Here is a 55,414-nt window from a genome sequence, read left to right on the forward strand (position 1 = left end):
CGTGCCGGGCGACCCGGCCGTCACGGTGCGGTAGGTCTGCTCGGTGTTCTCCACGGTCAGTGTCGGGAGGTCGACGAACACCATCGGCAGCACGTGCTCGGCGGGCTCACGGTGCAGGGCGAGGCGCCGGACCGGGAGCGCGTTGAACACCGGGCTGAAGGCGAGGTCGACGTCGCGGGCGCCGCCGAAGTGACCCCGGCTGCCGCCGGAGCCGTCGTCGACCAGCCAGACGCCGTCGGTGCTGCGCGACAGCGTGAGCTGCTGCTCCCCCTCGGCGGTGGCGACGTCGACGGCGAGCCGCGACAGCGTCCCGTCGCCGGCGACGACGAGCCGGTAGGACGCGGTGAGCACCCCGCCCTCCCCGCCGCGGATGATCCGGCCGACGGCACGGAACCCGCCGCCGTTGGTCGTGATGCGCGCCGACTCCATGCCCGCGGCGCCGTCGGTCTCGGGGTCGGACCGCCAGGTCAGCATGACCGCCACGCGCGTCACCTCCGGGTCGTCGATGTCGGGCACACCGAACCACATCGCCGCGCGGACCACGCGAACGGGTGATGATCAGCCGTCCTCAGCGGGGCTCCCGGCGGACGTCGGCGGCGTCGACGTCGTCGCGGATCCCGCGGAAGACCGGCTGCCGCAGCCGGCCGGCCGCCGTCCACCCGAGGTGGGCGACCTCGGCGACGACCGTCGGGGAGCACCAGCGTGCGCCCGCGGCGTCGACCCGGGGCAGGACCCGCGCGAACGGCGACTCCGGTGCCCCGGTCAGCCGGGCGGCGAGCAGCTCCTGCACCGCCGTCCCGGCCAGCCCGGACCCGACCCGGCCGGCGAACTCCAGCCCGTCCGGCCCGGGGACACCGAGCAGCAGCGCCCCGATCCGCCCCGCACCACCGGACCTCTCGGGTCTCCAGCCGCCCACCACACAGGACTGCGAGTGCCGGTGGGCGACCTTCACCCAGTCCGGGCTGCGCCGGCCCGGCCGGTACCGCGAGTCCGCCCGCTTGGCGACGACGCCCTCCAGCCCCCGCGACGCCGTCACCTCCAGCAGCGCGGCCCCGTCCGGGTAGAGCGGCGAGGTCTCGACGTGCGGGGTCGCGGACAGGTCGAGCCGTTCCAGGGTGGCCCGGCGCTCGGCCAGCGGGCGGTCGAGCAGCGGCACCCCGTACAGGCGCAGCACGTCGAACACCATGAACGTGACCGGGCGGCCGCCCGCGGGGCCGTGGATCCGGTGGGCGAGCGCGGCGAAGCTGGGGACACCACCGTCGAGCAGCACCACCTCGCCGTCGAGGAGCACGTCGGGGGCCAGGTCCACCAGACCGGCGAGTTCGGGGAAGTTCGCGGTGACATCGCGGCCGGAACGGGTACGCAGGCGCAGTGCCGGTCCGCCACCGCCGTCGGTGACCTCGGCCAGCACGCGCATGCCGTCCCACTTGACCTCGAACGACCAGCCGGCCCCGGTCGGCAGGGGTCCGGGGGTGGCGAGCATGGGCTGCACACCGTCATGCTGTCACTTCGGACGGCACGCGAGGGGGAACCGCATGCGCGCGATCTGGAGCGGGGCCGTGTCCTTCGGGCTGGTCAGCGTGCCGATCAAGGTCTATTCGGCGACGTCCAACCACGACGTCCGGTTCCACCAGGTGCACGGTGAGGACGGCGGCCGCATCCGCTACAAGCGGACCTGCGAGGTGTGCGGCGAGGAGGTCACCTACGCCGACATCGTGAAGGGCTTCGAGACCCCCGACGGCGAGCTGATCACCCTCGACGACTCCGACCTCGCGTCGCTGCCCGTGCGGACGGGGCACGAGATCGACGTCATCGAGTTCGTGCCGAACGACCAGATCGACCCGATGCTGTTCGACAAGAGCTACTACCTCGAGCCGGAGACCAAGGCGGCCAAGCCCTACGCGCTGCTGCGCGAGGCACTCGAGGAGACCGACCGCACCGCCGTGGTGAAGGTGGCGCTGCGCCAGCGCGAGACCCTCGCGCTGCTGCGGGTGCGCGGCAAGGCGATCGTGCTCCAGACCCTCATCTGGCAGGACGAGATCCGCGAGCCGGACTTCGACATCCTCGACAACGAGGTCGACCTCAAGCCGCAGGAACTGAAGATGGCGTCGTCGCTGGTCGAGAGCATGGGCGCGGACTTCGACCCGTCGGAGTTCCACGACGAGTACCGCGACGCGATGGCCGACCTCATCGAGGCGAAGCGCTCCGACGGCAACGCCCGCCCGGCGCCCGCCGCGGAGGCCGCCGACGACGGCGGGGACTCGATGAGCGACCTGCTGTCGGCGCTGCAGGCCAGTGTGGACGCGGCCCGGTCGACGAAGTCGGACTCCGGGTCGGGGTCCGGTTCGGGGTCCGGGTCGGCGGAGAAGAAGACCCCGGCCCGGCGGTCGTCCTCCCGGACGAAGAAGACCGAGGAGAAGGACGCCGGGACCGGCACCGACGACGCGAAGCCCGCGAAGCCGGCCACCACACGTCGGCGGTCGACGAAGAAGACCGCCTGACCGGCGCCCTCAGGGGCCGAAGCTGGACTCCGGCGGCGCCTGGTCGTTCTGCAGGGCGCCGAACAGCGCCTGGGCCCGGGTGCGGTCCCAGCGCAGGTTCGACCCGCCCGCGCTGCCCCCGATCGGGACGGTCGTCTGCACGCCGTCGCCGCCGGAGACGCCCTTCATCCCCCAGGCCAGGCCGGCGAGGTTCCAGATGTGGTCGGAGTCGTCGACGGTGATCGTGCCGGTCACCGCGGACGCCAGCGGGACCATCCGGAACGGGTTGATCAGCGTGAGCGGGCTGGTGGCCCTGCCCAGCAGCGCGGAGAGGAACTCGCGCTGACGCTGGACGCGGTCGAAGTCCGAGCCGGGCGTCGCGCGGGTGCGGACGTAGCCGAGCGCGGTCGTCCCGTCCAGCTCCTGACAGCCCGCCTGGATGTCGAGGCCCGCCTTCGGGTCGTCGATGGCGCCGGGGACGCACATGTCCACCCCGCCGACCGCGTCGACCGCGCCGACGAACCCGCCGAAGCCGACTTCGACGTAGTGGTCGATACGCAGGCCGGTCGCGGCCTCGACGGTCTCGACGAGCAGCTCCGGGCCGCCGAACGCGAACGCCGCGTTGACCTTGTTGCTGCCCCTCCCGGGGATCGGGAGGTACGAGTCGCGCGGGATGGAGACGAGCACGCTGCCGGAGCTGCCCGTGTGCAGCAGCATGATCGTGTCGGTGCGCTGGCCCGCCGCGTCACCGGTGGCGAGGCGTTCCTCGTCCTCGGCGGAGAGTCCCTCGCGGCTGTCCGATCCCACGATCAGGTAGTTCGTCCCCGACGACGACGCCTGGGAGTCCGCGGGCAGCGCCTGCACCCGGGTCATGTTCTGGTCGAGGTAGACGCCGAACCCGACGAACGCGACCAGCAGCAGGATCAGCACGGCCTTCCAGCGCCCGCGGGTGGCACGACGGACGCGGCGCCAGTCCGGCATCGACGGGCCGCGGGTGACCCGGCCGTCGCGGGGGGCCTGCGACGCGGGATGCACCCCGGCCCCCGCTCCCCCGGCTCCGGAACCGGAAGGGCGCGGCATGACCGGACCACGGGGCGGCGCGGCGGCCCGGGTCGGTGGCGGCGCCCCGGCGGCCCGGCCGGGCGGCGGCTTGCGCAGCGGTCCGCGGCCCCCGCGCGACGGCGGGGCCCCGGGCGGCTGCTGCGGCGGGGACGGCGGCGGGAGCGGACGGCCCCCGTGTCCGGGCAGCGGGTTGCGGGGCTGGTTCGTCCAGCCGGGGCTGCCGGGCCGCGCGGGACGGCCGCCGCGCGGCGGCTCGCCCTGCGGCGGACGCCCGCCCGCGGGGGGCGGGCCGCGGAAGTCTCCGGCCATGCCTGTGCCACCCTCCGATCGGCCCGGATCCTGGGCATCCGCGGCCGACGATACTGCGCGCCGTCGTCACCGGGACGCCGGGCGAGAGGGTCACCCCGCCCACCTGCGGTGTTCCACCCGACCGGGTGCGCGGGGGATGATCGTCGACGATGGACCTCCCCCTGCACGAGGACGACCTGGACGCCGAGGGCGTGATCCGGGCGTCGGCGATCACCCCGCTCCGCCCGGACATGCCGGCCGCGGCGGTGCTGTGCTGGTTCCCCGAGGTCGTCGAGGACGTCGGGACCCGCTCCGAGACGGTGACCGTGCTGCGCAGCGAGCTCGGCCGCAGCCCGGTGTGGCGTACGACCGGGCCCGGCGGGACACCGGTCGCGGTACTGCACCCCGGCGTCGGCGCGCCGCTGGCGGTGATGTTCCTGGAGCACCTCGCGGCGCTGGGCGTCCGCACCGTCGTCGGGGTCGGCGGGGCCGGGGCGCTGCGGCACGAGCTGACGCTGGGGCACGCCGTCGTCCTGGGCAGCGCGCTGCGCGACGAGGGCACCTCGTTCCACTACCAGCCGCCGTCGCGGACGATCGACGCCGACCCGGACGGTGTCGACGCGGTGGTCCGGGTGCTCGACGGCGCCGGGGTGCCGCACGTCGTCGGGCGGTGCTGGACCACCGACGCCGTGTTCCGGGAGACCCCGGCGCGGGTCGCGCGGCGCCGCGACGAGGGCTGCGCGGTGGTCGACATGGAGGCGTCCGCGCTGGTCGCGGCCGCGCGCCGGATCGGGGTCGGCTACGGCCAGGTGTTCCTCGCCGCGGACTCGCTCGCCGGGCCGGAGTGGGAGCACCGCGGCTGGACCAGTGCCCGCGAGGCCCGGGCGGGCCTGTTCGGCCTGGCGCTGGCCGCGGCCGAGACCTGGGACGGGAGCCGCGGCTCCGGGGCCGGACCACGCGACGACCCGGCCGGCGCCGCGGACGGGGACGGGCGGTGGGCGGGCGGGACCGGTACGCCCTAGCGTCTGCGGGCATGCGCGTCCTCGTCACCGGCGGTGCCGGATTCATCGGGTCCCACGTCGCCGACCGCTTCGTCGCGGACGGCCACGAGGTCGTCCTGTTCGACGCACTGCTGCCGCAGGCGCACGGCGGCGAGGCCCCGGAGCTGGACCACGAGCTGGTCCGCGGCGACGTGCGCGACGCCGACACCCTGTCCCGGCTCCTGCCGGGGGTGGACGCGGTCTGCCACCAGGCCGCCATGGTCGGGCACGGTGTCTCCCCCGCCGACGCCCCCGACTACGCCTCCCACAACGACCTCGGCACCGCGGTGCTGCTGGCGCAGATGCACGCCGCGAAGGTGGACCGGCTCGTGCTGGCCGGGTCGATGGTCGTCTACGGGGAGGGCCGCTACGACTGCCCCGACCACGGCGTCGTCCGGCCCGGGCCGCGTGCGCTCGACGACATCGACGCCGGACGCTACGAGCCCCGCTGCCCGGAGTGCGGCAAGGACCTCGAGTCCGGCCTCGTCCCGGAGTCCGCGCCGGTCGACCCGCGCAGCACCTACGCCGCCACCAAGCTCGCCCAGGAGCACCTCGCGAGCGCCTGGGCCCGCCAGACCGGCGGGACGGTGTGGTCGCTGCGCTACCACAACGTCTACGGCCCGCGGATGCCCCGCGACACCCCGTACGCGGGCGTCGCGTCGATCTTCCGGTCCGCGCTGGAGCGCGGTGAGGCGCCGCGGGTGATGGAGGACGGCCGGCAGCGCCGGGACTTCGTGCACGTCACCGACGTCGCGGCCGCCAACGCCGCCGCACTCGTCGCCGACCCGGAGCCGACCGGCTTCGGCGCCGCGAACGTCTGCTCCGGCGAGCCGCACACCATCGGCGACCTCGCCGCCGAGCTGGCCCGCGCGATGGACGGCCCCGAGCCCGAGATCATCGGCGGCGCCCGGCCCGGCGACGTGCGCCACGTCGTCGCCGATCCGGCCTACGCGGCGGCCCGGCTGGGCTTCCGCGCCCGGACCACCTTCGCCGACGGGGTGACGGCGTTCGCGACCGACCCGCTCCGTTCACCGATCACCACGAACCGCTGAGGGGCGCCGTTCGAACCTCCTGCGGGACCCTCCCGCATTCGGCGGGCGGTGGACCGGCGGAGAGGTGAAGATCGCGACGTGCACCCGGAGATCGTCCTGCCGTGCCTCGACGAGGCGGAGGCGCTGCCGTATGTCCTGAAGCGGATGCCCGACGACTGGCCGGTGATCGTCGTCGACAACGGGTCGACCGACGACACCGCGGCCGTCGCGCGCGGGCACGGGGCGCGGGTGGTCGTCGAACCGCGTCGCGGCTACGGCGCGGCCGTGCACGCCGGGCTGGAGGCGGCCAGCGGTGAGCTCGTGGCCTTCCTCGACGGCGACGGCTCCCTCGACGCCGACGTGCTGCCCGGCATGGCCGAGACCGTCGCGTCCGGCCGCGCCGACATCGCCGTCGGACGGCGGGTCCCCGACACGGTCGGTGTGTGGCCCTGGCACGCCCGCGCGGCGAACGCGGTGATCGCCGGGATGCTGCGGACCCGAGGGGTCCCGGTGCACGACATCGCCCCGATCCGGGTCGCACGCCGGCAGGCGCTGCTGGACCTGCGGATCGAGGACCGGGCGTTCGGCTACCCGCTGGAGCTGCTGCTGCGGGCGGGCCGGGCGGGCTGGCGGTTCGACGAGATCCCGGTCGCCTACTCCCGGCGTGCCGGCGGGCGGTCCAAGGTCTCCGGCTCGGTCAAGGGCACCGTCCGGGCCGGGCGCGACATGATCCGGCTGCTGCGATGACCGGCCCCGTCACCACCGTCGTCCTCGCGAAGGCACCCGAGCCGGGCCGGGTCAAGACGAGGCTGTGCCCGCCCGCGACGCCCGAGCTCGCCGCGGCGATCGCCTCGGCGGCGCTGCTCGACACCCTCGACGCCGCCGCCGGGGTGGCCGGGGACACCGTCGTCGCGCTGACCGGGGACCGGGCCGCCGCCGTCGGCGCGGCCGATCTGGCCGCCGCGCTGGACGGGCTCGCCGTCGTCACGCAGCGCGGGGAGGGGCTCGCCGCGCGGATCGCCGCCGCGCACGCCGACGCCGCCGCGCTGCACCCGGGCCGCCCCACCCTGCAGGTCGGGATGGACACCCCGCAGGCCACGGCCGAGCTGCTGTCCCACTGTGCGGACCGGCTCGCCGAACCGGGTGTGGACGCCGTCCTCGGCCCCGCGACCGACGGCGGCTGGTGGGTGCTGGGCCTGCGCGACCCGCTCGCCGCCGCGGCGCTGCACGGCGTGCCGATGTCGACCGCCGAGACCGGCGACCGGACGCTGGACGCGCTGCGGGCCGCCGGCCTGCGGGTGGCCCTCACCGAGCCGCTGACCGACGTCGACACGGGGGCGGAGGCCGTCGCCGTCGCCGCGCAGGTCCCGGGGAGCCGCTTCGCCCGCGCCGTCGCCGAGCTCAGGCTGCGATGTCCGGAGGTGTCGGTGTGACCGTGACCGCCGAGGGCTTCGACATGCCGTTGTCCGGCGCCCCCTCCCGCCTGCTCTGCGACGACGGCACCGAGATCGCGCTGGACGTCGGCCGCTGGGCCGACGCCGCCGGTGGCTGCGACGACTGGCTGCTGCGCCACTGCGCGGGCCCCACACTCGACCTCGGCTGCGGGCCCGGCCGGCTGCTCGTCGCGCTCGCCGCGCGCGGGATCGCCGCCCTCGGCGTCGACGGTTCCGCCGTCTCCCGGGTCCTGTGCCGCCGCCGCAGCGTCGCGATGGTCCAGGCCGACCTGTTCGGCCCGCTGCCCGGCGAGGGCAGCTGGTCCCACGTGCTGCTCGCCGACGGCAACATCGGCATCGGCGGCGACCCGGTCGCCCTGCTCACCCGCGCCGCGCGGCTGCTCGCCCACGGCGGGACGGTGCTGGTGGAGGCCGACCCGCGCCCCGAACACGCGTGGCGCGGTACCGCCCGGGTGCTGTGCGGCAGCGGTGCGGGCGAGCCGATCCCGTGGGCCGCGCAGGGCGCGGTGCCCCTCGCCGTGACGGCCGGGCGGGCCGGTCTGCGGGTGACCGACGTGCACCTCGGCGCCCGGGTGTTCCTGGAGCTGACCGGGCCGTGAGGCGCGTGGTGCGGTGGCGCAGCCCGATCCGGGGCCCCTGGCTGACCTCGATGTTCGCGCTGCCACTGCTGGTCGGGCTCCCCGTCGTGGCGTTCACCGGGCTGCTAGACCGGCTCGCCTACGGCCGGGAACAGGCCATCCCGGCCGCCGACGCCGTCGGCGGACTGCAGCTGCCGTGGTGGGACTGGCCCGCGTCACCGGCCTCGCTGTTCCGGCTCACCGAGGGCCTGCACGTCGGGCTCGGGATCGTGCTGGTGCCGCTGGTCCTGGCGAAGCTGTGGTCGGTCATCCCGAAGCTGTTCACCGCACCCGAACGCAACCCGGTGACGCTCCTGGAACGGCTGTCGCTGGTGCTGCTGGTCGGCTCGATCCTGTTCCTGATCGTCACCGGCCTGCTGAACGTCCAGTACGACTACGTCTTCGGCTTCTCGTTCTACGACGGCCACTACGCCGCGGCCTGGGTGTTCCTGGCCTCGTTCGCGCTGCACGTGGTCACGAAGCTCCCGACGATGGTCCGGTCGCTGCGGGGCCGATCGCTGCGCACCGAGCTGGCCACGCCGCTCGCCGCCACCCGGCCCGAGCCGGCACACCCGCTGGTCGCGCCCGACCCGGACCCCCCGACGATGTCGCGGCGCGGCGCGCTCGCCCTGGTCGGCGGCGGGATGCTCTTCGTCGCGGCACTGACCGTCGGCCAGTTCACCGACCGGCTCCGGTCGACGGCGCTGCTGCTGCCCCGCGGCCGGACGACGGCGCCCGACAGCACCGAGCGGGGCGGCCCGAACGACTTCCCGGTCAACCGCACGTTCGTCGCGTCCGGCATCGCCCCGGCCGCGGTCGGGAGCGCCTGGACGCTGACCCTGACCGGCGGCACGGCACCGGTGGTGCTCGACCGGGCGGCGCTGGCCGCGCTGCCGCAGCACACCGCGGAGCTGCCGATCGCCTGCGTCGAGGGCTGGTCGACCTCGCAGGTGTGGACGGGGGTGCGGCTGACCGACCTGGCCCGCGCCGCGGGCGTGACCGACCCGGAGACCGCGGAGGTGCGGTCGGTCGAGGTGGGGAGTCCGTTCGCCCGCTCGCTGCTCAACCGCGGCCAGACGCTGTCGCCGGACTCGCTGCTCGCGCTGCGGGTCAACGGCGCCGAGCTGTCACCCGACCACGGGTACCCGGCGCGGCTGATCGTCCCGGCGCTCCCCGGGGTGCACAACACCAAGTGGGTCGCGACGATCGGGTTCTCCCGTGCTGCTCCTCGGTAGCCGCCTGCTCGCCGCCCTCGGCTGCTTCGCGCTCGCCGGGTGGGCGGTGTACGCGATCGTCGGCGGGTCCCCGGACCTGGTCACGATGGCCTGGTGGTTCGCCGGCGCGGTCCTGCTGCACGACCTCGTGCTGTTCCCGCTCTACGCCGCCGGGGACCGGCTGCTGCTGCTCGCGCTGCCCCGCACCCGGGTGCCGCTGGTCAACCACGTGCGGATCCCGGTGCTCGGCGCCGGGCTCGCGCTGCTGATGTTCCTGCCCGGGATCATCCGGCAGGGCGCGCTGAGCACGCTGAACGCGACCGGGCTGGACCAGGAGCCCTACCGGATGCGGTGGGTGTGGCTGACCGTCGTGCTGTTCGCCGTCTCCGCGCTGGTCTGGACAGTGCGGACACTGCTCGCCCGCCGGGCAGTATCGGAGCCATGAGCGAACCCGTCTTCGACAAGCGCGACCAGCTCGACAAGGTCGCCGCCGGCCTGCTGGAGGGCGAGCGGATCATCGCCGTCTACGACGCGATCGGTGCCGGCACCGGCTTCCTCGGACTCACCGACCTGCGGGCGGTCCTGCAGGACAACTCCTTCGTCGGCAAGCGCACCGCGATCACCTCGATCCCCTACGGCCGGATCTCCTCGGTGTCGTTCGTCGCCGACCGGAACCTGCTGGGCCGGTTCGCGAGCTCCAGCCAGATCGCGATCACCGTCGGGGCGGCCGTGCACGAGGTGGCCTTCCGCGGCGACGACAAGGCCCGCCACGCCCACGACGTGATCCTCTGGCACCTGACCCGGTCGTGACCGGAGTTCACGCGTCGCGCAGCGCCGCCAGGAACGCGAGCAGGTCGGCAGGGCCCTGCGAAGCGATGGTGTGGACCCGGCGCAGGTCGAGCTCGCCGTAGGCGTGGACCAGTAGGTTGCGGAACGCGGCCACCCTGGCCAGCCGGTCCGCCAGTCCGGTCTCGACGACGCCGTGCCTCCCGAGCAGGCGGAACGCGTCACCGTAGGTGGGCGGCGAGCCGAGCCCCGATGTGACGCAGGCCGACACCGCCATGTCGATGACGACCTGGATGGCCTGCCACAGGTGCAGGACGACGGCGTCGGTCGCGTCGGTCATCGGGGCCAGCCCGTCCGGGTCCGACGGCAGCCGGTCCCGCACACGGTCGAGGTGCCGGCGGACCGTCGCCGCGCGCTCGGCGAGCAGTTCCGGCCGGATCGCCCCGCTCACCGCCCGAGCCCCGCGAGGACGTCCTGCTGAGCACGCCGGATCACGGGACCGGCGTCGCACCAGAAGCGGGTGGCCTCCAGCACGAAGTCGCGATACGCGTCGCCGGACGTGTACAGGGCGACGCCGTCGCGGGCTGCCTCGTACCGGAGCAGCGCGGTGGCCCGGTCGAGGTCGACGAGGTCGACGGCGTCCGTACCCAGCGCCGACGCGACCGCGTCGAGCAGCGTGGCCGGGTCGGCGTCGCCGCGATAGCCCAGGTCCCAGTCCGACCCGGCATACTCCTGACCGCGGCTGCGCGACCCGTGCAGGAGCAGGAGCGTCAGTCCCGGTACCCGGGCCGCCACCACCCGGACGGCGTCGAGCCGGGCCGGGTCCTGTGTCTGCGGTCCGATCACGGGTGCCACGGTAGCGGCCCCGGTCGTGACCGGGGGCACGCTCGGCGGCGGCCGCCCGGCCGGGTTGCGACACTGGGGTCATGAGCACCGGCCCCGTCCCGCCCGCCACCACTCCGGACTCCACCGACGTGCTCGTCGTCGGGGCGGGACCGGCCGGGTCGGCGGCGGCGGCGTGGGCGGCCCGGCACGGGCTCGACGTCGTCCTCGCCGACTCCGCCACCTTCCCCCGCGACAAGGCCTGCGGTGACGGGCTGACCCCGCGCGCGATCGCCGAGCTGGGGCACCTGGGCCTCGGTGGCTGGGTCGACTCGCACGGCACCAACCAGGGGCTGCGCGCGCACGGGTTCGGGCAGGTCCTGGAGCTGCCGTGGCCGGGCGGGTCGCTGCCGGCGCACGGCTCGGCGATCCCGCGCACCGAGCTCGACGCGGGCATCCGCCGGGTCGCCCTGGAGGCCGGCGCGACCCCGATGGAGGGCGCCAAGGCCGTCGACGTGACGTTCGCCGGGGGCCGGGTCGACTCCGTGCTGTTCGACGACGGCCGCTCCGTCCGGTGCCGCAGACTCGTCGTCGCCGACGGGGCGCGCTCCACGCTCGGGCGGGTGCTGGGCCGGGAGTGGCACCAGGACACCGCCTACGGCGTCGCCGCCCGTGGCTACGTCAGCTCCGGCCGGCACGACGACCCGTGGATCAGCTCGCACCTGGAGCTGCGTGGCGAGGCCGACGAGGTCCTGGCCGGGTACGGCTGGCTGTTCCCGCTGAACGACGGCCGGGTCAACATCGGCGTCGGCACCCTGGCCACCGACCGGCGCCCGGCGAACATCAAGCTGCGCGGCCTGATCGACCACTACGCGAACGCGCGCCGCGCCGAGTGGGAGCTCGGCCCGGAGGTCGAGCTGGTCCGCTCCGCGCTGCTGCCGATGGGCGGGGCGGTGTCCGGCGTCGCCGGGCCGAACTGGGCGCTGGTCGGCGACGCGGCGGGCTGCGTGAACCCGCTCAACGGGGAGGGCATCGACTACGGCCTGGAGACCGGCCGGCTGGTCGCGGAGCTGCTCGCGTCGGGCGCCGACCTGGACCGCGCCTGGCCCGCCACCCTGCGCTCGCACTACGGCCTGGCGTTCTCGATCGCGCGGCGGCTCGCCGGGCTCATCACGATCCCGCGGCTGCTGCCGCTGGCCGGGCCGGTCGGGATGCGGTCGCGGGCCCTGATGACCGTCGCGCTGCGAGTGATGGGCAACCTCGTGACCGACGAGGACCGCGACCTGACCGCCCGTGCCTGGCGGGCCGCCGGGAAGCTGTCGGTCCGTCTCGACGACCGGCCCCCGTTCCCCGCGGCCGACCTGCGCACACCGGTCACGGCGCGCTGAGGGCTCCGGGGCGGGAGGATCACCGGGTGGTGGCAGCGTGCCGTCCACCGGGGTGACCGGTTCCGGACGGTACGGTCGCCGCCAGGAGGTCCGCCACGACGGCGGACGGCCGGTGCACGCGCCCGCGGCCCGGCTGTACCAGCAGACCGGGAGGGCCCGTGACCCGCGGCGACGATCCGGAGCGCACCCGCAGGGATGCGTCCGACCCGTGGCGGACGGGGAACCGCCGGCAGCGGCCGCCGGGCGGCCCCGGGCCCGACCCCACCCGTCGCGTCGGCGGGGCCCGGCCCACGCCGCGCCGCGCCGACGACGACCCGGCGACCCGCAGCAACGCCCCGGACGCCACCCGCCGGGTCGGCCCGCCCCCGGGCCCGGCCGCCCGGGCCCCGGTGGGCCCGGTACCCCCGCGGACGGCACCCGGCGCCTCGGGCCCGGAGAAGCCCCGACCCACCACCTCGGCGCCCCGCCGACCGCCGCCCACGGCGCGCCGCGCCCGTCGCGCCCGGACGCGACCCGGATGATGCCCGCCCCCATCACCGAGCCCGAGCTGCTCGGCGGCCGGTACCGGCTGGAGGGGCTGCTCGGCCAGGGCGGGATGTCCGACGTGCACCGGGCCACCGACACCCGGCTCAACCGGCCGGTCGCGGTGAAGATCTTCGGTGCGGCCGACGACCCGAGTGCCGACCAGCGCTTCGAGCAGGAGGCGCAGGTCATGGCGAACCTGCGCCACCCGGGGCTGGTCGCGGTGCACGACTTCGCCGTCGAGGCCGACCGCGCCTACCTGGTCATGGAGCTCGTCGACGGGCCCACGCTCAAGGACGTCATCGCCCGCGAGGACCTGCCGCCCGAGGACATCCGCCGGATCGGCACCGAGGTCGCCCAGACCCTGGCCTACGTCCACTCGCAGGGCGTCACGCACCGCGACATCAAGCCGTCGAACATCCTCGTCGACTCCGACGGCCGGGCCCGGCTCGCCGACTTCGGCATCGCCGCCCTGCTCGGCGCCGACGGCCACACCGCGGCCGGCGAGATCATCGGGACACCGGCGTACCTGTCGCCGGAGCAGGTCCAGGGCCGACCGGTCGGGCCGCCGACCGACGTGTACGCGCTCGGCCTCGTGCTGCTGGAGGCCTGGACCGGGCGGCAGGAGTACCAGGGCCAGGGGCTGCAGGGCGCCGCCGAGCGCGTGAACCGCGCCCCGGTGGTGCCCGCGGACGTGCCCGAACCGGTGCGGACGGCGATCGACCGGTCCACCGCGACCGACCCGCAGCGACGCCCGGACGCCCGCCGCGTCGCCGAGATCCTCTCCGAGCCGGCCGCCGTCGCTCCGCCGGTCGTCGCGCCGGAGCCGGAGCCCGAACCGCGTGACCTCGGCTCGTCGGGGATCGGCAAGTGGATCGCGATCGGCGCGCTCGTCGTCGCGCTGCTGGTGCTGCTCCTCGGGTTCCTGCTGTTCGGCAACGGCGACTCCGACACCCAGGCCCCGCCGACCACCGAGACCAGCGCACCGCCCACCACCGAGACGACGACCGAGGCCCCGACAAGCGAGAACGACGGCGGCATCCAGCTGCCGAGCAACATCCCGGGTCTGCCGTCGGGTCTGCCCTCTCTCCCGTCGAACCTGCCGTCGCTGCCGAGCGAGCTGCCGTCGCTGCCGTCGAACCTGCCCGATCCCGGCCAGATCGGTCAGGACGCGCAGGGTTTCTGGGAGTCGATCCAGCGCTGGTGGTCCGGGATCACCGGGAACTGACGTGACCCGTCCGACCCGGTGCGGCGCGCGCCGGGCCGGGCGGGGACCATCGGAGGTGACACGGGCGCGGTACGTGCCCGGTGACCACCTGCGGAGGGGTTCTCGGTGAGCGCGAGCACGGAGCAGGCGACGACCGATGCGGCCGGTGGTGCGCAGCCCGCACCGGCGGTGCCGGCGCGGCGCGACCGCCGTGCCCTCCTGACCGCGCTCACGGTCGCCCTGGTGCTGCTGTGCGCCGGCGTCGCGGTCGCCGTCACGATCGGCGACGACGGCTTCTGGCGGCAGAGCGGGCTGCCGGTGCCCGAGCCGGGCCTGAAGGCCGCGACGGTCGTCGCGAAGGTCCTGGCCGTCGCCGCGACCGCGCTCGCCGCCGGGTCGCTGCTGGTCGGCGGCCTGGTCGCGGCGCCACAGGGGTCCGGGACGGTCGACGTCCACGGCTACCGCGCGCTGCGCCGGGGCACCCTGGCCGCCACCGTCGCCGGGGTGTCGGCGATCGCCGCGGGCTGGCTGTCGGTGGCCGACATGACCGGCAACTCCCCCGGCGTCCTGGCGTCGGTGGGCCCGTTCGGGTGGCTCGGCGCCGCCGCGACGATCGAGGAGCCGCTGGGCTGGGCGCTCGCCGGCGCGCTGCTGCTGCTCGTCGCGCTCGGGTCGGCGTTCTCGCTGAGCTGGAAGGCCGTCGCCGCGCTCGGGCTGGTCGCCGCGTGCGCGATGGCGGTGCCCGCAGCGGTCCACCCGGCCGCGACCGGGGCCGGGCACGACTGGAGCGGCGATGCGAACGTGCTGCGCGCCGTCGCCGGGACCGCCTGGCTCGGGCTGGTCGCCGCTCTGGTCGCGTTCCGCGTGCACGGCGGCGTCGTCGAGGGACGTACCGCGGGCCGGGTCCGCGGGCTGCTCGCCGTCGGCGGGGTCGTGTACCTGGCCGGTGAGATCGTCTTCCAGCTGGTGGTGACCGACGCCGGTCCGCTCGGCGGGTCGGCCTACGTGCGGGTCGCCGTGGTCGTCGCGGTGCTGCTCGCGGCCCTGGTCCCGCTGACCGCGCTGCTGGTCCGCGGACTCGTCACCGCCCCGGGCGGACCGGCGCCGGGCCGGCTGCTGCCGGTGGTCGCGGTGCTGGGGGCGGTGGTGGCGACACTGGGCGTCGCGAGCATCCGGCTGGTGCCGCCGCGGTTCGTCGTCGCCGACGACTCGGCGCTGCAGACCCTGATCGGCTGGGACATCGACCGGCCGTTCTCCGCGCTCGCGGTACTGACCGACTGGCGCTGGAACCTGCTGTTCGGCACCGGTGCGCTGGTGCTGGCCGGGCTGTACCTGGTGGCCGTGCGCCGGCTCGCGTCCCGCGGGGTGGTGTGGCCGGTCGGGCGCACCGTCGCCTGGCTGCTGGGCTGCGCGACGCTGCTGCTGGCGACGTCGTCGGGGCTGGGCTTCTACTCCCCGTCCATGTTCAGCGTCCACATGATCAGCCACATGACCCTGAACATGCTCGCGCCGATCCTGCTGAGCCTCGGCGGCGCGGTCACGCTCGCGCTGCGGGTGCTGCGCCCGGCGGGCCGCGGCAACCCACCCGGCCCGCGCGAGTGGCTGCTCGCCGCGGTGCACTCGCGCGTCGCGAAGGTCATGACCCACCCGGCGTTCGCGGCGGTGCTGTTCGTCGGCTCGTTCTACGTCCTGTACTTCACCCCGCTGTTCGACGGGGCGCTGCGGTTCCACTGGACCCACCAGCTGATGAACCTGCACTTCGTGCTGGTCGGCTACCTGTTCTTCTGGCCGCTGATCGGCGTCGACGCCGCCCCGCACCGGCTGCCGCACCTGGGGCGGCTCGCGGTCATGCTCGCGACGATGCCGTTCCACGCGTTCTTCGGCGTCGCGGTGATGAGCTCCTCGACGGTGCTCGGGGAGAACTTCTACCGCCAGGTCGGGCTGCCGTGGCTGGACCTGCTCGACGACCAGCGCACCGGCGGCGGCATCGCCTGGGCGACGGGCGAGATCCCGATGCTGCTGGTGATGGTCACGCTGGTGGTGCAGTGGTCGCGCGACGACTCCCGGGAGGCGGCCCGCAAGGACCGGCAGGCCGAGCGGGACGACGACGCCGAGCTGAAGGCCTACAACGCGATGCTGGAGCAGATGCGCCGGGGCGGCTGAGCGCCGGTCGCGCTCACGCCGTCGCGGCGGTCGCCCTCAGCCGGGTCAGGCCCGGCGAACACGACGGCGGTGAGGTCCGCCCCGTCCTCGCCGCGGACCGTCAGGTCCCCCGGCCGCGGGACCAGGACGAGCTCCCCCGCCGCGACGGCCGTCCAGCAGCCGGTCGTCGTGCGGACCGAGGCGCGGCCCTCGCGCAGGAAGACGGACCCGGTGGCGTCGCGGAGCACCGTGGCCGTCGCGCCGTCGGTCACCCGGGAGCGGCGGGACCGCCGCAGCTGCCACTCCGAAAGGCCGGCATCCGGTCGAGGCGGGTGTCGATCGCATCGGGCAGGGGTGCGGTCACCCCCGGGATCAGCCGCGGGACGGGTCGCCGTATTCCGGCGACCACGCCCGTCCACACCCTCCGGCGGTCGTCCACACCCGCTGCGACGGGTGTGGGGACCGGTCAGGGGGTGTGGACCGTGGGCTCCACGTAGTCGGTCGACTCCTCGCCGACCGGGGTGCGCGTCCCGCCGAGGGTGCCGTCGGCCCAGCTCGCCGCCTTTCGCAGCCGCAGGCTGTTGGTGACCACCAGGAACGACGACAGCGCCATCGCGGCCCCGGCGAGCAGGGGGTTCAGCAGGCCCGCCATCGCGATGGGGATCGCCGCGGTGTTGTAGCCGAACGCCCACCACAGGTTCCCGCGGATGGTGCCCATCGTGGCGCGGGCGAGCTCGACGGTCGCCGGGAGCACGCGCAGGTCGTCGCGCACGAGCACGACGTCGGCGGCCTCCAGGGCGACGTCGGTGCCCGAGCCGACGGCGATGCCCAGGTCGGCCGCGGCGAGCGCGGCGGCGTCGTTCACGCCGTCGCCGACCATGGCGACGGTGCGGCCCTGCGCCTGCAGCGCACGGACCTGGTCGACCTTGCCGTCGGGCAGCGCCCCGGCGACGACCTCGGTGATCCCGCAGGCCCGGGCGACGGCGTGTGCGGCGGCGGGCCGGTCACCGGTCAGCAGCACCGGGCGCAGCCCCATCGCGACGAGCTCGGCCACCGCGACCGGTGCGGACTCCTTCACCGGGTCGGCGAGCGCGACCAGCCCGGCGAGGGCGTCGTCGACGTGCACGGCGACGACGGTGTGCCCGGCCGCCTCCCACTCCACGAGCCGCGGCGCGAGCGCGTCCGTGTCCTCCGGAGGTCGCCCGACGGAGACGGTGCGGCCGTCGACGGTGCCGCGGGCGCCGAGCCCGGGCAGCGCGACGAAGTCCTCCACCGCCGGGACGTCCGGCCCGGCGTGGGCCCGGATCGCGGCGGCGATGGCGTGTTCGGACCCGCTCTCGACCGCGGCGGCGCGGGCCAGCACCTGCGCCGCGTCCGTACCCGGGAGGGCGGCGACCTCGACCACGGCCATCCGCCCGGTCGTCAGCGTGCCGGTCTTGTCCAGGACGACGGTGTCGGCGGCCCGGGTGGTCTCCAGCGCCCGGTGCCCCTTCACGAAGATCCCCAGCTCGGCGCCGCGGCCGGTCGCGACCATCAGCGCGGTCGGCGTCGCCAGCCCCAGCGCGCAGGGGCAGGCGATGATCACCACGGCGATCGCGGGCGCCAGCGCGCCGGCCCAGCCGGCGCCGGCCAGCAGCCAGCCCCCGAGGGTGAGCAGCGCCAGTGCCAGCACCACCGGCACGAACACCGACGACACCCGGTCGACCAGCCGCTGCGTCGCGGACTTCTCGGTCTGCGCCCGCTCGACGGCCGCGATCATCCGCGCGAGCCGGGTGTCCGCGCCGACCTGCTCGGCGACGACGACCAGCCGCCCGCCCGAGGCGATCGTGCCGCCGGTGACGGCGTCGCCCGGCCCGACCTCGACCGGGACCGGCTCGCCGGTCATCGCACTCGTGTCGACGGCGGCCCGCCCGGTCTCGACGACGCCGTCGGCGGCGACCCGCTCGCCCGGCCGCGCCAGGAAGCGGTCGCCGACCCGCAGCCGTCGCACGGGGATGCGGGACTCCGTCCCCCCGGACAGGACGGTGACCTCGTCGGTCTCCAGCGCGGCGAGCGAGCGCATGACACGCCCGGCGGTACGGCGGGCGCGGGCCTCGAAGTACCGCCCGGCCAGCACGAACGTCGTGACCCCGGCGGCGACCTCGAGGTAGAGCGGGCCGGAGGGGTGCAGCACCGCGTCCCACCCGGTGAGGGTCTGGCGGGTGTCGAGGAAGGCCATCTCCCCCAGCGACCAGGCCGACGCCGAGATCACGCCGAGCGAGACGAGGGTGTCCATCGACGTCGTCCCGTGGCGCAGGTTCAGCACGGCGGTGCGGTGGAACGGCCACGCCGCCCAGCCGACGACGGGCAGCGCCAGCGCGACGACCACCCACTGCCAGTACGGGAAGCGCAGCGACGGGACCAGCGACATCGCCAGCGACAGGTCGGCCAGCGGGATGAACAGGATGAGCGCGACGGCCATCCGGGTCCGCAGCCGTCGCAGCGCGGAGTCGTCGGAGGTGGCCTCGTCGCCGGTGTCGGCCGGGCGGATCTCGGTGGCGCCGTAGCCGGCCTTGCGGACCGTCTCGACCAGGGCCGAGACCGGGGTCGCCGACGGGTACCGGACCAGCGCGCGCTCGGTGGCGAGGTTGACGGTCGCGTCGACGCCGTCGAGCTTGCCGAGCTTGCGCTCGACCCGTCCGACGCAGGCCGCGCAGGTCATGCCGTCGATCTTGAGCTCGACCGTACGGACGTCCGTCTCCCCCACGGTCCGGTCCACGGCGCTGTCGGTACTCACGACCCCATGGTTCTACACGCGATCGAAGATCCGCCACCCGGGCCCCTGACCTGCGGCGGACCGGCGCCCCGCCGAACCGTTGCGGGGCGACAGGGCGTACAACTGGTCGTCGGGAGTGGGGGTACGCGGACGTCCGAGGAGGAACCCTGATGGCCACCGGGAAGCGGAAGGCGGCGGCGAAGAACCCGCTCACCGCGAGGAAGGGACCGTCGCAGTTCACGGTGATCGCTCTGATCGTCGTGGTGGCCTTCGCCGCGGTCGTCGGTGTCGGCGTCTACTGGAAGAACTCCGGCGGCGGGATCGCGGTCCCGGCGAACGCGTCCGCGCAGGGCGTGACCGTCGGCAACGAGGCGGCCCCGAAGACCATCGACATCTACCTCGACTTCCAGTGCCCGATCTGCAGGCAGTTCGAGGCACAGGCCGGGCAGACGCTCGACCGGATCGTGTCCTCCGGCCAGGCGAAGATCGTCTACCACCCGATCGCCATCCTGGACCGGGCGTCGTCGACCCGGTACTCGACCCGTGCGGGCGCCGCGGCCGGATGCGCCGCCGCGGCCGGGGTGTTCCCGCAGTTCGAGAAGGAGCTCTACGACAACCAGCCCGCCGAGGGCGGCGCCGGGCTCCCGAACGAGCAGCTGGTCGCTCTCGGGCAGAAGGTCGGCGCGGGCGGCGACTTCGCCCAGTGCGTCGACGACCAGCGCTACGCGCCGTGGGTCGGCCAGATCACCCAGCAGGCGTTGCGCGACGGGGTGTCCGGCACCCCGGCCGTGAAGGTCGACGGCACCCAGGTCGACGCGACCGCGCAGGCTCTCCAGCAGGCGGTCGCCGCGGGCTGAGGCCGCGGCCCTCCGGCGGCGCGGCTCAGTCCGTCACGCCGCCGGAACGCCACGCGGCGACGGCCTCGGTCACCTCCCGCCCGCGGACGCGCGTCAGGTCGCGGTCCCGGTACGGCGAGCGGACACGCTGGGCGACGGCTGCGGCGAGGTCGTCCAGATAGCCGTGTCCGCCCTCGCCGAGGGCGCGCTGCTCGTCCTCCGCGAGCTCCAAGAGCACCGAGTACCCGACGGGGCCGTCCGAGCAGTTCACGTCCAGGTAGCTCCGGGCGCCGTCGTGCAGGAGGAACCAGGCGTGCGGCTCGTGGTCGACGACCTGCATCACGGTGCTCTCCCCTGCTGGCAGACATGCCCGACCGATCAGGCACGACCGGTGTCGCGGAACGGGCAGGTCGCACACAATCCGTCCTGCTCTGCCTCCGACCTACGCCGACGCTCAGCCGCAACCTGAGCCCAGACCCTTCGCTGGGCCTCGGTGTCCATCTGCGTCCCGATGAGGACGGCGAACCAGAGAAGCAGCAGCACACCCCCGACGAGGATCAGCCAGGTGATCATCCCGACCACCCCCGGACGGTCGATACGTGCCCGTACGTGCGAATCATGCGTCGTCGGAACATCTCGCACCCCCGTTCGTCGGGCGGGGTGGCCGCCCTCCCAGGTGAAAGGCGAGTATGCGACGCGAACGACTGCCTGCACCAGACCAGATGCAAAATCAGTCCTGCAATTGCATCCGGCGGCGGCGTCCGAGTACTACTCTCAGCTCAGGTTCGCGCTGAGGAGGTCGTGACATGACCGTGACGCACGGTCCGATAGTCGTCCGCAAGCGGCTCGGTCACGCTCTGAAACAACTCCGCATGGCTCGTAATCTTCAACTCGCGCCAGTCGCCAAGCAGATGGAGATCTCACCGTCCAAGCTGTCCCGGATCGAGACCGGGCAGGTTGAACCCAAGTTCCGGGACATACGGGATCTGCTGACGATCTACAAGGCCTCCCCCGCGGAGAGCGAGCGCATCCTGGAGTGGGCCGGCGAAGCCAAGTCGCCTGCGTGGTGGCAGCCCCTGGCGACGAACGTCGCAGGTGGAAATCTGGATCAGCTGCTGTCCCTCGAGACGGAGGCTCGGAGGAAGCGGACCTTTGCGATGCCGATGGCCGGACTCCTGCAGACCGAGGCCTACGCACGGAGCCTCCTCGGATCAGGTCAGCTCGATCTACCCAGAGCCGAGATAGATCGAATCGTCGAGGTCCGGATGCGTAGACAGAACGTCATCAATCTCGATCGAACCGACGCACCCCCACTGGAACTGCACGTCGTCCTCGACGAGGTCGCCCTGCATCGGGTGACGGATCCAACCATCATGCGCGATCAGATCGCCCTCCTCCTCCGCCGCAGCGCGCAGTCGAACGTGAAGCTCCAGATCCTCCCGTTCTCGGCCGGGTGGACTCGCGCCGTCAGCACGTTCTCGATCTTCGATCCGCGAGACCCGACGACCGACTGGCCGGTCATCAACGTCGAGAGCACCGAGAGAGATTCGTACTATGACACTGCAGCCGACGTAGCCGAGTACGAGAACGTCTGGAAGAACGTTCTTCCGAGCGCGCTCGACGTCGACGCCACGCGACAGAGGCTGCTAGATCACCTGGAAGCGTGATCGGATCAACTACGCAGGCGACTCAGATCGAATTCGGCGTTCCGGACCCCGGCGACGAATGCGACCCACTCCGAGTCGGAGAAGCCGACCTCTGCCCCCGTCGTCGTCGAGCGGACGACAACGCCCTCGGACGTTGCCGCGACCGCGACACACTCACCGCCCATACAGAAAGAGCTAGTGACGAACTGCGAGCCGGATTCGCGCTGCGGGCCCTCGTGGCCTGGGTTCGACACGCTCGACCTCTACTGTTCATGCCCGCACACGTCTTGCGGGGCCCTCTCCTGACCTGCCGAAAGGCAGAATTCGGAGTGTGATCACCCTCCCACGAAGATCGTGTACACCCGTCGGCGGGCACGGCGGCAGCGACGGTCACCGGCTCGTTCTACCGCTTGACTTACGAGATCGGCCGCTAGACCACTCCGTCACTCACAGCCGGTACAGCTCCCGTCCAGTCATCGGAACGGAGTCGACAGCCCGTTCGAAGGGTGCGTCATCCGATCGCGAGAGTCCCGACGAGGCGCGGCCACGCCCGCCGCGTCAGGATGCTGCCCCCCGGGCTTCGAGACCTGACCGCGCGAGGCGCGAACTCAGGCACTCGCCCGTGGCATGATCGTGGTCAGGTCGACGGACCGCTCCGCCGTCCGCAAGTCGTAGTTGTCCTGCAGGTTGAGCCAGAACTGCGCGGTCGTCCCGAAATAGCGCCCCAGCCTCAGCGCGGTGTCCGCGGTGATGGCCTGACTGCCGCGCAGGATGCGGTTGATACGCATGGGGTCGACATGAATGGCCTTGGCCAGCGCGTTCTGGCTCAGCCCCAGGGGTTCGAGGTACTCCTCGGCGAGGATCTCGCCAGGAGTGACCGGTGCCAACTCGTCCACGATCTCCTCCTCAGTGGTAGTCCACGATTTCGACGTCCTCGGGGCCCGCCTCGGTCCAGTGGAAACAGATCCGCCACTGGTCGTTGATGCGGATGCTGTGCTGCCCGGCCCGATCACCCCGCAATGCTTCGAGCCGGTTCCCCGGGGGACTCGCCAGGTCCCCGAGCGTGACCGCGGCGTGCAGCACGGTCAGCTTGCGCAGCGCGACACGGGCCAGCTTCGGGTCGAACCGCCGAGGCCTGCATCCGTTCCAGATCTCCTCGGTGAGGCTCCCGTTGAACGACCGCAGCACCGCACAATTATAGCGCGTCACGCTATAGCCGCCAACGACTCCGGCCCGAGCTCAACCCTGGGTGGCGATCTCACTCGGCGTCGCCGCGACCCGGTTCTCCGCCCGCCGGATCAGCACGATCCCCCCGAGGATCAGCACCCCACCACCCACCTGGACCAGGGTCGGCACCTGAGCGATCAGCACCCAGGCCGCCAACACACCGAACATCACCTCGGACAGCCCCACGAACGACGCGACGCGCGTGTCGAGCCGGCGGATGGCGATGATCCCCGTGAGGTACGGCAGCGCCGTCGCGAGCACGACGAGCATCCCCAGCAGCACCGGCCAGGGCACGTCGACGCCCGCCAGCCGGCCGCTGGACTCCCCCACCCGCCACGGCGTGATGCCCAGCAGACCGGTCACGGTGAGCGTCACCGCGCCCACGACCATCGCCCCGGAGATCATCAGCAGCGGCGGGACGCCGCCCTCGTCGTCGCCGCCGGGCAGCAGGAAGTAGACGCAGACGCACACCGCCGCGCCGAGGCCCCACAGGATTCCCGTCAGGTCGACGCGCTGGGGTCCGAACGGGTCGACGACCAGCACGAGCCCGGCGAGTGAGACCAGGCAGCCGACGAGCGTCACCACGGCCGGGGTGCGCCGGGTCCGCGCCCAGGTCCAGCCGACGAGCAGCACGGGTGCGAGGAACTCCAGCAGCAGCGCGACGCCCACCGACAGGTGCTGCAGCGCCTGGAAGAAGCACAGCTGGACACCGGCGACGGCGGCCAGGCCGTAGAGCAGGACCTTGCGGGCGTTCGGCGCGCTGAGCGGGTACCGGCGCAGCATCACGACCGCGACCGGGAGCAGCAGGACTGCGGCGCCCGCGATGCGCAGCAGCGTCGTGAGCCCGGGCGACCAGCCCGCTTCCAGGAACGCCGCGCCGAGCGGTCCGGAGAAGCCGTACGCGGCGGCCGAGACCAGCGCCCACATCAGCCCGCGGACCATGTGATCCCGTGTCACGACCGAAGTACCCATAGACTCCTGACACTAGGAACCGACCATGTCAGGGGTCAACATGGAATTCGCCCATGACACCCAGGTGCTGCTCGCGGCGGCCGCGGCGCTGGTGAACACCCGTCGGGCCGAGCCGGACCCGCTCGACGACGTGCCGGGCTTCGCGGCGTGGCTGGCCGAGCAGCCGTACTCGGGGCGCCGCGCCGGCTCCGACGACGAGCGCCGGGCCGTCCGTACGCTCCGCGAGCGGCTGGCCGGACTGTGGCCCGCCCACGGCGACGACGACGGCCCCGATCGCGACGGCACCGTCACGCTGGTCAACGCGATCCTCGCCGAGACCGACGCGCGCCCCCACCTCGCGCGGCACGACGGCTGGGACTGGCACCTGCACGTCACGCCCCAGGACGCGCCGCTCGCGGACCGGATGGGCGCGGAGATCGCGATGTCGGTCGTCGACCTGGTGCGCGGCGACGACCTGTCCCGGCTGCGTCGCTGCGCCGCCGAGGACTGCGACGCCGTGCTGGTCGACCTGTCCCGCAACCGGTCCAAGCGGTTCTGCGACACCGGCAACTGCGCGAACCGCGCGCACGTCGCCGCCTACCGCGCCCGCCGCGCCACCCGGACGCCCTGACACCCCGGCCTCGCCGTGTCGATCAGTACCTGAGCGCGGTGCGCCCCGGTCGGGACCGCGCTCAGGTACTGATCGACGTCAGCTGCCGGGCAGGTGCTCGGTGAGCAGGGCGTTCACCTCGTCGGGGCGCTCGTAGTTCAGCAGGTGTGCCGAGTCAGCGACCTCGGCGTAGCGGGCGCCGGGGATCGCGTCGGCGATCTCGTGCAGCGACGACGGCGGCGTCGCCGGGTCGTCCGCCCCCGCCACGACGAGCGCCGGCACCGACACCGCACCCAGCTCGGCGCGGATGTCGAAGGCGCCGATGGCGGCGCAGCAGGCGGCGTAGCTCTCGTCGTCCGCGGCGCGCAGCATGTCCAGCAGGCGCTGCTCACCGGCCGGGTCGCGCTGCGCCCAGGTCTCGACGTACCAGGTCCCGGGCCGGGAACCGACCATCGCGGCCGTGCCGTCGGCCCGCACGGTCGCCGCGCGCTGCGGCCACGAGTCCGGGTTCGGGAAGCGCGCCGCCGTCGCCAGGACCGCGATGCTGCGCACCCGCTCCCCGCCGTGCACGCCGAGCCACTGGCCGATCGCCCCGCCGATCGAGACGCCGACGTAGTGGAAGTCCCCGATCCCGGCGGCGTCGGCGGCGGCGAGCGCGCCGCGGCCGAGCTCGGAGATCGTGAGGTCACCGGTGACGGGGGCCGAGTCGCCGTGGCCGGGCAGGTCGAACCGGACGCAGCGGAAGCGGTCGGACAGGGCCGCCACCTGGGCGTCGAACAGGTGCAGGTCGGTCCCCAGCGACGGGCCGAACAGCACGGCCGGTCCGTCGGCCGGACCGTCCACGACATGGTGCAGATCGAGTGCCATGTGCCCATCCTGCACCGGCTGCGGATCGCGGCCCGGGTTCGTAGGGTCACCGGCGAGGACGTGCGCCGTCGGAGCCGCTGGAGAGAGGACCGTCCATGGCCGAGCTCGAGACCTTCAGGATGCTCATCGGCGGGAAGCCGTCCGACGCGGCGTCCGGCCGTACCTTCGAGACGCAGAACCCGTTCACCGGAGCGCCGTGGGCGACCGTGCCGGACTGCGGCCCCGACGACGTCGACACCGCCGTCGCCGCCGCCCGCACCGCGCTCGACGGCGAGTGGGGCGCGATGACCCCGTTCGCCCGCGCCGCCTGCCTGCGCCGGCTGGGCGAACTGATCACCGAGAACGCCGAGGCGCTGGCCCGGACCGAGGTCAACGACTCCGGGAAGCTGTACCGGGAGATGATCGGCCAGCTCAACGGGCTGGGGGGCTGGTACCACTACTACGCCGGGATCGCCCCGACGATCGAGGGCCGCCAGATCCCCGCGCCGAACCCGAACTACCTGGTCTACACGCGCAAGGAGCCGGTCGGCGTCGTCGCGGCGATCACGCCGTGGAACTCCCCGCTGCTGCTGATGACCTGGAAGGTCGCGCCCGCGCTGGCCGCGGGCTGCACGATCGTCGTGAAGCCGTCGGAGCACTCGCCCGCCTCGACGCTCAGGTGGGCCGAGCTGATCGAGAAGGCCGGGATCCCGGCCGGTGTGGTCAACGTCGTCACCACGAACGACCGGGACACCGCCGCGCACCTGGCCGGTCACCCGGGCGTCGACAAGGTCGCGTTCACCGGCTCCACCGCGACCGGTCGGTCGATCGCGAAGGCGGCCGCTGCGAACCTGAACAAGGTCACCCTGGAGCTGGGCGGCAAGTCCCCGCAGGTCGTGTTCCCCGACGCCGACCTGGAGTCGGCCGCGAACGGGATCATCGCCGGCGTGTTCGCCGCGACCGGCCAGACCTGCATGGCGGGGTCGCGGCTGATCGTGCACGCCGACGTCCACGACGAGCTCGTCCGGCTCATCGCCGAGCGCGCGGCGACGATCACGCTCGGCGACCCGAACGCCGAGGACACCGAGATGGGTCCGGTTGCGAACGGGCCGCAGTACGAGAAGGTCCTCGGCTACCTGGAGACGGCGAAGGCGGAGGGCAACACCGTCGCCTACGGCGGGGCCGCGGAGTCCGGGCTGGGCGGCTACTTCGTGCAGCCGACCGTGATCACCGGGGTGACGCCCGAGTCCACGGTCTACCGGGAGGAGGTGTTCGGCCCGGTGCTCGCGGCGCTCACCTTCACCGACGAGGACGAGGCCGTGAAGCTGGCCAACGACACCCCGTACGGCCTGGCCGGCGCGGTGTGGACGAAGGACGTGCACCGGGCACACCGCGTCGCCGGACGGATCCGGGCCGGCACGGTGTGGATCAACGCCTACCGGGTGGTGGCGCCGAGCGTCCCGTTCGGCGGGTTCGGGCACTCCGGGCTCGGCCGGGAGAACGGCGTCGCGGCCGTCGAGGAGTACCTGGAGAACAAGTCGGTGTGGGTGGAGCTGTCCGGCGGCACCCGCGACCCGTTCACCCTCGGCTGACCCGGGACCCCCGGGCCGGGGACTCCTCCCAGCCCAGCCGTTCGGTCCAGCGCTCGCCGCGGTCGGCACGACGCGGGGCGGGCACGCGGGCGGCGGGGGTGTCGGTACGGGTCTCGGACGTGCTCATGGGGGGCCTTCCGTCAGCGGTGTGCACCGCCGTGCCCGGGGTCGAGGTCCCGGGCACGGCGGTCCTCCGGCACCGCGGCCAGGACGCGCGGGGCCGGCGACGGGGAGCGTCGCCGGATCCGGCGACGTGTCGCGCGGCGCGGAAGTCGGGGAGCGGCCACGGAACCGGTGCGGACCGCACGCTACGGACCGACGGGGGCCGCTGTTCGCGAGCTGAGACCCCGACCGGTGGACGGACCCGCGAGCGCGACGGATGGGAATGCGTTCGGCCGTCGGGACCAGCCGAGTCCGTCGTTCGCCCGCGGGGCTCTCAGCGGGCGGCCGCTCTCCTGGGCGAACGCGAACGCGAACGCGCAGACAGAGCTCCGACCCGCGACGATCACGACGGTGTGGGTCCGCCGGGCCGGGGCCGGTCCCGCGGGCTGCCGGTCAGGCCAGGACCACCTGCCCTCCCTCGACCCGCACCGGTCGCGCGGTGAGCGGGGCCCGGGCGGGGCCGTCGAGCGGGGCCCCGTCGGAGACGGCGAACAGGCTGCCGTGGCAGGGACAGGAGATGCCGGCCGGGGAGACCTGGTCGACGAGACAGCCCTGGTGCGGGCAGGTCGCGTCGAACGCCAGGACGGTGTCCGCGTCCGGGCGGGTCACGACGACCTTCTGCTCGGCGAAGACCCGGCCGCCGCCGACCGGGACGTCGTCGACGGCGGCGATGCCGGCCGGTGCCGCGGCGGCGCTGCTGCTCGGGCGGCCGCCGCGGGGGCGGGGGTGGTCGGTGCGGGCGCGGCGGGTGCCGTGTCGCGCGGGGTTCCGTAGGTGGCGCAGCCCGCGGCGCAGCAGGCCACGGCGGCACCGGCGCCGGCGAGGAGCCGGCGGCGCGGGATCGGGGACACGGGGGACCTCCGGAGGACGGTGGGAGCGGTCGGGGGGTCAGAACGACAGGCCGTGGCCGGCGAAGAACCACAGCGCCGAGGTCAGCCAGACCCCGGCGAGGACGGCGAGCAGCACCCCGCCCGCGACGGCGAGCAGCCACCCGGGCACGCCGGGGCGGCGCAGGAGCAGCATCTTGGTGACGAACGCGCCGTAGAACAGGCAGCCGAGCGCGGAGTGCAGCAGCGCCGACGTCGTCGCGCCGGACCAGCCGAACGCGTAGAGGCACTGCACGGCGACGGGCACGGTCACCAGCACCGCGGCGCGGCCCGACCAGCGGTGCGCGACCGCGGTGACAGGGTCGGCGTAGCCGCGCATCATCATCCGGCCGGTGACGCCCTGGACGATCGCGAGGACCAGGGCGGCCGAACCGAGCCACGCCTTGGCCGCGGCGCCGCTGGAGAAGCCGGCGAGGTTGACCGCGACGCCGGTGCCGACGTGCTGGCGGGCCCAGACGCCGAGCGCGACCGCGACCAGCGACCCGACCACGACGGGGACGGCCACGACCCGCCACGACAGGCCCTCCGCCGGGACCGCGACGTCGTGGGCCGCCTCGGCGTCGGGGCGGCGACGGGCGCGCGCCGGGTCGGGTGCCGTCGCACGGGACCGTCGACGGCCGGGGCCGCGCCGACCGGGCCTGCGGGCGGGGCCGTCGTCGCCGTCGGCCCGGTCGCGGACGGCGGGGCGTGCGGGGCGCTCGCGGTACGCGGCGGCCGGGTCCTCGGCCGGGGCGCCGGTGCGGACGTCGGCATCGGTGGTCGCCCCGTCGCCCGTCCCGTAGCCCGTCCGGTCGTAGCGGCCGGGTTCGGCGTAGCCGGCGAGCGGTTCGTAGGCGTCGGGGTGGTCGGCCGTGCCTGCCGGCCGGCCACGGTGGTCGGCGTGGTCGGCGTGGTCGGACCAGTGCAGCCGGTCCGCGCCGGCGGGCCGGGAGCGGCCGGGGGTGCTCCCGGACCAGGCCGTGTCGTCGGCGCCCTCGGACCATCCCGAGGGCGGGTCGTCACCGGCGGCCCGGCGCGGGCGGCCGGGACGCGCGGCCCCGGCGGCGGGCGCCGGGCGGCGCGGCGTGGTGACCCCGTGGGCGCCCGAGCCGCCACCCGGGGCGGGGTGAGCGGGCCGGTCGGGGTGAACAGGTCCCCTGCGACGGCGTCGCGGCGACGGTCGGCGGTGCCCGCCCACCGGTCCGCGCCGCCGTCGGGGTCGTGGTCGGGTGCCCAGGACGGCTCCGGGACGGCGGCCCAGCCGCCGCTGTGCTCGGGGCCGCGTGGGCTCGGGATGTCCGCGGGGACCGGGGCGAACCCGACCGGGTCGGTGAGCTCGCGGTCCGCGTGCCGCGCGCGGGGGGACATCAGTACCCACCGCCGTAGCCGCTGCCGCCGGTGGACGGGGCCGGCGCCTGGGCCGGGGCCTCGGCGGGTGCGGGTGCGGGTGCGGGGGCCGGCGTCGCGGCCGGGGCCGGGTCGGAGGCGTCGGTCCGGGTCGCGGTGAAGTCCCAGGACCTCCCGTCGGCGCGGGCGGTGCCGGTGGCGACGCCGTCGGCGACGGTGTACTCGACCTCCGCGCCGTCCTTTCCGGTCAGGCGGGTGGTGCCGCCGGGGGTGGCGGTGCCCTTCGTCCAGGACTCGATGCCGCGGTTGTCGCAGACGTAGGCCTTCACGGCGCCGTCGGTGACCCGGATGTCGACGGTGACCTTCCCGTTCGTCGACCGGCCCTTGTAGACGACCTCGCCGGTCGCGGCCGGTGCCGGGGCGGCCGTCGGAGCGGGCGCCGCCGGGAGGGCGGACGAGCCGGCGGCCTGTTCGACGGCGGCGGGGGCCGCCGCGGGCAACGGTTCCGGTTCCGCGGTGAGCACGACGTTGGCCGTCGCGGCCCCGGCGGCGACCGCGCCCACGGCGACCATGGTCAGGAGGGGTCCGGAGAGTCGCATGTCAGCCCACCTCGATCCGGACCGAGTCGAACGCGGGCGTCTGGTTGGCCCGCTGCATCATCGGGGTGCGGTGCGACCCGTCCCCCGCCCACGACGAGCACTGCAGCTCGCCGGTCTGCTCGACCCCGGGCACGTCGATCGTGACGCTGTCCGGCCGTGCCCCTCCACCGCCGTCCTCGGTGGCCTGGAAGAACAGCGGATCGGGCGACGAGTCCGGTGCCTCGCCCGGGTCGGGCAGGATCCGGCAGGCGGTGTGGAAGTGGCCGCGCTGGAGTCCCTGGCCGTCGAGCAGGGACGCCTCGGCGTAGTAGCCGCCCTGGGCCGCGGGGAGGAACCGGTCGCGGACCAGGTTCCGGGTGCTGACGGTCAGGCGGAACGACTCCCCGGACCGGACCTTCGTCGGGGCCTGGGTGATGAGCAGCGACGGGCTGCGGTCGGCGTCGGCGACCTCGCCGAACGCGGTGGACACGCAGCGGGGCGCCTTCTGGAAGCCGTCGTGGGCGGTGAGCCGGCTGCCGGAGCAGTCGACGGCGAGGATGTCGAGCGCCGATTGCGCGCCCTTCTTCTCCCCGTCGCCCGCGCCGCCGGCACCCTGGTCGGCCGAGCCGCCACCGGCCCCGGCGCTGTCACCGGCCCCGTCACCGGAGCCCGATGAGCCGGAGCCCGATGAGCCGGAGCCCGATGAGCCGGAGCCCGATGAGCCGGAGCCCGATGAGCCGGAGCCCGATGAGCCGGAGCCCGATGAGCCGGAGCCCGATGAGCCGGAGCCCGTGTGCCCGGCGTGGTCGTGCTCCCCGCCCCCGGAGGAACTCCCGGATCCGGAGGCACCCTCGGAGGAGCCGGAGGAGCCGGAACCTCCGGACGAGCCGGTCGAGTCGGACGGCCCGGCGGCGACGTTCGCCGGCCGGTCGCTCCGGTCGGCGGAGGCGGCCCCGGCGGCGTACGCGGCGGGCCCGGCGACGAGCAGGCCCAGGGCGAGCGCGGTGACCGCGATCGTCCTGCTGCGGCTGGTGGTGGATCTCATCGGTATCGGCTCCTCGGGGCGGTGCGGTGCGCTCCGGTGGTGCGGGAGGGCGGCGCTCCGGTGTCGGTGTCCAGGTCGAGGTCGTGGGGGGTGGCGTCGGTGAGGCCGGGCCCGGGATCGGGCTGCGGCCGGACGGGTGGCACGTGCGCCAGCTCGTCCCAGGGGTCGGGTGGGCCGACCGGCAGGGCCCGCCGGGCGCCGTCGCGGGGGTGGCGCGGGGCGGGGACGAAGGCGGCGGCCGGGCCGGGGGCGGGGCGGCCGCGCCGGTGCAGGGTCATGAGCAGCCCGCCCGCGGCGAGCAGCGCGACCCCGACCACCAGCGCCGGGACGACGACGTCGGACGCGGTGCGGGTCCCGGTCGGCACCGGATCGGGCGGGGCGGGCAGCGCCGCGTAGTCGACCAGACCGGTCGACTCCAGATAGCCGATGTGCCGGGTGACGTACACCGACGCCTCGTTCGCGAACTGCCGCATGAGCTCGTTGCGGGTGCCGACCTTGACGTCGGTGATCACCGGCAGGACCGAGCCGTGCGCGGCGCGCAGGATCTGCACGAACTGGCGGTCGTAGTCGGTCCCGGTGCGGGCGGTCAGGTCGTTCATCCAGCCGATCTGCTGGTCGTTGGGCCTGCTGGGCAGCAGGACCCCGAGCTGTTCAGCGGTGGAGCGGACCAGCTCGTCGAGGTCGTGGTGCTCGACGCCGAGCTTGCGGGCGACCTCGCGGACGGCGGGCGAGGTGGCCTGCTGCTCGCCCTGCTGCCCGGTCGGGGCCTCCCAGAGACCGGCGAGGCGCACCTTCTGCAGCAGGTCGCGGTCGGCGGGCCCGAGCGGACCCCACCGGGTCTGCGTCCACCCCTGCTGCTGGTCGGTGGCGGCCGAGGTCGCCACCCAGTACTGGGCGAGCACGACGGCGGCGACCGCGGCCAGTGCGGCGAGCACCGACCAGCGGAGCGGGCCGGGGATCCGGCGGGACATGGGTTCTCCCCTTCTCAGACCTGGGCGAACTGCTCGGTGTGCACCCGGTCGTCCGGGACCCCGAGCGCGGTGAGGGTGGCGAGGACGTCGCCGACGAGCTGCGGTCGGCCGCAGACGAAGTAGTCGAGCCGGCGGGCCGGGTCCTCGAGGTCGGTCAGGACGGCGGCGAGCAGCGCGGTGTCGATCGGCCCGGTCGCCCCGGACCAGTCCGCCGACGGGCGGCGCAGCACCTCGGTGACCTGCAGGTCGATCAGCGTGCGCAGGTGCGCGAGCTCGGCCCGGAACAGCAGGTCGGCGCGGTCGCGGGCGTGCACGACCAGCCGGTACGGCCGCCGGTCGCCGCGGTCGGCGGCGGTGCGCAGCATGCTCATCATCGGGGTGATCCCGACGCCGCCCGCGATCAGCACGAGCCCGGTGGACGGCACCGAGTCCGGGGTGAACGAGCCGTACGGGCCGTCCACCTAGACCGGGTCGCCGCGGCGCAGCTCGCGCAGCCGCCCGGCGAAGTCACCGGTGTGTCGCACGGTGAACTCGACCCGCCCGCGGTCGGACGCCGACGACGCGATGGTGAACGGGTGCTCCTCCACCGACATCCGCTCCAGCCGCAGCCAGGCGAACTGGCCGGGCCGGAACCACGGTCCGGCGTGCCGGCCGGGCCGGGCGAGGACCAGCGTCGACACGGTGGGGCTCTCCGGGCGCACGACGTGCACCCGGAACTCGCCGGTCGCCGCGCGGGCGCCCCAGCGCAGCACCAGCACCGCGACCAGCAGCAGGCCGAGCCCGCCCAGCACGGGCCCCATGACGGCGTCGCCGACCAGGTTGTTCAGCCACAGCACGTGCAGCGACGACGCGCCGACGACAACCGCGGCCAGGCTCAGGTGCAGCCAGCGCCACACCTCGTGCGAGCCGGACCGGACACCGCGCAGCGCGAGCAGCAGCAGCACGACGACCGCGATCGTCGCGAGGGTGGCGGCCTGGCCGCGGGCCGGTGCGGCGAGCGGCACGAGCAGCCCGACACGTTCGGGGTGGTCGGCCACCACGCAGGCGAGGTGCAGCGCGACCAGCACCCCGGCGAGCACGCCGAGCCTGCGGTGCAGGCCGAGCAGGGTCTCCAGGCCGAGGGCGCCGGAGAGCCCGCGCACCCGGGACGGCAGCACCGCGACGATCACCATCGCCGACAGCGCGAGCAGCCCGGTCAGCACCGAGAGCTGGTGCAGCAGCGGCTGCGGTCCGGAACGGAGCATCCAGATCAACGACGGGCCGACGAGGACCGTGACCAGCACGGATCCCCACACCGTGCGGGCGCGGCGGTGCGCCAGCCAGGCGTCGGCGGGCGGCGGGGTGTCCCGCCGCAGGGGTGCGGTGACCGGATGCGGAACCGGGCGGGTCACCGGTCACCGGGCGTGCGCCCGGCCGGTGAGGGTGCCCGCAGCGGGCGGGGGTGGTGGGTGCGCGAGCGGTGGACCGTCACGGACCGGCCTCGGGCCGGTCGCGGGTGCGACGCTACGGTCGGGCGGACGCCGGGGGCGCGTCCGCGCAGGGCGGGGCGGGTCATCGGATCACTCCGGTTCGTGGAACCGGCCGGGTGGGGAGCCCCGGCCACCGCCGCGGCATCCAGGGGGAGCGGGCCGCGGTGCGGTGACACGAACATAGGAACCCCACCGGGACGGGGTTGCGTTGCTGAGAACACGCACCGCCGTCCGGTCGTCGGTGTCCGGCGGGCGGGGACCGATCGCTCCGGTCGGAGTACGGACGTACGACCGACCGGCGCGATGACTCTCAGGGACACGACGTTCACCGCGCGCGACCACCGCTGGTCCCGCGCAGTCGGCCTCCGGCGGCGCGATCGGGCACGCCGGCACAGCCGGAGACGGCAGCCCCGGGCACCCCGGAACCCGGCGGGGCCGCTGCGGACGGCCGGTCGATCGGCCGGTGGCCGGTCGGGAGCTGCGACCGACGGCCCGACGGCACACGACGGCCGCGCCCGCCCACGCGGGGCGGACGCGGCCGGTGGAGGAGGGTCAGGCGGAGACGCGCTCCGCGGCGCGGACGCCCTCGGCGAGCTCGCGGGCGAGCGACTCGACCGCGGACGGCCCGCCGGACTCCAGCGCCTGCACGAACGCCGTCCCGACGATGACGCCGTCGGCGTAGCCGGCGACGTCGGCCGCCTGTTCGGCGGTGCGGACGCCGAGGCCGACGCACACCGGCAGGGTCGCGACCTCGCGGGTCCGGGCGACCAGGTCGCGGGCCTCGACGCCGACCGAGCGGACGCCGGTGACGCCCATGAGCGACGCCGCGTAGACGAACCCGCGGCTGGCCTCGACGGTCATCCGCATCCGCTCGGGGGTGGTCGTCTGCGCGACGAGGAACACCCGGTCCAGGTCGTGGGACTCCGAAGCGGTCAGCCAGTCCTCGCAGTCGTCGGGCAGCAGGTCCGGGGTGATGAGCCCGGAGCCGCCGGCCTCGGCGAGCTCGGCGGCGAACCGCTCGACGCCGTAGCGGTCGATCAGGTTCCAGTAGGTCATGACCAGCGCCGGGGCACCGGCGTCGACGACCCCGCGGACGGCGGTGAACGCGTCGCGGGAGCGGGCGCCGTTGTCCAGCGCCTGCTGGGTGGCGCGCTGGATGACCGGGCCGTCCATCAGCGGGTCGGAGTAGGGCAGGCCGATCTCGACGACGTCGACGCCGCCCGCGACCATCGCCCGCATCGCCTCGACCGAGCCCTCGACGGTCGGGTAGCCGACCGGCAGGTAGCCGACCAGCGCGGCCCGGCCCTCGGCGCGGACCTGCTCGATCCGCTGCGCCACGCTGCCCATCAGACCGCTCCGTCCGTCACGGCGTTGCCCTCGTCGTCGATCAGCTGGAAGTACTTCGCGGCGGTGTCGACGTCCTTGTCGCCGCGGCCGGACAGGTTGACCAGCACGACCTTGCCCTCGCCCAGGCGCGTCGCCTCGCGCAGCGCACCGGCCAGCGCGTGCGCGCTCTCGATGGCCGGGATGATGCCCTCGGTGCGGCAGAGCAGGCGGAAGGCCTCCATGGCCTCGGCGTCGGTGACCGACTCGTAGCGGGCGCGCCTCATGTCGTGCAGCCACGAGTGCTCCGGGCCGACGCCCGGGTAGTCCAGGCCCGCGGAGATGGAGTGCGAGTCGCGGGTCTGGCCGTCCTCGTCCTGGAGGATGAAGCTGCGCGAGCCGTGCAGGACGCCGACGTCACCGCCGCCGATCGACGACGCGTGCCGCGGGGTGTCGACGCCGTCGCCGCCGGCCTCGAAGCCGACCAGCTCGACGGAGGTGTCGTCGAGGAACGCGTGGAAGATGCCCATCGCGTTGGAGCCGCCGCCGACGCAGGCGCAGACCAGGTCGGGCAGGGCACCGGTGAGGTCCTGGACCTGCTGCCGCGCCTCGACGCCGATGATCCGCTGGAAGTCGCGCACCATCGCCGGGAACGGGTGCGGCCCGGCGACCGAGCCGATGAGGTAGTGCGTGTCGGCCACGTTGGTGACCCAGTCGCGCATGGCCTCGTTCATCGCGTCCTTGAGGGTCCGCGTGCCCGAGGTGACCGGGCGGACCTCCGCTCCCAGCATGCGCATCCGGGCGACGTTGAGCGCCTGGCGCTCGGTGTCGACCTCGCCCATGTAGACGACGCACTCCAGGCCCATCAGGGCGGCGGCCGTGGCCGAGGCGACGCCGTGCTGGCCCGCACCGGTCTCGGCGATGACCCGGGTCTTGCCCATGCGCTTGGTGAGCAGCGCCTGCCCCAGCACATTGTTGATCTTGTGCGAGCCGGTGTGGTTCAGGTCCTCGCGCTTGAGCAGGATGCGCGCGCCGCCGGCGTGCGCGGCGAACCGCGGCGCCTCGGTGACCAGGCTCGGGCGGCCCGAGTAGGTGCGGTGCAGCTCGGCGAGCTCGGCCTGGAAGGCCTCGTCGGACATGGCCGTGTGATAGGCCTGCTCGAGCTCGTCCAGTGCGGCGACCAGCGCCTCCGGGACGTAGCGGCCGCCGAAGCGGCCGAAGTACGGGCCGGTCTGGTCGACCAGCCGCGCCGTGTCCCCGGCCGGGGGAAGGGCGGTGTCGGTCACGAGTACTCCCTGACGGATCGAGGACCCCGATCTCGGGCCGCCGCCGGGCGGGGATGCGCCGGGAGATCGGGCGGTCACGACGGTACACCGGGCCCACGACGACGGACGCGGCACCGGGGGCTCTCATATATCAGCGGCCCGGCGCCGCGCGGGCGGCACTCAGACGTAGCGCGGGCGTCCCGCGACCCAGCCCAGCACCATCTCGGCGACGATCACCGCGCCGAGCAGCACCAGCGACGGCGTCCAGGACCCGGTGAGCCCGTGCAGGATCCCGAACAGGAACGGGCCGGTCGCGCCGATGAGGTAGCCGAAGCCCTGCGCCATCGCCGACAGGTCGGTGGTCTCGGCGGCCTCGCGGGTGCGGAGCGCGATCACGCCGAGCCCCAGCGGGAAGACCGCCATGCCGACGCCGAGCAGGACCGTCCACAGCCAGGGCGCGGTGGCCGGGGCGATCGCGAGCCCGGCGACGGCGGCCAGGGAGCAGCAGGCGAGCCCGACGATCCAACCCGACTGGGACGCCCGGTTCAGGGCGATCGGCGGGACGACGAAGCTGAGCGGGATGCCGATCAGGTTGATCAGGGCGAGCATCAGCCCGGCGTCGGTGCGGGTGACCCCGACCGAGACGAACAGCTCCGCGAGCCACCCCATCGCGACGTAGGCGACACAGGCCTGGAGCCCGAAGAACGCGGTGACCACCCAGGCCAGCGGCCGGCGCACCATCGGGCGCCGCTCCCCCGCGTCGGTGCGCACGACCGGCTCCGGCTCACCGTGCCGGGCCCCGATCGTCCAGACGACCAGCGCGGCCAGCGACAGCAGCGCCCACGCCCCGACCGCACCGCGCCAGCCGCCGAGCAGCGGCTCCAGCGGCGGCGTGAACGCGGCGCCGATCCCACCGCCCGCGGCCAGCGCGGCGGTGTAGACGCCGGTGACCCGGCCGACGGCGTGCGGGAAGGACTGCTTCACCACGACCGGGATCAGCACGTTGCCGATCGCGATGCCCGCCGCGGCGACGAAGGTGCCGCCGAGCACGACCCACGGGCCGTCGACGACGCGCAGCACGAGCCCGGCGGTCAGCACCGCCATCGCGAGGCCGATCGCGCGGGCCATGCCGAGCCGGCGGGAGAGCAGCGGGGCGGCGATCGCGGCGAGGCCGAAGCAGATGGTGGGCACCGCGGTGAGCACACTGGTCCAGACCGCGGAGGCGCCGAGGCCGTCACGGACCTCGCCGAGCACCGAGGACATCGAGGTCACGGCCGGGCGGAGGTTGGAGGCGGCGAGTGCCACCCCCACGACGAGCAGCGGAGTCCCGACCAGCGCACCGCGACGCGACGGCCCGGTCTCCTCGGCCCGCCCGGTGGCGATGGTCTCCTCCGCGCGTGTCTCCTGCTCAGCAATGCTCACGAAACAGTATTGTTACAGACGTAGGATGTTCGGATGGAAGGATGATCCGGTGCCTCTCGTCACAGCGCGCCGCGGAGGCCTGGTCGACCAGGTCATCGACCAGCTCCGTTCCGCCATCACCGGCGGGGAGTGGCCGGTCGGTGCCCGGATACCGCCGGAGTCGGAGCTGGCCTCGTCGTTGGAGGTCGGCCGCAACACCGTCCGCGAGGCCGTCCGCGCCCTCGCCCACGGCGGCCTGCTGGAGGTGCGCCAGGGCGACGGCACCTACGTGCGGGCCACCACCGAGCTGTCCGGGGCGCTGCGCACGCTGTGCGGCCCGGAGCTGCGCGAGGTGCTGGAGGTCCGCCGCACCCTGGAGGTCGAGGCGGCCCGGATGGCGGCCGCCCGCCGGACCGACGCCGACCTGACCGTCCTGCGGGCGGCGCTGGCCGGGCGCGACCGGGCCGTCGCGGCCGTCGCGGCGTACGGCCGTCGCGGGGAGGAGCCGGACACCGCGGACCTGGAGCGCGCGGCCCGTGCGGACACCGACTTCCACGTGGCCGTCGTCCGGTGTGCGGGCAACGACCTGCTCGTCGAGCTCTACCGGGGTGTGGTGGAGGCGGTCGCGGACAGCGTGAAGACCACGATGCCCGGCACCGCGGGCACCGAGGGCGACATCTCCCACACCGGGATCGTCGAGGCCATCGCCGACGGCGACGTGGACCGCGCCGCCCGCGAGGCCGGGGACTTCCTGGACCGGCTCATCGCGGCCCGCCCGGTCACCCCGCAGGGCCCCGCCGGGGAGCGCGGCCCGGACGCCGGGGCCGGGCCCACCGCCTGACCCGCGCCCCCGCACCCGGGCCGCCCGTCGACCGGCGCGTCCCGTCCGCCGCGCCGGGCCGCACCGTGCGGGCGCAGGCCCGGCACGGAGGTCACGGTCCGGTTAGCCTCCTTCGCCGGACCCACCCCCGCCCCCGACCCGATCTCGAGGAGTGCTCCGGCGTGCTGAAGGGCTTCAAGGAATTCCTGCTGCGTGGCAACGTGATCGACCTGGCGGTCGCCGTCGTCATCGGTGCGGCGTTCACGGCCGTGGTCACCGCCTTCACGAAGGCGTTCCTGGAGCCGCTGCTCCGGCTGTTCTCCGGCGGGGAGAACGCCGTGCCCCCGGGCACGATCCCGCTGACCGACGAGGTGCAGCTCGACTACGCGAGCTTCCTCAACGCCGTCATCACGTTCCTGATCACCGCCGCGGTCATCTACTTCCTGGTCGTCTTCCCGATGAAGTGGCTCCAGGAGCGCCGCAAGCGCGACGTCGAGGACCCGGCCCTGGAGACCGACCTCGACCTGCTGAAGGAGATCCGCGACCTGCTCCGCGACCAGGCCGAGCGGGACCGCGAGCGGGCCCTCGCCCCGGCGCCCCGCGCCGTCGGGCAGCCGCCGGCGCCGCCGATGCCGCCCGGACCGCCGCAGGGCCGTCCGATGCCCCCGCCGCAGCCGTCGCAGCCCGGCCCGGTCGACGACGGCTCCCCCGAGCCCTACCCGGACACCCCGCGTCGGCCCCGGCACCGCGGCTGAGCCTGCTCACTCCGGGTCGTTGCCCGACGGCCCGCCGACCCGGTACGGCGTGGTCACCCCCTCGTACATGAGGTGCGCCGTCAGGCCCTCCGACGGGTGCGTCAGGTTGTGGCAGTGGTCCATCCAGACCCCGGGGTTGTCGGCGACGAAGGCGATCTCGTAGCGGACAGGCGATCACCCGCCGGCGGTACGCACGGCGACCTCCGGCTCCTGCGACGAGCGGACGCCGGACAGTGAACGCCACGTGAGCGGGGTCACACATGCTCAATCCAGATGAAACACTCCACCCTTTCGACTCGACACGGCACGAACCCCCCACCAGGCTGAGCCGGTCGCGGGCGGCACGGGCCGTCGCGGAGGGGAGCGCACCACGATGGCGGACGCCACGACGCCGACGGCGGAGGACGGGCCGGCGCTGAAGCGGGTCATGGGGCCCAAGCTCCTGCTGCTGTTCATCATCGGCGACATCCTGGGCACGGGCATCTACGCCCTGGTCGGCCAGGTCGCCGAGGAGGTCGGCGGGGCGGCGTGGGTGCCGTTCCTGGTCGCCTTCGCCATCGCCATGATCACCGCGTTCTCCTACCTGGAGCTCGTCACCAAGTACCCGCAGGCGGCGGGCGCGGCGCTCTACACGCACAAGGCGTTCGGCATCCACTTCCTGACGTTCATGGTCACCTTCGTGGTGATGAGCTCGGGGATCACCTCGGCGTCGACGGCGTCGCGGGCGTTCGCGGCGAACCTGAACGAGGGCTTCGGGCTGGACCTGGGCAACGGCGGGATCGTCCTGATCGCGCTCGGCTTCATGCTGCTGGTCGCGCTGGTGAACTTCCGCGGCGTCGGCGAGAGCGTGAAGCTCAACGTGGTCCTCACCCTGGTCGAGCTGTCCGGGCTGCTGCTGGTGATCCTGATCGGGATCTACGCCATCGCCGGCGGCGACGCCGACTGGTCGCGCGTCGTCGCCTTCGACACCCCCGAGGACAAGGGGGTGTTCCTGGCGGTCACCTCGGCGACCTCGCTGGCGTTCTTCGCGATGGTCGGCTTCGAGGACTCGGTGAACATGGCCGAGGAGTGCCACGAGCCGCGCCGGATCTTCCCCAAGATCATGATCACCGGGCTGACCATCACCGGGGTCATCTACGTGCTCGTCGCCATCTGCGCGGTGGCGCTGGTCCCGGTCGGCCCGCTGGCGGCGAGCGAGACCCCGCTGGTCGAGGTCGTCCGCGCCGGGGCGCCCGGCATCCCGGCCGACCTGGTCCTGCCGTTCATCTCGATGTTCGCCGTCGCCAACTCGGCGCTGATCAACATGTTGATGGCCTCGCGGCTGCTCTACGGGATGGCCAACCAGGCCGTGCTGCCCAAGCCGCTGGCCCGGGTGCACCCGTTCCGCCGCACGCCGTGGGTGTCGATCATCTTCACCACGCTGATCTCGTTCGCGCTGATCAGCTACGTGTCGCTGGACTCGGACTCCGACGTCGTCTCCGCGCTCGGCGGCACCACGTCGCTGCTGCTGCTCGCGGTCTTCACCGTCGTCAACATCGCGGTGCTGGTGCTGCGCCGCGACCGGATCGCCGAGGACCACTTCCGGGCCCCGCCCGGGCTGCCGGTCGTCGGCGCCGTCGCGAGCCTGTACCTGGTCCTGCCGTTCTCCGGGCGCGACACGATCCAGTACGAGCTGGCCGGGCTGCTGCTCCTGCTCGGCCTGGTGCTCTACGCGATCACCCTGCTGCTCAACCGCAGGCTCGGGGTGAAGAAGGCGGCCCTGGACCCGTCGAAGCTGGACGGCTGAGCCGCCCGGTCAGGGCCGCAGGACGATCTTCCCGACCTGGGCGTTGGACTCCAGGTGCTCGTGCGCGGCGACGACCTGGTCGAGCCCGTCGAACACCCGGTCCACCTGTGGGGCGAAGTCCCCACCGCGCATCCCCGCGGCGACGAACGCGGCCGCCCGGCGCAGGCGTTCGGCATCGCGGGTCATCGCGAACAGGGTGAACGAGCGGACGACGAGGTCGGGCAGCGTCGCCGTCGGGAAGATCGTCGGTTCACCGGAGAGCCTGCCGTGGATGACGATCGTGCCGTCCGGGCGGACCGCGTCGGCCATCGTCTCGACGGCGGGTCCGGCGACGGCGTCGAACACGACGTCCAGGCCCCGCCCGCCGGTGATCTCCCGGCAGCGCGCGACCAGGTCCTCCTCCCCGGTGGCGACGACGTGTGCGGCCCCGGCGTCGAGCAGCGCCTGCGCCTTGGCGCGGCTGCGGCTGGTGGCGATCGGGACGGCGCCGATCCGGTTCGCGGTCGTGATCGCCGCCAGCCCCACGCTCGACGACGCCGCCGTGACCAGCACGTGGTCGCCCGGCTGCAGGACGCGCGGTTCGAGCAGCCCGGCGTAGGCGACGAGGAACGGCATCCAGGTCGCGGCCCCGGTCACCGCGTCCACCGGCCGCGGGACCAGGGCACGGGCCGGGACGAGGGCGTGGTCGCCGTAGACGGTGTGGTCGTTCATCGAGAACGCCGGGACGATGCTCACCGGGTCCCCCGCCGACCAGCGGTCCACGCCCGCACCGACGGCGGCGACGGTGCCCGCGGCCTCGTAACCCAGACCGGCCGGGAGCCGGGTCGGCTCGATGTACTCACCGCGCCGGAACATCGACTCGGCCCGGTTCAGCCCGATCGCCTCGACGGCGACGACGGCCTCCCCCGGCCCCGGCTGCGGCACGGGCTCCTCGACGACCGTGAGCACCTCGGGCCCGCCGAGCTCGGTGAAACGAATGACCCTGTTCATGCCCTCCACTCTGCCGGTCGGGCCGGTCCGCGCACCCCGTCCGACCGGCCGGGATCGCTCAGAGCGCGCGCAGCCGGCCCGCGAGCTCACCTTCGTAGAAGGCGAAGAACTCCTCGACGTCCGGTCCGGCGCTGATCAGCGCGAGCCGGTCGTAGCCCGCGTCGGCGAAGCCCTTCGCCGTCGCGACGTGGGTCTCGACGTCCGGGCCCGCCCCGAACGCGTCGGCCATGTCCTCCCTGCGGACGAAGGCCGTCGCAGCCTCGAAGTTGCGCACGTTCGGCAGCTCGGCCTGGATCTTCCAGCCGGTCGGGCCGAACCGGAACAGCCGGTGCGCGGACTCCAGCGCGGCGTCGACGGTGCCGGCGTAGGCCAGCGGGACCTCGGCCCAGCGGGAGCCGGTGCCGCCGGCCGCGGTGTAGGCGTCGATCAGGTCGGTGCGGGGCTCGGTGGCGAACAGACCGTCGCCCAGCTCACCGGCGATCCGGGCCGCCTTCGGCCCACCCGCGGCGACGACGATGTCCGGCAGCGTCTCCGGCAGGTCGAACACCCGCGCGTCCTCGACGGACAGGTGGGTGCCGCGGTAGGTGCGGTAGCCGCCGCTCCACAGCAGACGGATGATCTCGAGTGCCTCGCGGAGCATGGCGTGCCGCACCCCGACGACCGGCCACGGGTGCCCGGTGACGTGCTCGGACAGCTGCTCGCCGGAGCCGACGCCGAGGGTGAACCGGCCGTCGGACAGCAGTGCGGTCGTCGCCGCGGCCTGGGCGATGATCGCCGGGTGGTAGCGGATCGTCGGGCAGGTCACCCCGGTGGCCAGGCCGACCCGCTCGGTCCGCATCGCGATCGCGGCGAGGATCGACCAGGCGAACCCGGAGTGCCCGTGGCTCTCCAGCCACGGGTGGTAGTGGTCGGAGATCTCGACGAAGTCGAAACCGGCCTCCTCCGCCCGGACGGCCTGGCGGACCATCTCCTGCGGCGTGTGGGCCTCGGCGAAGAGCTTGAAGCCGATCTGCACGACGGGTGTCCTCTCCTCGGGGGTGCCCCGGCGGGGTTCCCGGCAGGCGTCGGATCACTCCTGCGGCAGCAGGACGATCTTCCCCGCGGTGTGCCGCTTCTCCAGCTCCGTGTAGGCCTCGCGGACCCCGTCGAGGGGGTACCCGGCCGCGATCGGGACCTGCAGGGCCCCGTCGGCGACGAGCGCGCCGAGCGCGGCGAGGTCGTCGCGGCCCGCGGAGTCGGCGGTGCCCCGGGTGGCGGCGCCGTGGGCCTGCGCGCCCTCGAAGTCGATGATCGTGTTGATCCGCTCCGCGGGGACACCGAGCTCGCGGGCGAGCGCCACGTAGCCGCCGCCGACGAGGTCGACGACGGCGTGCACCCGGTCCGGCGTCGCGGCGCGCAGGTTCGCCAGCGTCTCCTCGGGCGAGGACCCGTAGGCGACCGGGGTCACGGCCAGCTCGCGGAGCCGGTCGTGGTTGCGCTCGGAGGCGATCCCGACGACCTCCACGTCGCGCAGCGTCAGCAGCTGCACCGCGATCTGCCCCACCCCGCCCGCGGCACCGGCGACGACGACCGTCTCCCCCGGCTGCGGATCCACCGACGCGACCGACGCGGCCGCGGCCGTCCCGGCGATGTAGAGCACCCCGGCCGTCGCGACGTCGAGACCGGCCGGGCGGCGCAGGACCTGCTCGGCGGGCACGTCGACGTGGGTGGCCTGGGAGGCGCGGTCGTCGGTCCAGCCGAAGACGTCGTCGCCGGGCTCGACGTCGGTGACGCCCTCCCCGACCGCCGCGACGACCCCGGCCCAGTCGCTGCCCTGCCCGCTGGGGAACGTGCTGGGCCAGGACTCGGCGAACACGCCTTCGCGCAGCGCGGTCTCGCCCGGGTTGATCCCGGCCGCGTGCACCTCGACCAGGACGCGGCCCGGACCGGGGTCGTCGAACCCGACGCCGGCCACGTACAGCTCGTCGACGCCGCCGTAGCGGTCGTACCGCACGGCCCTGCCCTCACGTGTGCTCATGTCGGGCAGCGTTCCCGCTGCGCGACGGCCTGCACCGATGAGCCGGGTCACACCGGTGGGTGCAGCTCCACGGCCGCGCCGGTGACGGTCCGGCGACCGCCCTTCAGCACCCAGCGGACCGGTGCGACGGCGGCGACCGCCGTGCCCGGGTCGGGCGCGTCGAGGCAGACCAGGTCGGCCGGGGCCCCCGCGACGACCCCGGTGGCGGCGGACGGGGTGCCGAGCACCCGGGCGGCGCGCGGGCCGACCAGGTCCAGGCAGGCCGCCAGCTGCTCCGGCGACGCCTGGTGGGTCAGGTTGGCGTAGAGGTTCGCCATCCGGACCAGGGAGCCGTCGCCGTAGGGGGTGAAGGCGTTGCGGACGTTGTTCGTGGCCACCGCCGCCGGGGCGTCGCGCTCGACGAGCCGGTCCAGCACGACGACCCCGCGCGGCGCCCCGGCGCCGGTCTCCCGGCCGGTGAGGAACAGGTCCGTCGACGGCAGGGAGACCACGCCGACCCCCGTCCCGGCGCACCGGTCCAGCACCGCGGCGCGTGGCTCGGGCTCCAGGAACGACCACGCCGTGCCGTGGCCCGCGGTGACCCGGCCGCCGAGCCCCGCCCGTTCGGTCAGGTCGCACAACGTGCCGATCAGCGCGCCCTCGGCGGTGCCGTCGAACAGGTCCAGGTGCAGGTCGACGTCGGCGTCGTGGTCCGCCGCCAGCCCGAACACGCGGTCCATCTGGCCCGCGGGGTCGTCGTCGGCGTAGGGGGCGCCGCCCACGACCGCGCGCCGGCCCGCCGCCCGGGCCCCGCCGAGCGCCTCGTCGAGCAACCGGGCCGTCTCCGGCGAGCCGGTAAGGCCGTCCTGGGCGAACACGCAGACCTCGACGTCGACGGCCCAGGCCCAGTCCGCCGCGGCCGCCAGCACACCCTCCAGCCCGCGTCGCCCGACGGTGGGGTCGAGCTCGACGTGGGTCCGCACCCGGGTGGTGCCGTGCGCGACACAGGACGCCAGGACGGCCCCGGCGCGGGCGGCGACGTCGTCGACGGTGAAGTCCGCCTTCATCGCCGCGGTCTCGGCCATCGCGTCGTCGACGGTGCCGCCGGACCAGGAGCAGCGGTCAGCGGTGAGCGCCTTGTCCAGGTGCAGGTGCGCGTCGACGAGACCGCCGACGACGAGCCGGTCCCCCGCGTCGGTACCGGGTGCCCCGGCGGGGGCCGGGGCACCCACCGACCGGATCCTGCCACCGGACATCACGATGTCGACGGCGCCGTCGTGGCCGGGGACACGGGCGCGCCGCACGACGGTCACGGCTCCGTCGTCGGCCGGGTCCGGGGGTCGCGGTGATGTGGAGGTGGTCACCCGGTGAAGACTCTCTCCCCGGACAGGATCCCGCAGGTCGACCGGTGGACAACGGCCCGGGGCCCGGTACGGTGAACCCATCGGAAACTCGGCCGTACGTCCCCGGACATCCGGCCCCGCGCCATCCGGCGGGCGGGGTTGCGGGCGAGGCGTGCCTGAAGCCGGGTGGCCGTCGTGACGTCGGCCGAGCCCGGTCGCCGGCGGCTCGGCCACACGGGCAGCTGGCCGGAGCCGCACTCCCGGGTGAGCCTGCGCGAGCACACCCCGGCGCCCGGTGTGACCGTCCTCGAGGTGATCGGTGACGTCGACCTCGCCGAGGCCGAGGCGATCCGGGCCCGGATGTCGGAGATGCTCCACCAGACGCGACCGGAGCGGGCCCTGCTGGACCTGTCCGGCGTCGGGTTCCTCGGGTCGCACGGCCTGACCGCGGTGGTCCGGTCCTCCCGGGCGGCCGGTGAGGCCGGGGTCCGTCTCGACGGGGTCACCGGCCCGGGCAACCGTGCGGTGATCCGGCCGGTGCGGATGACCGGGCTGGACCAGGTCATCACCTGGTACCCGGATCTCGACACGGCCCTGGGGGCCTGAGCCTGCACCCCGACGATCTCGTCCGGCGCGCGCCGCGCTTGTTCCACACCACGCCCGCCGCGTCGTGGCCCGGGATCGCCACGCACGGGCTGCTGCCGGTCGCGGGGCTGCTCGACCTGTTCGGGGTGACCGGCGACGAGCGGGAACGGCTGCTGACCACCCGTCGCCCGCGGGCGGTGCGGCTGCACCACCCCGAGCACGGCACCGCCTGGCTGCGTGACCAGCGTCCGCTCAACCCGGCAGCCCTGGGACGGATGCTCGACCCGGCGTCCGGGTTCGGTGTGGCCGACTACCTGCGCCGGATCAACGGCTGCGCGTTCCTGTGGGCGGACCCCGCCCGCCTGCGCCGGCTGCACGCGCTGCCCCGCTACGCCGACACCGAGCACGTCGTCCTCACCGTCGACACCGCGTCGCTACTGGCCGCGCACGGCGACCGGGTGCTCGTGACCCGGATCAACTCCGGCGCCGCGCTGTTCGCGCAGGGGCGGCGCGGGCCGGACACCTTCCTGCCGGTGGGGCGGGTGCCGTCGTCGTGGCGGCCGGTGGAGGTGGCCGTGCCCGGCGGCGTCCGGGACCTGCTCGCGCACCTGGTGGACGCCCCGGCCGTACCGGAGCGCTCCGCATGAGCCGGCCGGTCGCCGTCGTGCTCGCCGACGCCTGGACCCGGCCGTCGGCCGGCGACCACACCGACGACACCGAGGCCGTCGCCGACCTGCTGCGCCGCAGTGGGCACGGGTTCGACGTCCGGACCGCGGGCCCGGCGGGCGACCGTCCGCTGCGGGAGGCACTGTCCGACCCGGACACGGTGCTGTTCGCCCACCCCGGTGCCTCCGGCGACGACGAGGCCGCGTTCCGGCGGCTGCGCGCGGACAAGGGCGCGATCCGCCGGTTCGTCCACGGGGGCGGGTGCTACCTGGGCGTCTGCATGGGCGCGTTCCTGGTGGAGCGCGGCTTCCTCAACCTCGTCGGCCTCGCCGTCGACGAGTACTGGTCCCGTCCGGGGGCCGATCCGTCGACCCCGGACCCGGCCCTGGTCACGGTTCGGTGGCGCGGAGCCGAACGGCGGATGTTCTTCCAGGACGGGGGCGTGATCCGGCCGACACGCCGGGCGCTCGCGGAGACCGAGATCCTGGCCACATACGCCGACGGCACGGTGGCCGCCTGCGTCACCCGGTGCGGTGACGGGGCGGTCGGTGTCGTCGGCCCGCACCCGGAGGCCCCGCCCTCGTGGTTCCACGACCACGGCGTCGACCTCCCGGCCGACCATGATCATAACCTGGGGATCGATCTCGTCGACACGCTGTTCAGGACGGTCCACGGGCCGTCGTCGCCGCCCTGACGACCGCGGACCCCTCGTCTGGCTACGCACTCCACCCGACCGGGGTTCACCGGTTTGCGAGTGACGATCGCCACGCCCGACCCGCACTTTCGTCCCCTCGGGATGGGGTAGGCCGGTGTCATGTCCGACGTGTCCAACCGATCGGCCCTCACCGGCGGGGTCGACGGCGGCGACGGCCGCGCCATCAAGCCGGGGCAGCCCCAGGTGATCCGCAGGGATCTTCCGTACCGACCCTCGCCGACCCGCCGTCCGGTGCCGAGCCCCCGCCCCCGCCGCGGCGCCGTGCCGCTCGACGACCGCGTGCTGGTCCCCGGGGCGACCCTGGAGGCCTCCCGCGCCCGTCCCGGCGAGCAGCTCGCCGAGGTGTTCGAGGAGGCCGTCGACCACCACCCGGACGCCGTCGCCGTCGACACCGGCGACGCCACGCTGACCTACCGAGAACTCGACGGGCGCACCAACCGTCTCGCCCGGCACCTGCGCGGGCGCGGCACCGGGCCCGGCGACGTCGTCGGGCTGCTGCTCGACGACCCGGTGGAGAGCTACACCGCCATGCTCGCGGTACTCAAGACCGGGGCCACCTTCGTCCCGATGGACGCGGGCTTCCCCGCGGACCGCGTGGCGTTCATCCTCTCCGACTCCGCGGCCGGGCTGCTGCTGGTCACCGACAGCGCGCTGGTCAAGGTCGGCGAGCCCGTCGGGGGCGACGTCGAGATCCTCTCGGTCAGCGGTGCGGCGGCCGCCGACATCGCCGCCTGCTCCGACGAGCGGCTCGGGCCGGACAGCCGTCGCACACCGGGCCGCGACCACCCCGCCTACCTGATCTACACCTCCGGCTCCACCGGCCGGCCCAAGGGCGTCGTGATCGGACATCCGGCGATCTGCAACTTCGTGCGGGTCGCCGCCGACGAGTACGGCGTCCGCGCCGACGACCGCATGTACCAGGGCCTGACCCTGGCCTTCGACTTCTCCGTCGAGGAGATCTGGACCTCGTTCCTGACCGGCGCCACCCTCGTCCCCAAGCCGGCCGGGGTGTCGCTGGTCGGCGAGGACCTGCACGACTTCCTGGTCGAGCGCCGCGTCACCGCGATGTGCGTGGTGCCGACGCTGCTCGCCACCGTCGAGGCCGACCTCGACGACCTCCGGTTCCTGCTCGTGTCCGGGGAGGCCTGCCCGCAGGACCTCATCCGCCGCTGGTGGACCCCGCAGCGCCGCTTCCTCAACGTCTACGGCCCCACCGAGGCCACCGTCACCGCGACGATGGCGCAGGTCCACCCGGACCGCCCGGTGACGATCGGGCGGCCGCTACCGACCTACGCCGCCCTCGTCCTGGACACCACCGACCCGACCCGGGTGCTGCCGTTCGGCGAGACCGGGGAGCTGGCCGTCGCCGGGGTGGGACTGGCCGACGGTTACCTCAACCGCGACGAGAAGACCGCAGAGGTGTTCGTCCCGGCCCCGGTCGACCTGCCGAACAACCCGTCCGGGCTGATCTACCGCACCGGTGACCTGACGCGGATCAACGCCGACGGCGAGATCGAGTACCGGGGCCGCATCGACCTGCAGGTCAAGATCCGCGGCTACCGTATCGAGCTGTCCGAGATCGAGGCCGTGCTGCAGGACCACCCGGCGGTCGCGATGGCGGTGGTGGACACCTTCGAGCCGACGCCCGGCACGAAGGAGCTCGTCGGCTACTACAGCCTGGTCCGCGGCGCGGAGCCGCCGACCGACCTGCGGGCCCGCCTGCAGGACCGGCTGCCGTCCTACATGGTGCCCGCCTACCTCGAGCACCTCGAGCTCATCCCGATGACCACCAGCGACAAGGCGGACCGCAAGAACCTGCCCGCGCCGACCGGCAGCCGTGTGGCCGCGACCGGCCCGGTCGTGGGCCCGGCGACCGACGTCGAGCGCGGCCTGGTCGCCGAGCTCGCCACCGCGCTGCGGGTCCAGCCCGCCGAGATCTCGGTCGAGGCCGACTTCTTCGACGAGCTCGGCGCCACCTCGCTGCTGCTGGCCGGGTTCGCGGCCGCCGTGCGCCGTCGTGACGACCTGCCGTCGGTGTCCGCACGCGACGTCTACCGCCACCCCACCGTGCGCCGGCTCGCCGCCGCGCTCGGCGACGTCGTGCCGACCGTGGCCGCCGAACCGGTCGAGCCGGTGCGCGCCCGCCCGGTGGCGCACGCGCTGACCGGCATCGCGCAGCTGCTGTTCCTGCTCGCGTCCGGCTTCGCCGCTGCCGCGGTGCTGGTCCTCGGCTACCGCTGGGTCTCCGCCGCCCCCGAGGCGGTGTCGCTGACCGGCCGGGCCGCGCTGTGGACCGCGGGGGTGCTCGTCGCCGTCGTGCTGCTGCCGGTGCTCGCGAAGTGGACGCTCGTCGGCCGCTTCCGCGAACGGACCGTGCCCTTGTGGGGCGCCACCCACCTGCGGTTCTGGGTCGTCTCGACGCTGATCCGGACCAATCCGATGGCGCTGGCCGTCGGCACTCCGCTGTACACCGCGTGGCTGCGGCTGCTCGGCGCGCGGATCGGGCGCGGCAGCGCCCTGTTCGGGGCCGTCCCGGTCGCCACCGACCTCGTCCGGGTCGGCGCCCGCACGATCGTGCACCCGGAGGCGTCGCTGCAGGGCTACCGGGCCGTGCCCGGTGCGCTGGAGTTCGGCCCGGTCGGCGTCGGCGACGACTGCGTGGTCGGCGAGGCCGCTGTGCTCGACATCCGGACCTGGATGCAGGACGGGTCGCAGCTGGGCCACGCCTCGGCGCTGCGCCCCGGTGTCACCGTCCCGTCCGGCCAGGTCTGGCACGGCTCGCCCGCCGGTCCGTCCGACTCGGACTACCGCGGGCCCGACGCCGTCGGCGCGGGGCGGCTGCGCCGGGTCGTCTACTCGACGGTGTTCGCCGGGCTGTCCTGGGCCGTCGCGACGGCGGTGTTCGCCCTCGTCGTGGCCGCGTTCGCCCGCTTCGCCCCGCAGGTGGCCGGTCTGATCGGGCTGACCGGTGCCGACATGGGCGCGCACTGGTGGTTCTTCCTGGTCGGCGCGATCGCGGTCATGGCACTGGTCGTGGCGGCCCTGCTGGTGGGCGTGCTCGCCGTGCTGACGCTGCCGCGGTTGGCCGCGCTGTTCGTGCCGGTCGACCGCACCTTCCCGCTCTACGGCGTGCGCCACGTCGCGCAGCAGATCGTGACCGGCGTGTCGAACGCGCGGTTCCTGGTGCTGCTGCTCGGCGACAGCTCGTTCATCACCGGCTACCTGAAGGGCCTCGGTTACGACCTCGACGACCTGCGGCAGACGGGGTCGAACTTCGGCACCCAGCTCCGCCAGGAGTCGCCGCGGCACGCCCGCGTCGGCACCGGGACGATGGTGTCCGACGGACTGCGGATGATGAACACCGAGCTGTCGCACGACTCGTTCCGGATCCGCCCGGTGCGGCTGGGCCGGGACAACTTCGTCGGCAACGACGTGCACCTGCCGCCGGACGCCCGGATCGGCGACGACGTGCTGCTCGCGACCAAGGTCATGGTCCCGGTGGACGGGCCGATGCGGACCGGGGTGGGCCTGCTCGGCTCGCCGCCGATGGAGATCCCGCGCACCGGCGCGGGGCCGCACCCGAACCACCCGGCCACCGACGAGGAGCTGGCCCGCCGGCTGCGCTCCAAGAACCGCTACAACGCCTCGACCCTCGTCGTCACGGTGCTGCTGCGGGCCCTCGGTGTCGCGGTCGCGCTGGTCCCGCTCGGGATCTCGGTGGCGCTCTGGCCGGCGTGGGGCCTGTGGGCCCTCGGCCCGGCCGTGTTCCTCGGCCCGCTGCTGCTCATGGTGTGGTCGGCGCTGCTGGAGCGCGCGACGCTCGGCTTCCGCGGCCTGCAGCCGCGCACCGCGTCCATCTACGACCGCTACTTCTGGTTCCACGAACGGCTCTGGAAGCTCTACGTCCGGCCGGTGCTGGCCGGGACCCCGCTGCTCGTGTGGCGCAACCGCCTGGCCGGTCTGCGCGCCGGGAGGCGCGTCTTCGACGACGGCGCCGCCCTGCCGGAGAAGAGCCTGGTCTCCCTCGGCGACGACGTCGTGCTCAACTCCGGGTCGGTCCTGCAGTGCCACTCGCTGGAGGACGGCCGCTTCGAGTCCGGCCGGATCCGGGTCGGCGACGGCGTGGCCGTCGGCGTGCGGGCGTTCGTGCACTACTCCACCGACATCGGCGACGGCGCGACGCTGGCCGCCGACTCGTTCCTGATGAAGGGCGAGCAGGTGGCCCCGGGTGAGCGCTGGGGCGGGAACCCGGCCGAGCCGGAGGCGGACGACGCGCCGGTGCCCGACCACCGCGCGCCTGCGGAGCCCGCGGTCCCGGTGTCGGTCGTGCCCGTGCTGCCCCAGCCGTTCACCGAGGAGGTGTTCCTGTCGCGGGTGCAGCAGTACCTGGAGCTGCACGACGTCGCCTGGGCCACCAACGCCTCGGTCGCGGTGCTCGACACCCTGGCCCGCAGCCTGGGCGCGGACGCCCGTGACGACCTGGCCCGGCACCTGCCGTCCGGGCTGCGGGTCCAGGTCCCGTCGCTGACCGGCTACGGCCCGGGACACGGGCAGCACGCGGTCGACGACTGACCGCACGGCCGGGAACCGGTTGTGCACTATTGACGACACCCGCACCGCACGGGATTGTGATCGGGTCCCGACAACGGAGTGGGAGCGTCGTCATGCCCGAACAGCAGTCCCTGTACGACCGCCTCGGCGGCATCTACGCGATCGCCGGGGCGGTCGACATCCTCGTCGACCGGCTCTTCGCGAACGCCTCGGTCAACGCGAACGAGGGGGTGCACGCCCACCACGGCGACCCGGCCAACGCCCCCGGCTACAAGTTCCTGGTCACGGCGTGGTCGGTGCAGGCCGCGGGCGGTCCGCAGTGCTACCCGGGCATGGACATGGTCACCGCGCACGAGACGCTGAAGATCACCGACGAGCAGTTCGACGCGGTCGCGCTGGAGATCTCCTCGACGCTGAACTTCTGCGGGGTGCCCACGCCGGAGCACACCGAGTTCATGGAGATCATCGAGAGCTACCGGTCCGAGGTCGTGGAGCAGCGACCGAAGGTCGCCTGACGCGCCCGTCCCGCCGGCGCCGACGGGCGCCGGCGGGATCCGCTCAGCGTCGGGCGGGCAGGTCCGGGTGCCAGTCCGCGGCCATCTCGAGCTCGTGGTGCAGGTGCGCGGCGACGTCGGCGCGACGACGCCGCTCCTCCGGCAGGGCTGCCCACGCGGCGTACCCGCCGGCGAGGTCGCGGACGTCGGCGAACCCGGCACGGCGCAGCAGCGAGGCCGCCACCCCCGAGCGGTAGCCGCCCGCGCAGTGCACCACGACCGTCCGGTCCCGGGCGACCTCGTCGAGCCGGCGGGGCAGCTCGGCGAGCGGGATCCGGCGCGCCCCCGGCACCGCCCCCGCCGCGAGCTCACCGCGGTTGCGAACGTCGAGCACCTCCGGTCGGTCGGGTCCCGCGAGCATCTCCGCCAGCGCGGCCGCGTCGACCCGCTCCGAGCGCTGCGTACGCCCCGGCTCCGCGAGCACGGCGTCCGGGTCGCGCAGATAGCCGAGGACCCGGTCGGCGCCGATCCGGGCCAGCCGGGTCACCACCTCCTCCTCGCGGTCCTGCGGGGCGACCACCACGATGTCGCGGTCCGGGTCGACCACGGTGCCCACGGTCTCGGCGAAACGGCCGTCGAGCGGCACCGACAGGGAGCCGGGGAGGTGCCCGGCGGCGAACGCGTCCGCGTCGCGGGCGTCGAGCAGGACCGCGCCCCGGCGGGCCAGGTCGTCGACCTCGGCGGCAGCGAGCGGGCGTGCGTGGCGTGCCGGATCGAACAGCTCGTGCCCGCGGCGGTTGGCGAACGCGTCGTGGACGAAGTAGCCGGGCGCGGCCGGCTGGCCGGCGGTGACCATCGCGAGGAAGTCCTCGACGTCGGTCGACCGGCAGGCGGGGTTGTCGCGCCGCTGGTCGCCGATGGTCGACGCACGTTCGGTGGACAGGTTCTTCCCGCAGGCCGAGCCCGCGCCGTGGCCGGGCAGCACCCGCACCGCGTCGGGCAGCTCCATGAGGCGGGCCACCGAGGCGTGCAGCCGTCGGCCGAGCTCGTCGGCGGTCACGCCGATCGAGGCCAGCAGGTCCGGCCGGCCGACGTCGCCGACGAACAGGGTGTCTCCGGTGAGGACGGAGTGGGGGACCGCGTCACCGGCGTGCTCCCACACCAGGACGCTGATCGACTCGGGTGTGTGGCCCGGTGTCGCCAGCACCTCGAGCACGACGTCGCCGAGCTCGATCCGCTCGCCGTCGGCGAGCAGGCGGGCGGGGAACTCCGGGCGTGCCTCGTCGCCGAACCCGATCCACGCCCCGGTCCGCTCGGCGAGCTCCAGGTGGCCCGCCAGGAAGTCGGCGTGGAAGTGGGTGTCGATCACCCCGACGATCGTCAGGCCGTGCGCGGCGGCGTCGGCGAGGTACTCCCCGACGTCGCGGCGGGGGTCCACGACGACGGCCCGTCCGGTCCTCTCGTCGCCGACGAGATAGGAGGCCTGGGACAGGCATTCCAGGTAGTACTGCGTGAGGATCATGGCGCGTCTCCGATCGTGATCCGGATGCTCCATGGATACCCCCAGGGGTATATCCCGCCCAGGGCCGGAGGTCCCGCTCAGGACCGGCCGAACAACCTCGCGAACAGGCCGCCGCCTGAGCGCTCGGCCGGCGTGCAGCGGCAGCGCTCGGCCGGGCGCACCCCGGCCATGACCTGGTCCACGTGCTGCCCACAGCCCTGCCAGGTGACCTTGCCGCAGTTGCGACAGGTGGCGCGTCGGCACATAGCGATCGCCTCCTCGTATCGGTCCCGGTCGGCTGGATACCCCCGGGGGTATCGTCGAGTATACGTCGTCGCGCATGTCCGGGGGTCAGCGTCGTGACGCGATCCGCACCAGCACCAGCGCCGGGCCCGACGGTGCCCGGCCACGGCGCCAGGCCGCCCGCAGCCGTCGCTGCAGGTCCGCCCCGCGCACCGGCACCGTCCGCAGCGTCCCCGCCGCGACCTCGGCCGCGACGGCGAGGCCGCTGATCACCGCGGGACCCGCCCCGCCGGCGACGGCGTTCTTGATCGCCGTCGTCGATCCCAGCTCCAGCACCGGCGGGGCCAGGGCACCCAGCGCGCGCTCCAGGAAGTCGCGGGTGCCCGATCCCGGTTCCCGGGCCACCAGCGGGGTCGACCCCAGCCGGGGCGCGTCCACCGCCCGGCGCCCCGCCCACGGGTGGTCCGGGGCGACGACGAGCACCAGCCGGTCCCGCGCGACGACCTGGCCGTCGAGGTCGGCGGGCAGCTCGGGCCCCTCGACGAAGCCGAGGTCGGCGTCCCCGGAGCGGACGTCGTCGACCACCTCGGCCGTGTTGTGCGAGGTCAGGGTGACGGCGGTACCGGGCAGCTCCGCCCGCAGCGCGACCAGCCAGCGCGGCAGGAGGTACTCGGCGACCGTCACGCTGGCCGCCACCCGCAGCCGGGCCGCGCGGTCCGTCCGCAGGGCGGCGACCCCCTCGTCGAGAGCGTGCGCGGCGTCGAGCGCGGCCCGGGCCCGCTCCACCACCAGCGCGCCGTCCGGGGTGAGCCGGGTGCCCCGCGGGGAGCGCTCCAGCAGGGTCAGCCCGAGCGCGGACTCCAGGCTCCTGATCCGAGCGCTGACCGCGGCCTGGGAGACGCCGTGCGCCACGGCAGCCCTGCCCATGCTCCCCAGGGTCGCGACGGAGACCAGCAGGTCGTAGGGCACGAGGTCGGCCACACGCGGAGACAGAGCCACAACCACAGCTTATGACTTCGCAACCCGGCGACGGGTACCGTCCGGCGCCTGCCGCGCGCACCGTGGAGACCATGACCACCCACCTGGACCGCCCCGCAGCCGAGGTCGGAGACCTGCCCCGGCGGCCGCACGCGCTCGCCCGGATCGGGCTGCTGCGCGACCTCGACCGCCCCGGCGACGTTGTCTCGTCGCTGGGGCCCAACTGGTTCGCATCGGTGATGGGCACCGGCATCGTCGGCGGCGCGGTCGCCACGCTGCCGCTGCGCTCGCCGGTCCTGACCGCCTGGGGCACCGCGGTGTGGGGACTGGCCTCGGTGCTGCTCGTCGTGCTGGTCGTGGCGACGGCGGCGCACCGCCTGCGCTTCCCCGCCCGGGCCCGTGGGCACGCGGCCGATCCGGTCGCCGTGCAGTTCTACGGCGCCGTCGCGATGGCCCTGATGACCGTCGGCGCCGGTGCCGTCCAGTTCGGGATCCCGGTCCTCGGTGCCACGGCCGCACTCGCCACGAGCTGGACGCTGTGGCTGGCCGGCACCGCGTTCGGCCTGGTCACCGCCGTCGGCGTGCCCTACCTGATGATCACCCGCCACGAGATCGGCCCGGACGCCGCGTTCGGCGGCTGGCTGATGCCGGTCGTGCCGCCGATGGTGTCGGCGGCCGACGGCGCCCTGCTCGTCGCCCACCTCGCCCCGGGGCCGGGCCGCGCGACGCTGCTGCTCGCCTGCTACGCGCTGTTCGGGATGAGCCTGTTCGCGACGCTCGCGCTGCTCCCGCAGATCTGGAACCGGCTGGTCGTGCACGGGACCGGCCCGGCCGCGACCGTCCCCACCCTGTGGATCGTCCTCGGCCCGCTCGGCCAGTCGGTCACCGCGGCGGGCCTGCTGGCGAATGTCGCGCCGGGCACGCTGCCGGAGCCGTTCGCGAGCGGCACCGCCGTGTTCGCCGTGCTCTACGGCGTCCCGGCCTGGGGGTTCGCCATGCTGTGGATGGCGCTGGCGGCCGCGGTGACCGTCCGGACGGCCCGCCGCGG

At 74.6% G+C, this 55,414-nt stretch carries 57 protein-coding genes and 1 pseudogene (2 of these 58 running past the window's edge); 25 read left to right on the forward strand and 33 right to left on the reverse strand.

Going from position 1 to position 55,414, the window contains the following annotated elements; genetic code table 11:
- A protein-coding gene (locus AC0GKK_RS14100) for a putative glycolipid-binding domain-containing protein (protein WP_312888627.1) crosses the window boundary here: on the reverse strand, nt 1–516 show its 5' portion. It extends 108 nt beyond the left edge of the window; 516 of the gene's 624 nt are visible here — the first part of the coding sequence; the start codon lies at nt 514–516; the stop codon falls past the left edge of the window.
- Nucleotides 517–568: 52 nt separating this feature from the next.
- Entirely contained in the window at nt 569–1,483 is a 915-nt protein-coding gene (gene ligD, locus AC0GKK_RS14105; RefSeq protein WP_253069293.1) for a non-homologous end-joining DNA ligase, read from the reverse strand.
- Between the two features lie 52 nt (nt 1,484–1,535).
- Between ligD and ku the strand changes: the two genes are divergently transcribed.
- A complete protein-coding gene (ku, locus tag AC0GKK_RS14110; protein ID WP_253069292.1) occupies nt 1,536–2,501 on the forward strand; it encodes a non-homologous end joining protein Ku in 966 nt (321 codons plus the stop codon).
- Between the two features lie 9 nt (nt 2,502–2,510).
- Here ku and AC0GKK_RS14115 read toward each other — a convergent pair whose 3' ends face one another.
- Nucleotides 2,511–3,851, reverse strand: a complete 1,341-nt coding sequence (locus tag AC0GKK_RS14115) for an LCP family protein (RefSeq protein ID WP_489881806.1) — start codon at nt 3,849–3,851, stop codon at nt 2,511–2,513.
- A 149-nt stretch (nt 3,852–4,000) separates the two neighbouring features.
- Here AC0GKK_RS14115 and AC0GKK_RS14120 point away from each other — a divergent pair, with 149 nt between their 5' ends.
- The 8 genes from AC0GKK_RS14120 (at nt 4,001) to AC0GKK_RS14155 (ending at nt 9,996) form a co-directional block, all read left to right on the forward strand.
- Nucleotides 4,001–4,852, forward strand: coding sequence for a nucleoside phosphorylase (locus AC0GKK_RS14120; protein ID WP_476653431.1), 852 nt, complete (start codon nt 4,001–4,003; stop codon nt 4,850–4,852).
- Between the two features lie 11 nt (nt 4,853–4,863).
- Entirely contained in the window at nt 4,864–5,922 is a 1,059-nt protein-coding gene (locus tag AC0GKK_RS14125; RefSeq protein ID WP_253069532.1) for an NAD-dependent epimerase/dehydratase family protein, read from the forward strand.
- A gap of 78 nt (nt 5,923–6,000) precedes the next feature.
- Nucleotides 6,001–6,648, forward strand: a complete 648-nt coding sequence (locus tag AC0GKK_RS14130; protein ID WP_073575722.1) for a glycosyltransferase family 2 protein — start codon at nt 6,001–6,003, stop codon at nt 6,646–6,648.
- Complete coding sequence (locus AC0GKK_RS14135) at nt 6,645–7,334, forward strand: TIGR04282 family arsenosugar biosynthesis glycosyltransferase (protein ID WP_476653427.1); 690 nt, start codon at nt 6,645–6,647, stop codon at nt 7,332–7,334. Before AC0GKK_RS14130 ends, AC0GKK_RS14135 begins: the two co-directional genes overlap by 4 nt.
- A complete protein-coding gene (locus tag AC0GKK_RS14140) occupies nt 7,331–7,954 on the forward strand; it encodes a methyltransferase domain-containing protein (RefSeq protein ID WP_253069312.1) in 624 nt (207 codons plus the stop codon). Before AC0GKK_RS14135 ends, AC0GKK_RS14140 begins: the two co-directional genes overlap by 4 nt.
- Nucleotides 7,951–9,207, forward strand: coding sequence for a molybdopterin-dependent oxidoreductase (locus AC0GKK_RS14145; RefSeq protein WP_489881807.1), 1,257 nt, complete (start codon nt 7,951–7,953; stop codon nt 9,205–9,207). Before AC0GKK_RS14140 ends, AC0GKK_RS14145 begins: the two co-directional genes overlap by 4 nt.
- Nucleotides 9,191–9,631, forward strand: a complete 441-nt coding sequence (locus AC0GKK_RS14150; protein ID WP_489881808.1) for a hypothetical protein — start codon at nt 9,191–9,193, stop codon at nt 9,629–9,631. Before AC0GKK_RS14145 ends, AC0GKK_RS14150 begins: the two co-directional genes overlap by 17 nt.
- Nucleotides 9,628–9,996 (forward strand): PH domain-containing protein, encoded by a 369-nt coding sequence (locus AC0GKK_RS14155; RefSeq protein ID WP_062399487.1) that lies wholly within the window; start codon nt 9,628–9,630, stop codon nt 9,994–9,996. The genes AC0GKK_RS14150 and AC0GKK_RS14155 overlap by 4 nt, the downstream gene beginning before the upstream one ends.
- 7 nt (nt 9,997–10,003) lie before the next feature.
- Here AC0GKK_RS14155 and hepT read toward each other — a convergent pair whose 3' ends face one another.
- Nucleotides 10,004–10,423, reverse strand: coding sequence for a type VII toxin-antitoxin system HepT family RNase toxin (gene hepT, locus AC0GKK_RS14160; RefSeq protein WP_489881809.1), 420 nt, complete (start codon nt 10,421–10,423; stop codon nt 10,004–10,006).
- A complete protein-coding gene (locus AC0GKK_RS14165; protein WP_489881810.1) occupies nt 10,420–10,818 on the reverse strand; it encodes a nucleotidyltransferase domain-containing protein in 399 nt (132 codons plus the stop codon). Before AC0GKK_RS14165 ends, hepT begins: the two co-directional genes overlap by 4 nt.
- An 80-nt stretch (nt 10,819–10,898) precedes the next feature.
- On the opposite strand from AC0GKK_RS14165, the gene AC0GKK_RS14170 reads away from it, so the two are divergent.
- The 3 genes from AC0GKK_RS14170 (at nt 10,899) to AC0GKK_RS14180 (ending at nt 16,074) form a co-directional block, all read left to right on the forward strand.
- Entirely contained in the window at nt 10,899–12,182 is a 1,284-nt protein-coding gene (locus tag AC0GKK_RS14170; protein WP_251783131.1) for a geranylgeranyl reductase family protein, read from the forward strand.
- Between the two features lie 517 nt (nt 12,183–12,699).
- Complete coding sequence (locus tag AC0GKK_RS14175) at nt 12,700–13,932, forward strand: serine/threonine-protein kinase (RefSeq protein WP_405420258.1); 1,233 nt, start codon at nt 12,700–12,702, stop codon at nt 13,930–13,932.
- A 105-nt stretch (nt 13,933–14,037) separates the two neighbouring features.
- Nucleotides 14,038–16,074 (forward strand): cytochrome c oxidase assembly protein, encoded by a 2,037-nt coding sequence (locus tag AC0GKK_RS14180; RefSeq protein WP_489881811.1) that lies wholly within the window; start codon nt 14,038–14,040, stop codon nt 16,072–16,074.
- Here the strand turns inward: AC0GKK_RS14180 and AC0GKK_RS14185 are convergent.
- Both AC0GKK_RS14185 and AC0GKK_RS14190 read right to left on the reverse strand, forming a co-directional pair.
- A complete protein-coding gene (locus AC0GKK_RS14185) occupies nt 16,035–16,325 on the reverse strand; it encodes a hypothetical protein (RefSeq protein WP_489881812.1) in 291 nt (96 codons plus the stop codon). The two genes, AC0GKK_RS14180 and AC0GKK_RS14185, sit on opposite strands and share 40 nt — an antisense overlap.
- Before the next feature lie 194 nt (nt 16,326–16,519).
- Nucleotides 16,520–18,829, reverse strand: a complete 2,310-nt coding sequence (locus tag AC0GKK_RS14190) for a heavy metal translocating P-type ATPase (protein WP_489881813.1) — start codon at nt 18,827–18,829, stop codon at nt 16,520–16,522.
- 149 nt (nt 18,830–18,978) lie between these two features.
- Here AC0GKK_RS14190 and AC0GKK_RS14195 point away from each other — a divergent pair, with 149 nt between their 5' ends.
- The gene (locus AC0GKK_RS14195; RefSeq protein WP_482636319.1) at nt 18,979–19,665 is read left to right on the forward strand and encodes a DsbA family protein; all 687 of its coding nucleotides are present in this window, start codon (nt 18,979–18,981) and stop codon (nt 19,663–19,665) included.
- Nucleotides 19,666–19,690: 25 nt separating this feature from the next.
- On the opposite strand, the gene AC0GKK_RS14200 is transcribed toward AC0GKK_RS14195, so the two are convergent.
- On the reverse strand, nt 19,691–19,987 hold the full coding sequence (locus AC0GKK_RS14200) for a hypothetical protein (RefSeq protein ID WP_476653412.1): 297 nt from the start codon (nt 19,985–19,987) through the stop codon (nt 19,691–19,693).
- 35 nt (nt 19,988–20,022) lie between these two features.
- A complete protein-coding gene (locus AC0GKK_RS14205; RefSeq protein ID WP_482636318.1) occupies nt 20,023–20,217 on the reverse strand; it encodes a hypothetical protein in 195 nt (64 codons plus the stop codon).
- Between the two features lie 233 nt (nt 20,218–20,450).
- On the opposite strand from AC0GKK_RS14205, the gene AC0GKK_RS14210 reads away from it, so the two are divergent.
- Nucleotides 20,451–21,311, forward strand: a complete 861-nt coding sequence (locus AC0GKK_RS14210) for a helix-turn-helix domain-containing protein (protein ID WP_476653410.1) — start codon at nt 20,451–20,453, stop codon at nt 21,309–21,311.
- A 5-nt stretch (nt 21,312–21,316) separates the two neighbouring features.
- On the opposite strand, the gene AC0GKK_RS14215 is transcribed toward AC0GKK_RS14210, so the two are convergent.
- From AC0GKK_RS14215 to AC0GKK_RS14230, 4 genes are all read right to left on the reverse strand, one after another.
- Nucleotides 21,317–21,475 carry a DUF397 domain-containing protein gene (locus AC0GKK_RS14215; RefSeq protein WP_489884026.1) on the reverse strand — a complete coding sequence of 53 codons (159 nt, stop codon included), beginning with the start codon at nt 21,473–21,475 and terminating at the stop codon, nt 21,317–21,319.
- A 423-nt stretch (nt 21,476–21,898) separates the two neighbouring features.
- Nucleotides 21,899–22,186, reverse strand: coding sequence for a HigA family addiction module antitoxin (locus AC0GKK_RS14220; RefSeq protein ID WP_476653406.1), 288 nt, complete (start codon nt 22,184–22,186; stop codon nt 21,899–21,901).
- Between the two features lie 10 nt (nt 22,187–22,196).
- Entirely contained in the window at nt 22,197–22,478 is a 282-nt protein-coding gene (locus tag AC0GKK_RS14225; protein ID WP_482636317.1) for a type II toxin-antitoxin system RelE/ParE family toxin, read from the reverse strand.
- 51 nt (nt 22,479–22,529) lie between these two features.
- On the reverse strand, nt 22,530–23,474 hold the full coding sequence (locus AC0GKK_RS14230) for an EamA family transporter (RefSeq protein WP_489881814.1): 945 nt from the start codon (nt 23,472–23,474) through the stop codon (nt 22,530–22,532).
- Between the two features lie 55 nt (nt 23,475–23,529).
- On the opposite strand from AC0GKK_RS14230, the gene AC0GKK_RS14235 reads away from it, so the two are divergent.
- A complete protein-coding gene (locus tag AC0GKK_RS14235) occupies nt 23,530–24,099 on the forward strand; it encodes a CGNR zinc finger domain-containing protein (protein ID WP_178376746.1) in 570 nt (189 codons plus the stop codon).
- Nucleotides 24,100–24,177: 78 nt separating this feature from the next.
- Here AC0GKK_RS14235 and pcaD read toward each other — a convergent pair whose 3' ends face one another.
- Nucleotides 24,178–24,945 carry a 3-oxoadipate enol-lactonase gene (gene pcaD / locus AC0GKK_RS14240; protein ID WP_489881815.1) on the reverse strand — a complete coding sequence of 256 codons (768 nt, stop codon included), beginning with the start codon at nt 24,943–24,945 and terminating at the stop codon, nt 24,178–24,180.
- Nucleotides 24,946–25,040: 95 nt separating this feature from the next.
- On the opposite strand from pcaD, the gene AC0GKK_RS14245 reads away from it, so the two are divergent.
- Nucleotides 25,041–26,516 carry an aldehyde dehydrogenase gene (locus AC0GKK_RS14245; RefSeq protein ID WP_489881816.1) on the forward strand — a complete coding sequence of 492 codons (1,476 nt, stop codon included), beginning with the start codon at nt 25,041–25,043 and terminating at the stop codon, nt 26,514–26,516.
- On the opposite strand, the gene AC0GKK_RS14250 is transcribed toward AC0GKK_RS14245, so the two are convergent.
- The 11 genes from AC0GKK_RS14250 to AC0GKK_RS14300 all read right to left on the reverse strand — a co-directional run bounded on the left by AC0GKK_RS14250 (nt 26,503) and on the right by AC0GKK_RS14300 (nt 36,964).
- Entirely contained in the window at nt 26,503–26,643 is a 141-nt protein-coding gene (locus AC0GKK_RS14250) for a hypothetical protein (protein WP_253068195.1), read from the reverse strand. The genes AC0GKK_RS14245 and AC0GKK_RS14250 overlap by 14 nt on opposite strands.
- Before the next feature lie 428 nt (nt 26,644–27,071).
- Nucleotides 27,072–27,287, reverse strand: a complete 216-nt coding sequence (locus tag AC0GKK_RS14255) for a Rieske (2Fe-2S) protein (protein WP_489881817.1) — start codon at nt 27,285–27,287, stop codon at nt 27,072–27,074.
- Between the two features lie 279 nt (nt 27,288–27,566).
- On the reverse strand, nt 27,567–28,742 hold the full coding sequence (locus AC0GKK_RS14260) for a DUF6529 family protein (protein WP_489881818.1): 1,176 nt from the start codon (nt 28,740–28,742) through the stop codon (nt 27,567–27,569).
- Nucleotides 28,743–28,911: 169 nt separating this feature from the next.
- Complete coding sequence (locus AC0GKK_RS14265; RefSeq protein WP_489881819.1) at nt 28,912–29,490, reverse strand: hypothetical protein; 579 nt, start codon at nt 29,488–29,490, stop codon at nt 28,912–28,914.
- Between the two features lies 1 nt (nt 29,491).
- The gene (locus tag AC0GKK_RS14270) at nt 29,492–30,514 is read right to left on the reverse strand and encodes a hypothetical protein (RefSeq protein WP_489881820.1); all 1,023 of its coding nucleotides are present in this window, start codon (nt 30,512–30,514) and stop codon (nt 29,492–29,494) included.
- The gene (locus AC0GKK_RS14275; RefSeq protein WP_405420314.1) at nt 30,511–31,485 is read right to left on the reverse strand and encodes a DUF4142 domain-containing protein; all 975 of its coding nucleotides are present in this window, start codon (nt 31,483–31,485) and stop codon (nt 30,511–30,513) included. Before AC0GKK_RS14275 ends, AC0GKK_RS14270 begins: the two co-directional genes overlap by 4 nt.
- A 14-nt stretch (nt 31,486–31,499) precedes the next feature.
- Entirely contained in the window at nt 31,500–31,946 is a 447-nt protein-coding gene (locus AC0GKK_RS14280) for a ferredoxin reductase domain-containing protein (RefSeq protein ID WP_489881821.1), read from the reverse strand.
- Complete coding sequence (locus AC0GKK_RS14285; protein ID WP_489881822.1) at nt 31,947–32,876, reverse strand: ferric reductase-like transmembrane domain-containing protein; 930 nt, start codon at nt 32,874–32,876, stop codon at nt 31,947–31,949. It abuts the gene before it with no gap.
- A 630-nt stretch (nt 32,877–33,506) separates the two neighbouring features.
- Entirely contained in the window at nt 33,507–34,301 is a 795-nt protein-coding gene (trpA, locus tag AC0GKK_RS14290; RefSeq protein ID WP_253067428.1) for a tryptophan synthase subunit alpha, read from the reverse strand.
- Nucleotides 34,301–35,563, reverse strand: coding sequence for a tryptophan synthase subunit beta (gene trpB, locus AC0GKK_RS14295; RefSeq protein ID WP_208823786.1), 1,263 nt, complete (start codon nt 35,561–35,563; stop codon nt 34,301–34,303). The genes trpA and trpB overlap by 1 nt, the downstream gene beginning before the upstream one ends.
- Before the next feature lie 159 nt (nt 35,564–35,722).
- Nucleotides 35,723–36,964, reverse strand: coding sequence for a CynX/NimT family MFS transporter (locus tag AC0GKK_RS14300; RefSeq protein ID WP_489881823.1), 1,242 nt, complete (start codon nt 36,962–36,964; stop codon nt 35,723–35,725).
- Between the two features lie 49 nt (nt 36,965–37,013).
- Between AC0GKK_RS14300 and AC0GKK_RS14305 the strand changes: the two genes are divergently transcribed.
- Nucleotides 37,014–37,784 (forward strand): FadR/GntR family transcriptional regulator, encoded by a 771-nt coding sequence (locus tag AC0GKK_RS14305; RefSeq protein ID WP_489881824.1) that lies wholly within the window; start codon nt 37,014–37,016, stop codon nt 37,782–37,784.
- A gap of 161 nt (nt 37,785–37,945) precedes the next feature.
- Nucleotides 37,946–38,323 (forward strand): annotated as a pseudogene (mscL, locus tag AC0GKK_RS14310) (large conductance mechanosensitive channel protein MscL); the annotation flags it as partial.
- 201 nt (nt 38,324–38,524) lie between these two features.
- On the opposite strand, the gene AC0GKK_RS14315 reads toward mscL, so the two are convergent.
- Nucleotides 38,525–38,641, reverse strand: coding sequence for a hypothetical protein (locus AC0GKK_RS14315; protein ID WP_489881825.1), 117 nt, complete (start codon nt 38,639–38,641; stop codon nt 38,525–38,527).
- 250 nt (nt 38,642–38,891) lie between these two features.
- On the opposite strand from AC0GKK_RS14315, the gene AC0GKK_RS14320 reads away from it, so the two are divergent.
- Complete coding sequence (locus AC0GKK_RS14320) at nt 38,892–40,304, forward strand: APC family permease (RefSeq protein ID WP_476653394.1); 1,413 nt, start codon at nt 38,892–38,894, stop codon at nt 40,302–40,304.
- A gap of 9 nt (nt 40,305–40,313) precedes the next feature.
- Here AC0GKK_RS14320 and AC0GKK_RS14325 read toward each other — a convergent pair whose 3' ends face one another.
- From AC0GKK_RS14325 to AC0GKK_RS14340, 4 genes are read right to left on the reverse strand one after another with little or no spacing between them, the layout of a single operon-like run.
- Nucleotides 40,314–41,294, reverse strand: coding sequence for a zinc-dependent alcohol dehydrogenase family protein (locus AC0GKK_RS14325; RefSeq protein WP_489881826.1), 981 nt, complete (start codon nt 41,292–41,294; stop codon nt 40,314–40,316).
- A gap of 58 nt (nt 41,295–41,352) precedes the next feature.
- On the reverse strand, nt 41,353–42,309 hold the full coding sequence (locus AC0GKK_RS14330) for a TIGR03557 family F420-dependent LLM class oxidoreductase (RefSeq protein WP_482636306.1): 957 nt from the start codon (nt 42,307–42,309) through the stop codon (nt 41,353–41,355).
- 54 nt (nt 42,310–42,363) lie between these two features.
- Nucleotides 42,364–43,311, reverse strand: coding sequence for an NADP-dependent oxidoreductase (locus AC0GKK_RS14335; RefSeq protein ID WP_405420332.1), 948 nt, complete (start codon nt 43,309–43,311; stop codon nt 42,364–42,366).
- A gap of 47 nt (nt 43,312–43,358) precedes the next feature.
- Nucleotides 43,359–44,603, reverse strand: a complete 1,245-nt coding sequence (locus AC0GKK_RS14340) for an amidohydrolase family protein (RefSeq protein WP_489881827.1) — start codon at nt 44,601–44,603, stop codon at nt 43,359–43,361.
- 225 nt (nt 44,604–44,828) lie between these two features.
- Between AC0GKK_RS14340 and AC0GKK_RS14345 the strand changes: the two genes are divergently transcribed.
- The 5 genes from AC0GKK_RS14345 to AC0GKK_RS14365 all read left to right on the forward strand — a co-directional run bounded on the left by AC0GKK_RS14345 (nt 44,829) and on the right by AC0GKK_RS14365 (nt 51,665).
- Nucleotides 44,829–45,239, forward strand: a complete 411-nt coding sequence (locus AC0GKK_RS14345; protein WP_489881828.1) for an STAS domain-containing protein — start codon at nt 44,829–44,831, stop codon at nt 45,237–45,239.
- 38 nt (nt 45,240–45,277) lie between these two features.
- Entirely contained in the window at nt 45,278–45,865 is a 588-nt protein-coding gene (locus AC0GKK_RS14350; protein ID WP_489881829.1) for a DUF7002 family protein, read from the forward strand.
- Nucleotides 45,862–46,578, forward strand: coding sequence for a hypothetical protein (locus tag AC0GKK_RS14355; RefSeq protein WP_489881830.1), 717 nt, complete (start codon nt 45,862–45,864; stop codon nt 46,576–46,578). The genes AC0GKK_RS14350 and AC0GKK_RS14355 overlap by 4 nt, the downstream gene beginning before the upstream one ends.
- A 129-nt stretch (nt 46,579–46,707) precedes the next feature.
- Nucleotides 46,708–51,171 carry a Pls/PosA family non-ribosomal peptide synthetase gene (locus AC0GKK_RS14360; protein WP_489881831.1) on the forward strand — a complete coding sequence of 1,488 codons (4,464 nt, stop codon included), beginning with the start codon at nt 46,708–46,710 and terminating at the stop codon, nt 51,169–51,171.
- A 92-nt stretch (nt 51,172–51,263) separates the two neighbouring features.
- Nucleotides 51,264–51,665, forward strand: a complete 402-nt coding sequence (locus AC0GKK_RS14365; RefSeq protein WP_062399423.1) for a group I truncated hemoglobin — start codon at nt 51,264–51,266, stop codon at nt 51,663–51,665.
- Between the two features lie 43 nt (nt 51,666–51,708).
- Here AC0GKK_RS14365 and AC0GKK_RS14370 read toward each other — a convergent pair whose 3' ends face one another.
- From AC0GKK_RS14370 to AC0GKK_RS14380, 3 genes are all read right to left on the reverse strand, one after another.
- On the reverse strand, nt 51,709–53,166 hold the full coding sequence (locus AC0GKK_RS14370) for an MBL fold metallo-hydrolase (RefSeq protein WP_489881832.1): 1,458 nt from the start codon (nt 53,164–53,166) through the stop codon (nt 51,709–51,711).
- Nucleotides 53,167–53,243: 77 nt separating this feature from the next.
- Entirely contained in the window at nt 53,244–53,411 is a 168-nt protein-coding gene (locus tag AC0GKK_RS14375) for a DUF8730 family Cys-rich protein (protein WP_251783165.1), read from the reverse strand.
- An 85-nt stretch (nt 53,412–53,496) separates the two neighbouring features.
- Nucleotides 53,497–54,387, reverse strand: coding sequence for a LysR family transcriptional regulator (locus tag AC0GKK_RS14380; RefSeq protein WP_489881833.1), 891 nt, complete (start codon nt 54,385–54,387; stop codon nt 53,497–53,499).
- Between the two features lie 71 nt (nt 54,388–54,458).
- On the opposite strand from AC0GKK_RS14380, the gene AC0GKK_RS14385 reads away from it, so the two are divergent.
- A protein-coding gene (locus AC0GKK_RS14385; protein WP_405420355.1) for a TDT family transporter crosses the window boundary here: on the forward strand, nt 54,459–55,414 show its 5' portion. Its footprint extends 214 nt past the window's final position; 956 of the gene's 1,170 nt are visible here — the first part of the coding sequence; it begins with the start codon at nt 54,459–54,461; the stop codon falls past the right edge of the window.

The sequence above is a fragment of the Pseudonocardia sp. P-1 genome (genome assembly GCF_058111925.1).

Excerpts from the sequence above, each read along its gene's own strand:
- AC0GKK_RS14215 (WP_489884026.1), bottom strand. The coding sequence starts at position 21,475 with ATGGGCGGTGAGTGTGTCGCGGTCGCGGCAACGTCCGAGGGCGTTGTC.
- AC0GKK_RS14365 (WP_062399423.1), top strand. The coding sequence starts at position 51,264 with ATGCCCGAACAGCAGTCCCTGTACGACCGCCTCGGCGGCATCTACGCG.
- AC0GKK_RS14270 (WP_489881820.1), bottom strand. The coding sequence starts at position 30,514 with ATGAGATCCACCACCAGCCGCAGCAGGACGATCGCGGTCACCGCGCTC.
- AC0GKK_RS14320 (WP_476653394.1), top strand. The coding sequence starts at position 38,892 with ATGGCGGACGCCACGACGCCGACGGCGGAGGACGGGCCGGCGCTGAAG.
- AC0GKK_RS14195 (WP_482636319.1), top strand. The coding sequence starts at position 18,979 with ATGGCCACCGGGAAGCGGAAGGCGGCGGCGAAGAACCCGCTCACCGCG.
- ku (WP_253069292.1), top strand. The coding sequence starts at position 1,536 with ATGCGCGCGATCTGGAGCGGGGCCGTGTCCTTCGGGCTGGTCAGCGTG.
- AC0GKK_RS14265 (WP_489881819.1), bottom strand. The coding sequence starts at position 29,490 with ATGCGACTCTCCGGACCCCTCCTGACCATGGTCGCCGTGGGCGCGGTC.
- trpA (WP_253067428.1), bottom strand. The coding sequence starts at position 34,301 with ATGGGCAGCGTGGCGCAGCGGATCGAGCAGGTCCGCGCCGAGGGCCGG.
- AC0GKK_RS14135 (WP_476653427.1), top strand. The coding sequence starts at position 6,645 with ATGACCGGCCCCGTCACCACCGTCGTCCTCGCGAAGGCACCCGAGCCG.
- AC0GKK_RS14370 (WP_489881832.1), bottom strand. The coding sequence starts at position 53,166 with ATGATCCTCACGCAGTACTACCTGGAATGCCTGTCCCAGGCCTCCTAT.
- AC0GKK_RS14170 (WP_251783131.1), top strand. The coding sequence starts at position 10,899 with ATGAGCACCGGCCCCGTCCCGCCCGCCACCACTCCGGACTCCACCGAC.
- AC0GKK_RS14250 (WP_253068195.1), bottom strand. The coding sequence starts at position 26,643 with ATGAGCACGTCCGAGACCCGTACCGACACCCCCGCCGCCCGCGTGCCC.
- AC0GKK_RS14315 (WP_489881825.1), bottom strand. The coding sequence starts at position 38,641 with ATGGACCACTGCCACAACCTGACGCACCCGTCGGAGGGCCTGACGGCG.
- ligD (WP_253069293.1), bottom strand. The coding sequence starts at position 1,483 with ATGCTCGCCACCCCCGGACCCCTGCCGACCGGGGCCGGCTGGTCGTTC.
- AC0GKK_RS14245 (WP_489881816.1), top strand. The coding sequence starts at position 25,041 with ATGGCCGAGCTCGAGACCTTCAGGATGCTCATCGGCGGGAAGCCGTCC.
- AC0GKK_RS14210 (WP_476653410.1), top strand. The coding sequence starts at position 20,451 with ATGACCGTGACGCACGGTCCGATAGTCGTCCGCAAGCGGCTCGGTCAC.
- AC0GKK_RS14205 (WP_482636318.1), bottom strand. The coding sequence starts at position 20,217 with ATGATCACCTGGCTGATCCTCGTCGGGGGTGTGCTGCTGCTTCTCTGG.
- pcaD (WP_489881815.1), bottom strand. The coding sequence starts at position 24,945 with ATGGCACTCGATCTGCACCATGTCGTGGACGGTCCGGCCGACGGACCG.
- AC0GKK_RS14275 (WP_405420314.1), bottom strand. The coding sequence starts at position 31,485 with ATGTCCCGCCGGATCCCCGGCCCGCTCCGCTGGTCGGTGCTCGCCGCA.
- AC0GKK_RS14335 (WP_405420332.1), bottom strand. The coding sequence starts at position 43,311 with ATGAGCACACGTGAGGGCAGGGCCGTGCGGTACGACCGCTACGGCGGC.
- AC0GKK_RS14155 (WP_062399487.1), top strand. The coding sequence starts at position 9,628 with ATGAGCGAACCCGTCTTCGACAAGCGCGACCAGCTCGACAAGGTCGCC.
- AC0GKK_RS14325 (WP_489881826.1), bottom strand. The coding sequence starts at position 41,294 with ATGAACAGGGTCATTCGTTTCACCGAGCTCGGCGGGCCCGAGGTGCTC.
- AC0GKK_RS14115 (WP_489881806.1), bottom strand. The coding sequence starts at position 3,851 with ATGGCCGGAGACTTCCGCGGCCCGCCCCCCGCGGGCGGGCGTCCGCCG.
- AC0GKK_RS14120 (WP_476653431.1), top strand. The coding sequence starts at position 4,001 with ATGGACCTCCCCCTGCACGAGGACGACCTGGACGCCGAGGGCGTGATC.
- AC0GKK_RS14235 (WP_178376746.1), top strand. The coding sequence starts at position 23,530 with ATGGAATTCGCCCATGACACCCAGGTGCTGCTCGCGGCGGCCGCGGCG.
- AC0GKK_RS14355 (WP_489881830.1), top strand. The coding sequence starts at position 45,862 with ATGAGCCGGCCGGTCGCCGTCGTGCTCGCCGACGCCTGGACCCGGCCG.
- AC0GKK_RS14175 (WP_405420258.1), top strand. The coding sequence starts at position 12,700 with ATGATGCCCGCCCCCATCACCGAGCCCGAGCTGCTCGGCGGCCGGTAC.
- AC0GKK_RS14375 (WP_251783165.1), bottom strand. The coding sequence starts at position 53,411 with ATGTGCCGACGCGCCACCTGTCGCAACTGCGGCAAGGTCACCTGGCAG.
- AC0GKK_RS14125 (WP_253069532.1), top strand. The coding sequence starts at position 4,864 with ATGCGCGTCCTCGTCACCGGCGGTGCCGGATTCATCGGGTCCCACGTC.